Origin of the sequence: Amycolatopsis sp. NPDC051373, assembly GCF_040689465.1 — a bacterium.
Taxonomy (GTDB): domain Bacteria; phylum Actinomycetota; class Actinomycetes; order Mycobacteriales; family Pseudonocardiaceae; genus Amycolatopsis.
The window spans coordinates 230242-286476 of record NZ_JBFBAE010000008.1; the positions used below are offsets into that span (position 1 = coordinate 230242).

Consider the following 56235-nt stretch of genomic DNA (forward strand, 5'->3'; position numbering starts at 1 on the left):
CGAAGAATGCGCCACGGCGGACGACGGCTCCCTGCAGGTCCGCGACGGCGAGCGTCGGACGCTGCCGTATGCGGGGATCGGCAGCGCCGGGATCTTGATGGTGCTGGAGCAGCTGGCGCGGGTTTCACCTTCCGCTTTGGCGTGTTCGAGCCTGCCCGCGCTGCGCGAGGCGTGCCGCGGCGAGTTCGTGATCCAGCCCGGCCTGCTGCAAGGGCGCGCGGGTCTCATGGCGGCGCTGTCGTTCACCGCTTCGCCTTCTGACCGCATTCGCTCGGCCATCGACCTGCACCTGGCACGCCTCGCCTGGCACGCCGTCCCGTTTCGCGGCGGCCTGGCCTTCCCAGGCAACCAGCTGCTGCGGCTGTCGACCGATGTCACCACCGGGAGCGGGGGCGTGCTGCTCGCGCTGTCGGCCCTGCTGGACGGCTCGGAGGTGCTGCCTTTCCTGGGCGCCACGCCGTCCCCCCACACCTCCGGCCACTGATGGCCGGCGGAAGAACACGAGAAGGGATCACCATGGAACTGGTTCTCGACCTGCAGGCCCTGGAAGCCCCCGAAGCCCTCGAAGGCCACGGCGGCGGCCACGGCCATGGCCACGGGGCGCCGAGCAACCTGAGCCTGCTGGCGTCGTGCGCGCACAGCACGCTCAGCCTGCTGACCTGCCACTGAGTTAGCTGACCTACTGACCCTTCGATCCTTTCGACCTTCTGACGGTCTTTCGGCGGTTGGGTGCTCTCGGGTGCTTCGGTGTTCTGGCGTGCTTTGGTGCTCTCGGGTGCATTGGTGATCGCGGGCGTTGGTGCTCCCGGGTGCCTCTCGGTGCTCTCGGGTGCCTCTCGGTGCTCCCGGGTGCCTTGGTGCTCCCGAGTGCCTCGGTGCTCTCGGGTGCCTTGCGTCGGGCGTCACGGAATGGGTGCGGGAGCGGCGCAGGCCAAGTGCGCCGCTCCCGCCTCACCATTCTGCCCCGGTGCCGCGGGTTGGTCACCGGGTTCGCTGGGTTCTGCCGCGCGACGGGCGGCTGGTTGGTCGGACTCGTTGGACTCGTTGGACGAGGAGTGAGATGCCCGGGTACGGAGCACCTTCCGACGGCCCCGTCGACGCGGTGCCCACCACCGGCCCCGTCGGCGCACCCCGCCCCGATTCGGCAAGCGCGGGTCCCGAGTGGCAAGTTGCCACAACACCCGCCGCCTTGCCACAACCCACGGCACATCGCCGCCCGACGCCCACCCCATCACCGGCAAGCGCCCCCTCGAAACGGCAACTTGCCACACCGCACGACGACCTGCCACAACCGACGGCAAGCCGCGGCCGAGCGGCACGGATGCAGCCGGCATCCGCCGGGGCCGAGCGGCAAGTTGCCGAACCATCGGCAAGCGAGGCGCCGGCGGCATCCCCGCAAGCGGCAAGCAGCCGCGCACAACGGCAGGCTTCCAAACCGAACGGCGACTTGCCACAACCGACCGCACGACATAACCGAAAGGCACGAACGCAGCCAGCATCCGCCGGAGCCGTACGACAAGCTGCCAACCCGCCCTCCGACCTGCCACAGCCAGCGGCAAGCAGCGGGCGAAAGGCAAGGAAAACGGCAGCGCCCGGGGATCGGCTCCTGAGGGAAGTCGCAAGGAGAGACCCCTGGCGGGTAGGGGTCCTCGCCGTGGTCGGGCTCGTCGCGGTGGGGGCGAGTTTGTTGTTGCCCGGGGCGTTGGCGGCAGCCACCGATGCCGTGATCAGCGGCAGAGGCGCGGCGAAACAGGTCGCCTGGCTGGTCGTCGTCGGTGGGGCCGAGATCGTGGCCGACGTGGTCGGCGGGGTGGTCGTCGTCAGGGTCACCAGTGGTGCCGGCGCGTGGCTGCGGCGCAGGATGATCGACCGGCTGCTGGCCCAGAAGACGAAAACCCCCTTCGCCGAAGGGGATGCGGTGAGCCGGATGGCCGGGGACGCCGTGGGGGCGGGCAGCATCGTGCCGGTCGTGGTGCAGCTGGTGTCCGCGGCGGTGATCTCCGTCGGGGCCATCGTGCTGCTCGCGGTCCTCGACTGGCGGCTCGCGCTCGTGTTCCTCGGCAGCATCCCCGTTGCGCTCCTCCTCGCCAGGTCGCACCTCCAGAACACCGCCGACGACGTGCTCACCTACCAGCGCGTCTCCGGCGAGCTCGCGGCGCGGCTGCTCGACGCCAACACCGGCCTGGCCACGATCGCCGCGTCCGGCACCGCGGATCGGGAAGCCGAGCGTGTGCTGAAACCGTTGCCGCGCCTGAGTCTTGCCGGGCGCGGGATGTGGCGAACGCAGGCGAAGATGGTGTGGCGCGCCGCGTTGCTGTTGCCGGCCGTGGAGCTGGCGGCGCTCACCGCGGCGGGGTTCGGGGTGCTCGGACACCGGCTGACGGTCGGCGACGTGCTCGCCGCCCTCGGTTACGTCGCGCTCGGCATGGGGCTCGTGACGCAAATCCCGTTGCTCACCACCGTTTCGCGGGCCCGCGGCTGCGCCCAGCGCGTCGCCGAGGTGCTCGACGTCCCCATCCCCGAACGCGGCAAGCTCGGCCTCCTGCCCGGCAACGGGACGCTCACCCTCCACAACGCCACCGTCCAAGGCGCCCTGCACCCCACGACGCTCGCTTTCCCAGGCGGCACATTCACCGCCATAGTGGGGAAATCCGGCTCCGGAAAGTCCACTGTGGTCAGTCTGCTCGGCGGCCTCACCTCCCCCGACGCCGGCCAAGCTCACCTCGACGGCCGCGACCTCACCACCCTGCGCCCCGAGGAACTCCGCGCCGTGGCCGGCTACGGCTTCGCCCGGCCGCACCTGCTCGGCACCACCGTCGCCGACGCCGTGGGCTACGGCAGCTGGGCCGGCGACACCGCCGTCCGCGCGGCCTGCCGCACCGCCCGCATCCACGACGTCATCACCCGCCTCCCCCGCGGCTACCACACGCCGCTCGCCGAAACCCCGCTGTCGGGCGGCGAGGCCGCGCGCGTGGGCCTCGCGCGGGCCATCGTGCACAACCCGCGCGTGCTCCTCCTCGACGACGCCACCGCGAGCCTCGACACCGTCACCGAACAGTCCGTCCTCGCCGACGTCGGCGCGAGAACCCTGGTGGTCGTCACGCACCGCGCCGCCCTCGCCTCCCGCGCCGACGCCGTCGTCTGGCTCGAGGACGGCCACGTCAGAGCCGTCGCCCCGCACGCCGCCCTGTGGCAGGACCCGCGGTACCGCGCCGTGTTCACGGAGGAGGCGGGATGAACAGCAACCTGCACCGCACGACGACCGCTCGCCAACTCCACGCCGTTTCGTCGCTCGAGGCTGAACCCGCGGGGCCGGCGCAGCCTCATGAACCGAGTCAACCGGCAACGCGAAGGTGCATCCGAGCACTGCGCGAAGGCGGCGGGACGAGCGGCAACGATCTCCACCGCACAACACTCCGTCACCAACTCCGCACCACCCCACCACCGGCGGCGGAACCGCCAACCCCAAGCACGCACCCCCACCGCACGAATCCAGCCGACCGCCGACACGACGACGCCTCCGCGTACTTCACGGAGGAGGCGGGATGAGCGTCAGTCACCTCTACCGCGCGACCCTCCTGCGGCAATGGCGCGGCGGGCTGGTCCTCCTGGCGTGCTCCGCGCTGGAAGGGGCACCGGCGTTCTTCTCCGGGCGGTTGGTCGAGCTGGCCGTCGACCGGGGGTTCGCGGTGGGGGCACCGAAGGCCGGGATCGGCTACCTCGCGTTGTTCGGGGTGGCGGCGCTGGCCGGGGCGTTCGGGTCGCGGTTGGTGTGGCGGCAGCTCGGACAGGTGGTGGAGCCGCTGCGGGACGCGCTGGTGACGGCCGTGGTGCGCGGCGTGCTGCACGATCCCAACCCACCGCGGAACGCGGCCGACGCGAGTGGCGTCGCGAGGATCACGCAGCACGTGGAGGTGGTGCGGGACGCCACGGCGGGACTGCTCGTGCAGGCGCGCGCGATGGTCGTGACGACGGCGGCGGCGATCGCGGGGCTGGTGACTGTCGCGGGGCAGCTCGTCCTCCCGGTGGCGGTGCCCGTGGCGATCGCGATCGCGGCGTTCGCGGCGCTGTTGCCGTCGCTCGCACGCAGGCAGCGGGCGCTCGTGCTGGCCGACGAGCGGACCGCCGAGACCACCGGCGCCGTGCTCGGCGGGATGCGGGACGTCGTGGCGTGCGGGGCCGAGCCCGGGGCGGCGTTGGCGGTGTACGACGCCGTCGAGAAGCAGGCCGAAGCCGCTGTGAGAGTCGCACATTCCGGGGCGGCGAGGTCGTTGGTGATCTCGCTCGGAGCCTTTGTTCCGTTGATCGGGAGCTTGGCGGTCGCGCCCGGGTTGGTCACGAAAGGCGAGCTCACGGCGGGTGCGGCACTGGGCGCATTGGTCTATCTGGCGACCACGATGCAGCCGGCGCTGCGAGGGCTGGCCGCCACGGCGGGCACCGTCGTACTCAGGCTGATCGTGGCGCTCAAGCGGCTGGCCGAGACCGCCGAGGTGCCGCCGGCGAAACGGAAAACCGAAGAAGCCCACAGCACCGACCTGAGAGTCCGCGGCCTCACCTTCCGCTGGGGCGCCGCACCCGAACCCGTCGTGCGTGGACTGGACCTCGACCTGCGCGCGGGCGACCACCTCGCCGTCGTCGGCCCGAGCGGGATCGGCAAGTCGACACTCGCGGGCCTGATCACGGGACTGCTCACGCCCCAGGCCGGCCAGGTGCTGCTCGGCGGGGTGCCCGTGGCCGAAGCGGCCAACCGGCACGAGCTGATCGCGCTCATCCCCCAGCAGGCCTACATCTTCGCGGGCACATTGCGTGACAACCTCGGCCTGTTCGCTCCCACCGCGTCGGACGAGCACCTCCGCGCCGCCGCCCAAGCCGTCGGCGCCGAAGAACTGCTCGCCCGCCTCGGCGGCCTCGACGCCGAGCTCGGCCACGAAGCCGAAGGCCTCTCCGGCGGAGAGGCCCAGCTCATCGCCCTCGCCCGCGTCCACGCGAGCGCGGCGCGCATCGTCATCCTCGACGAAGCGACGTCCACTTTGGACCCCGCCGCCGAGGCCCGCGCCGAGCGTGCCTTCACCGACCGCGGCGGCACGCTGGTCGTGATCGCGCACCGCCTGTCGGCCGCCGTGCGAGCGCGCCACGTGCTCGTGCTCGACGGGCGCGAGACTCTGCTCGGCAGCCACGCCGAGCTGCTGGTCCACTCAAGGCGATACGCAGCGCTGATGCAGGCGTGGCTTCCGGCCGAACCAATCCGGACAGGACACTGACCGGCCTGGCCCGCCGAACATTCGGACACAACCCCCTCGCCTGTCGACAAATCAATTCGGCGACTACCCGGCCAGTGGGATTCCCCACCTTCCCCCGGATTTCGCATTCACCCATTCAGCTCAGCACACGTCCAAGAGGCCGCCTGCCGGGGTCATCACCACGAGAAATGCCGGTAATCGGCTCCTCACGCGCCGTGATGGGTCACGTTGGGCCACTCATCGGCAGGTCGAGCGCCCGATCAGTGGCACCACGATGGCCCGGTTCATGGTAAAAAACGGACCCTGATCTGTTCCGTGGTGAAACGAAGGGTGAGTCGAGGACTCGTGACGACGGCCGCCCCGGTCCTACCGTCGGGTCCGCTTCCCCTGCCGGCTTCCGGCTTTTCGCCGACTGTGACTCAGGAGTTCGTGAATCGTCGTGGAGAACAAAGATGAGTCCGACAAGGCGTACGACAAGTCGATCCGGAAAAGGCTGACCAGGACCGTTCTCATCCCGAGCATCACGCTGCTGGTGCTGGTGGCCGCGGTCTCGTCGTACTTTTTCATCAACGGCCTGTACGTGCGCCTCGTTGCCGTCTCGGTGCGTGAGGTGTCGATCCCTGCGATCCAGGCGCTGTCGTCACTGCAGCAGGAGCGCCAGGTCGCGCTGCAGTTCCTCGACACCCCCAACGCGGGGAACGGCGCGCTGCAGCAGCTGCAGAAGAGCAACGACGAGAAGCTCAAGGGCATGCAGGACGCCTTCGCGTCCACCATCTCGAGCGCTCCCGCCGAGATCGCCGACAAGGTCACCGCGCTGAAGACCCAGCTCGACCAGCTGCCGGTGCTGCGTTCGCAGATCAACTTCCGCACCATCGGCCGGGCGCAGGTGAACACCTATTTCAACGGCGTGCTCGACACGGCGTCGACGCTGTTCGACACCCAGGCCCGCATCGTGCCCGACGCGACGGCCGTGCAGGGCGCGATCTCCGCGACCTCGCTGTTCCGCGCGACCGACCTGATGTCGCGCGAGACGTCGCTGGTGACCAGCGCGCTCGCGAGCGGCACCTTCGCACCCGACGACTTCGTGCAGTTCACGCAGCTGACGGGCTTCTACCGCACACAGGTCGGCCAGATCGCGCCGTTCCTCGAACCCGCGGTGCGCAACGACTACCAGGCCCTCGTGACGAGCCCGGGCTGGAAACAGCTCACGGACGCGGAGAGCGCGCTGGTGAAGCACGGCCCGTGGACGCCGGAGGACCGGGGCACGGTGCCCGTCTCGGCGGCGGACTGGCAGACCCTCACCGGCCAGGTCTCGAACAGCCTCACCCAGCTGACGATCGCCCAGGGCGACGAGGTGTCCGCCGCCGCCATCGAGTCCGGCGACTCGCAGCTGCGCAACGCGATCATCGGCAGTATCGCGGCCCTGATCGCCTCGCTGGTCGCGATCATCATCGCCGTGCGCGTGTCCCGCTCGCTGGTCGACCGCACCCTGGTGACGCGCCTCGAGCGCCTGCGCACCGACTCGCTCGACCTCGCCCGCAACCGTCTCCCCGGCATCGTCGACCGGCTCAAGAACGGTGAGGCCGTGGACGTCGGAGCCGAGCTGCCGCAGCTCGACCACGGCCGGGACGAGATCGGCCAGGTGGCCGAGGCCTTCAACGCCGCCCAGCTGACCGCCGTCAACGCGGCCGCGAGCGAGGCGAAAGCCCGAAGCGGTGTGCACAACGTGTTCCTCGGCATCGCGCACCGCAACCAGGTGCTCGTGCACCGGCAGCTGCAGATCCTCGACGAGATGGAAAGCCGCGAAGAGAACTCGACGCAGCTGGCGTCTCTGTTCCAGCTCGACCACCTCGCCGCCCGCGCGCGCCGCACCACCGAGAACCTGATCATCCTCGGCGGCAAGCAGCCGGGCCGGCGCTGGCGCAAGCCGGTGTCGCTCATGGAAGTGCTGCGCGCGGCGGTCTCCGAGACCGAGCAGTACTCGCGGGTGCAGGTGGAGCAGGTGCCCGACGTGTCGATCGTCGGCTCGGCCGTGGCCGACGCCATCCACCTGATCGCCGAGCTCGTGGACAACGCCACGTCGTTCTCCCCGCCCGGCTCGCCGGTCGAGGTGACCAGCCGCATGGTCGCGCGCGGCGTCGTCGTCGACGTGTCCGACCAGGGCCTCGGCATGAAGGAAGCGGTGCGCGACTGGGCCAACGCGATGATGGCCGACGCCCCCGAGTTCGACGCGATGGCGCTGCGGGCCGACTCCAGCCTCGGCTTGTTCGTGGTCGCGCGCCTCGCTTCGCGGCTCGACATCACCGTCACGTTCGACCCGTCCCGGTACGGCGGCACGCGCGCCACCGTGCTGATCCCGTCCCAACACCTGGCCGGCAACGAGTCGGCCGACGCCGTCGGCAACGCCGAGTTCCGGCCCGAAGCCCCGCGCGAGCAAGCCGGGGTGCTGGAGCCGGTGGGCGGTGCCGCACGTCCGGCACTGGAGAGCTCACCGCGTGTCATGGAATCCACCCACTCGTTCACCGGCCAGATCCCGATGAGGCGAGACGCCAAGCCGAGGCCGTACCCGGCTCGCGCGTACACCCCGAGCGAGCAACCGGAGCCCCTGCAGTCACAACCGCCGGCTCCGGTCCACGTACCGGTGGCCGCGGCTGCGGAACCGGCCCGCGAGCCCGATCAGAGCCTGCTGGTCGGCGACGACCGGCCCCGGCTGCCCCGGCGGCAGCCGCAGCAGAACCTCGTCGAACAGCTGCAGCAGGACGACCCGGGTGACCAGGACGTCGACGTCGCGGGCACCGGCGAAGCCACAGCCCGCACGCTGCTGGCGTTCCACAAGGGCACCCGCCGCGCCCGTGGCGGCACCGACGATGCCTAGTCCGCGACAGCACACAGGAAAGTCCACACAGGAAAGTCAAGGTCTCTCCGCATGAACGAGTACGGGAACTCCAAACCCGACCTCAACTGGCTCCTCGACGATGTCGTCCACCGCGTCGTCGGCGCGCAGAACGCCATCGTGCTGTCCGCCGATGGGTTGTTGCTCGGCAAGTCGAGCGGCATGAGCAAGGACGACTCCGACCAGTTGTCGGCGATCGCGTCCAGCCTGCAGAGCCTCGCCAAGGGGGTGAGCCGGCAGTTCAACCGGGGTCCCGTGCTGCAGAACATGATCGAGATGGAGGGCGGGTACCTCTTCGTGTCGGCGGCCGGCCAGGGCGCGTGCCTCGCGGTGCTGGCCGGCGCCGATGTGGACGTGGAGATGATCGCCTACGAGATGAACCGGCTGGTCAAGCGCGTCGGCGACTACCTCGCCTCGGCGCCGCGGGAAGCCGCCACCATGCTCAGGGAGGCCACGTGACCGCCGCCGAGGTACTTCTTCCCGCGGAGGCGGAATGATCGACGACAACTGGTACGACGAGGCCGCCGGCCCGCTGGTGCGGCCCTACACGATCACCAGCGGCCGCACTCCGTCCGAAGGCGCGCAGCTCGACGTGTCCACGCAGGTGATGACCCTGCAGTCGGAACAGGAGCCGGCCGGTCTCGGTCCGGAGCACCTGGCGATCATCCGGCTGTGCCGGCGGCCGCTGTCGGTCGCGGAGATCGCCGTGTACGTGAAGCTGCCCCTCGGTGTCGTCCGGGTGCTGTGCGGCGACCTGATCGAACGCGGCCTCGTCATCACGCGGTCCCCGTCCCACCAGCCGGCCCAGGCGCCGGACCACGAAACTCTCCAGGCGGTTCTCGATGGCCTCATCAAGCTCTGACGGCAAGGGCGTCGACTCTGTCCCGACGCCGGTCAAGATCATCATCGCCGGCGGGTTCGGCGCCGGGAAGACCACCATGGTCGGCTCGGTCAGCGAAATCCCGCCGCTGTCCACCGAGGAGGTGCTGACCGAGGCGAGCCACGGCGTCGACGACCTGTCCGGCGTGGAGCGCAAGAAGACCACCACGGTCGCACTCGACTTCGGCCGGATCACGATCTCGCCGCGCCACGTGCTGTACCTCTTCGGCACGCCCGGCCAGGAACGCTTCTGGTTCATGTGGGACGACCTCGCGCGCGGCGCGATCGGGACCATCGTGCTCGCGGACACGCGCCGCCTGGAGACGAGCTTCGCGGCCGTCGATTTCTTCGAGCGCCGGCGGATCCCGTTCATCGTGGCGGTGAACTGCTTCGACAACGCCCCGCGCTACACCGCCGACGAGATCCGCGAAGCGCTGGTCGTGCCCGATCGCGTGCCGATCGTCATGTGTGACGCGCGGCAGCGGGACTCGAGCAAGATCGCGTTGATCCGCCTCGTGAAGCACGCGATGACGGTGGTTCCGCAACCTGCGTGAAACACCGGCTTCGTGAAACAACGGCTTGTGTGAAACCCAGTGGAGGGTCGCTCCCGACCGGAACCGACCCTCCACTGTGGACGAACTCAGGCGACGGGTGCCATCGTCAGGTTGAAGTGCCGCAGGATCTTCGGCGCCTCGACGATCCGGTAGCCCGGCACGCTTTCCGGGTTCTTCGCGATGTCGCCCAAGATCTCGGCGACGTAGTCGTAGTGGCCCCGGGAATAGGTCCGGCGCGGCAGCGCCAAGCGGACGAGCTCGAACGGCGCCGGCGTCACCAGCTCGTTGTTCTCGTCGAGCTCGCCGATGTAGAGCGAACCCAGTTCCGCACAACGGATCCCGCCCGCCAGGTACAGCTCGCACGCCAGCGAGTGGCCGGGGAACCGGCTCGCCGGCAGGTGCGGCAGCAGGCGGCCGGCGTTGAGGTACAGCGCGTGGATGCCCGGCGGCTGCACGATGTCCACGCCCGACTCGTTCGCGAGCTGCGCCAGCCGCGCGGCCTCGGCCGCCCGGGCCTCCAGGTAGTGCGGGTCGAGCACCTCCCGCAGGCCCTGGGCGAGGCGGTCGAGATCGTGGGCGCCGAGGCCGCCGTAGGTGCGGAACCCTTCGGTCGCGATGAGGAGCGCCTCGCAGCGCTGCGCGAGCTCGGGATCGCGCAGACCGATGAACGCGCCCATCGGCGAGATGCCGTCCTTCTTGAGGCTGGCCACGCAGCCGTCGACGAGGCCGAACGCCTCCTCGGCCACCTCGCGCGGCGTCTTGCCCGCGTAGCCCTCCTCGCGCTGCACCACGAGCCAGGCGTTCTCCGCGAACCGCGCGGCGTCGAGGAAGATCGGCACGCCGTGCGCGCGGGCCAGGCGGCTCGCGGCGGTCAGGTTCGCCATCGACACGGGCTGGCCACCACCGCCGTTGTTGGTGATCGTGACGAGCACCATGCCGACGCGACCGGCGTCGGGGCCGGTCAGCAGCTGTTCCAGGACGTCGAGGTTGATGTTGCCCTTGAACGGTTCCAGGCTGTCGAGGTCGCCGAACTCCGCGCACGGCAGATCACGGGCCTCGGCGCCGAGCAGCTCGACGTTGGCGCGCGTGGTGTCGAAGTGGGTGTTGCTCACCGAGATCTTGCCCGGCCCCAGCACGTTCGTGAACAGCACGCGCTCGGCCGCGCGACCCTGGTGCACCGGCAGGAGGTGGGGGTAGTGCGTGAGCTCGCTCAACGCCTCGCGGAAGCGGAAGAACGACTCGGAGCCTGCGTAGGAGCGATCCGCGGCCGCGGCCGCGGCCTCCTGCCTCGCGGAGACCGCGCCGGTTCCCGAGTCCGTGAGCAGGTCGATCGAGACCATGTTGGCCGGCAGGTTGAACGCGTTGTAGCCGGCCGCGGCGAGCGCGCGCTCACGCTCGGCGCGGGTGGTGACCGGGATTTCCGCGACAACCTGGGCGCGGTAGGGCGGGAAGGTCCGCATCAGGTATTTCCTCCACTGTCTGGTGTCGGTGAAAAACTACCGCAGTCACGAGACCGGTCCGAGGACCGGTCTCTTTCGCGCAGGCAGAACCTGATAAGCCTCAGACGACAGGTACACGGTGATTCCCGAGCCGAATTCCCCCATTCTCAGAGAGACGTGTGCGATCAGCCCGACCCCGTCCCGCAGTGGGCGCTGCGAAACCGCTGCCAGGGCTTTGTCCAGTTTTGTCCCGTCGAAGCCGTACTGCGCGAGAACGGCGTGCGCACGGGCGCGGGCCACTTCATCGTCGGGCACATAGCTGCGAATGGGAAGATAGACGCTGTAGTTGGCCGGCCGGGCCCCCGATCCCTCCACGAAAGAATAGCTGGAGACCAACGGCCGGGCTTCGAACGGACCTTTCCCGCCGCCCAGCACGGCGAGGAACTCGCGGATCAGCAGCGGGTCGGTACCGGCCACCAGTTCCGACGCGAACTCGGCGTCGGCCGAATCCGCGGCCTCGTGCGACACGTACACCTTCACCCGCGCGAGAGGATCGTCGTCGAGGTCGAGCGCGAAGAAGGAGAAGTTGTCCCGCTCGCCGCGGCGCAGCGCGTGCTCGATCATGGGATCGAACGCCTCGTCGATGTTCAGCCGGCGCAACCCCTCGCTGACCAGCGAATCGGCCATCGCCGGACCGCTGATCTGCGGGTTCAGGTAGACCTTGATCTTCGGCGCGCGGCCCGGCCGGAAGATCAGCGAGTACCACAGCGTGAAGGGCCCCTGCCGCTCCTCGTGCGGCAGGAACAGGTCGGCCACGGCGTCGAGCCGGTCGGTGACCAGGCCGTACTCGCCGGCCACCTCGTCGAGGAACTCGCGGGGGCTCCTCGACCCGACGGTCTCGCCGAGCACCCGCACCACGCATTCACCCGTGGTGTCGAAGGCGAGCGAGAATTCGATGGGAGTTGTGTCGTCCGCCACGTTCGAGGGGAATTCAGGTGGGGTCGCCAGGCTTTTTTCTCCCTGCGGGCCCAGCAGTCCACGCAATAAGCCCAGGTGACGGCCGTCCGCGCCGTCGAATCCGACTACTTCGCAAAGCCGCTCGAGTTGTCCGCTGAGGTGGGTGTACATCGACAAATCAGCCATCGACACACTCGCTCCGACCATGACGCCGTATTCACCATTCATTCGTGCGTTCGGCTCAACGCTGCCACCCCCGTTTGGTGGACAGACAAGTGAACCGTCGAACAGATTAGACGGAGGAATACTGCACCCGCTACCTCTGACGGGGCGATCCGGACACGAAAAGCAGTGTCTGAGTGTGCCCGTGGGATCAAGGAGTTCACCTGAACAACGCCTCGACACGAAGCCGTACTGCGGGTACGCGGGCGCGCACACGCGAGTCGGCGCCCGGCGCGCAGCCCGGTTGGCGGCTGGACGCGTTCCGGGGCCGATGCCATCATCATCCGCGCCATCAGGCAGGTCCGAAGGGGTGCAGAAGTGACTTCAGTGACAAACACTGGCGGAGTCGAAGAAACCGTGCGGGGCTATTACAACGCAGCCATCGACGCCTATGCCGTGATGATGCCCCAGGACGCCTGGCATCACGGAGACGAGCGCGCTCACAACGCGGGACTGTCCTCGGAAGAAGCCGCGCTGGACATGCAGCGCCAGCTGGTCGCCGCGACCGGGATCACCGCCGGCGATCTCGTGCTCGACTTCGGCTCCGGGGTCGGCGGCGCCGTGGTCAACATGGCGGAGATGTCGGGCGCTCGGTTCGTCGGCATCTCGAACAACGACGCGCTGACGGCGAAAGCCCAGCGGCTGGCCGCGGCACGCGGCTTGGCGGACCAGGCTTTCTTCCACTCGGTCGGAGACACCGAGTACCAGACGCTCGGGGCGTGGCCGGACGCCGCGTTCGCGGCCATCACCTACCAGGAGTCGGTGGTCCACCTGCCGGACAAACAGGCCTTCTTCAACGCCGCGTTCCGGGTGCTGCGCCCGGGCGGCACCTTGGCCGCCGTGGACTGGATCCAGCGCCCGTGGGGCGAACACCGCAGCCCCGAGCAGATCGAGGCGGTCATGGCCGAGGTCAACCGCGGGTTCTGCATCCCGTACCACGCCACCGTCGAGCAGTACCGCGACATGCTGGTCTCCGCCGGGTTCGACGTGCGCGAAGCGGTCGATCTCTTCCCGTCCGGCCCTTGCTGGGGCTCGACGCCCGAGGAGGAGCGGGACAAGTGGCTCACCTACGAAGGTGACCGCAACGATCTCTTCCACGACTCGAAAATCGCGCTCGACGCGGCCCGGGCCGCCGGTGTGTTCTCCGTGGCCAAGCTGGTCGCGACCAAGCCGGTCTAGCGTCCATCCCTTGCAGGACAGCGTTTTGCCCGGTCCGCCGAGTGACGACGGACCGGGCAAGGCACCACAGCTGAAGACCTATTCGACGGCTTCGATCCGCCGCCCGGTCGAGTCGGGCGCGGCCAGAGCGAGCGCCGCCGCCGCGACCGGGCCGACGATGCCGAACGCCAGCGCGAGCGGCACCGTGCCGGCGATCGACAGCGCGATGAGCGGGAACAGCCCCGCGCCCAGTCCGCGGCCGGCGTAGTAGCTGAGGTTCGAGCCGGTGGAGCGCACGCGCGTGGGGAAGAACTCGGCCATCCACACGCCGAGCACGCCGAAGCCGCTGGCGCCCGCGGCGCACAACATCAGCGCCCAGAACGTCGGCGCGCCCCAGAAGTTCGCCCCGATCTTCGCGTTGTGGCCCACCACGAGGATGAGGAACCAGGCGAAGCCGATGACGCCGAACGCGCCGGCGACGGACATGGCCCACTTGCGCTTGATCTTGTCGGACAGCGCGCCGGCCATCGGATAGGTGACCGCCGTGACGATGAGGTTGAGCAGCACGATCAGGCTGGCCGTGCCGAGCGGCACCTTCTCCACCTTGATCAGGAACGTCGACAGGTACGAGATCATCGAGTTCGTGGTGAGGAACAGAGCCGTCGCGATGCCCATGAACAGGATGGTGCCGCCGGCGTAGCCATTGCGGAACAGGTCCAGGATCGGCACCTTGGTGCGCCGCTTGTCCTCGGGCACGCGGCCCTCGCGCAGCTCCCGCTGGTAGGTCCGCCACTGCTCCGACTCCGGCAGCATGATCGCCGACAGCACACCGATCAGCAGCGTCACGGCACCGATGATGATGTAGCCCGCGCGCCAGCCCGACGCGGTGCCGAACTGGACGATGCAGAAGTAGATGACGCCTTCGGTCACGATCTGCCCGACGATGTACATCGACTGGATCGAGCCGCCCATCAGGCCGCGCTTGCTGGTCTTCCACGCCTCGGCGAACATCGAGTACGACAGGCCGAAGAGCCCGCCCATGCCGATGCCGGCGAGCAGCCGCGTGAGCAGGAACAGCGCGTAGTTGGGCGCGAGCCCGCCGAGCAGCGCGGCGATGCCGAACACGACGACCGAACCGGTGTAGGTCCAGCGGCGGCCGTAGAGGTCGCCGAGCCAGCCGACGAGGATGCCGCCGGCGATCGAGGCGAAGCCCTGCAGCGTCGCCACCTGCACGATTTGGATGGTGCTCACGTGCAGGCTTTCCGACAGGTACGCGAGCGGATAGCCGACGAGGTTCAGCTCCGCGCCGTCGAACAGGGTGCCCAGGAAGGCGAAGATCAGGATGCGTGCGGTGGCCGGGCGTAAGCCGGTGCCACCGCCGGTCGGCGCGTTGATGCGAACGGTCGACATTCGGGGGCCTTTCACGGGGGAGGGGTCAGGCGATCAGTCAGGAAGCTGCTGGCCGCGGGTTTCGGGGCAGAACGGGGCGACGACGAGGCCGAGGATGTAGATGAGCCCGACGACGGTGGCGGCCACGCCGTAACCGCCGAGCTGGGAGATGATCGCTCCCGCGGTGAGCGGGCCGAGGAAGGCGATGAAGCGCGCGGCGTTGAAGACGAACGCGGCGCCGGTCGCGCGCAGGTGCGTCGGGTAGAACTCCGGCAGCCACACCGGCATCCAGGTGTACTGGCCGAGAGTGAAGAAGCCGTTGATCACCAGCACGACCACGATCAGGCCGAGGCTGTGCGTCCACAGGAACAGCACGGGTGTGAGGACCAGTGACGCACCGAAGAACAGCAGTACCGCGGGTTTTCGGCCGAAGCGGTCGGCGATGAAGCCGAACGAGATGTACCCGGCGATGGCGCCCGCGTTGTAGATCATCCCGGCCGCACTGGCCCACGACTGCCCCGAAGCTCCGTTCTGGGCAGCGACTGAAGCGACGTACGCGGGCACCCAGGTGGAGATGCCCCACCAGCCGAGCGTGGTGACCAGTGACATGAGCGACCCGAGGATGGTCAGCTTGCGCAGCTTGGGGTCGATCATGATCTGGCGCAACGTGAGCCGCGTGAACGACTGCTCGTGTTCGGTGAGCTGCTGGCCCTTGCGTTCCTTGAGCTCCTTGCGCCGCTTGTGCGCGCTCTTCCAGTTCTCGGACTCCGGCACGGACTTGCGCAGCCACAGCGCGAACAGGGCCGGCAGAACCCCGATGAGGAACATGTAGCGCCACGAGTCCGCACCCAGCGGCGAGATGAAGAGCCAGCAGGCCGACGCGATGAAGAAGCCCAGCCCGAGACCGCACTGCATGAGCCCGGCGGCCTTGGCCCGGGCGTGGGCCGGCCAGGTCTCCGCGACCAGCGACGTACCCGTGCCCCACTCCGAACCGAGCGCGAAGCCGGTGATGAAGCGCAGGACCAGGAACGACGTCCACGACCACGACACCGCGGTGAGGCCCGTGAACGCGGCGTACAGGACCATCGACGTCAGCAGCGCCCGGCGCCGGCCGAAGTAGTCGGCGAAGACGCCGCCGAGGATGCCGCCGAAGCCCCAGCCCAGGAGCGTCACGGCGATCGTGGCACCGGTCAGGAAGGCGACCTGGCTCGCGGGCGCGCCGGGGTCGAGCCGCTTGAGCACCACCGCCGCGGTGAGGATCAGGGCGTAGGTCTCGAAGCCGTCGAACAGCCAACCGAGGTTGGCTGCGATCAGTGACCGCCACTGGGTGCGGGTCAGAGTCTTGGTCCACGAGGTGGGTTTGACGGCGACGTCGCTCATGGCCATCTCCTTTCCGGGCCGCCATGGGCCGGATCGAGATTCGAAGGGCGGGACAGGTTGTCCTCTATCGAGGACATTGAGTCCCGCATGCGGCACATTAAGCGAGCCAGTCGACGGCGGTCAAGAAACGCGTGACCAGGCAAGATCGGACTGGATCCGCAAATGCGGAACTATTCGGCGATTTTCACCGCACCTCCGGTTCGATCCGTGATCCTGAGCCCGCATTCGCGGATCAGTGCGCCATGTTGATCCACAGTGGACTCGTTCAGCTCCGAGGAGAACGCGAGCGTGCAGACGACCATCGACACGCGCCGCTGAGCGTCGAACACCGGCGCCGCCAACCCTGACTGACCGAGGTCGAACTCCCTGATGCTGACGCTGTAGCCCCGCTCACGCGTGGCCGCCAGCTCCTCACGCAGCGCCGCACGCGTGGTGATGGTTTCGGCCGTGAAGCCCTCCAGCCCGTAACGCTCCGCGAGCCGCTCGACGTTCGCCGGGTCCTCCCACGCGTAGAACGCGCGCATGATCGCGGGCGCAGAGAACGGGAAGGTGTCGCCGATGCCGACAGTGATCCGCACCCCCTTGCCGCGGTCACCCTTCGCCAGCACCGAGTAGTCGGCAGCACCGTGGCGCTGCACCGCGAAGACGATGAACCCCGTGCGCTGGCTCAGCGAATCGAGCTCCTGCTGCACGATGTCGGTCATCCAGTCCTCGGACACGCGAGCCATCGACAGCAGCCGCGGCCCCAGCGACCAGCCACCGCGGTCGCCGCGCGACGTGGTCCAGCCGGCCCGCTGCAGCGTGCCGAGGATGTTGTACGCCGTGCTGCGGTTGAGCCCGAGCTCCTCGATGAGCGCTCCGGAAGACACGGGCTCCGGCCAATCGCGGGCAATCCGCTCCAGGAGCCGCACCGCGTTCAGCACCGCCGGAACGTCGCTCATGATCCGTCACCCCTCGCCATTCTGCCTCAGCGCACGGTAGCCGAGCCCTTTCCGGACTCGCCAGGACCGTGTTAACGTCCTGTGGAGCAGACACTTAGTCCTCTATGGTGGTCATTATGAAGCTTGGATCCTCCTTTGTCGTCCCCGCGGACCACAAACGCGTTTTCGCCCATTTCCTCGACCCGGACACGATGCGGGTCGCCATCCCCGGCGCCGCGGAGCTCGTCCGTTCGGACAGCACGCACTACCGCGGCAAGCTGGTCAACGAGATCGCGCACGTGAAGTTCAGCGCCGGGTTCTCCGCCGAGATCACGGAGCTGACCGAGCCCGAGGAGGTCAAGGCCCTCCTGAAGGGCGAGGACCACAAGCTCGGCAGCTCGATCAAGATCGACGCGCGGCTCGGCGTCCAGCCCGACGGTGAGTCTTCATCCAAAGTGGAATACAGCCTCGACGTCGCGATCTGGGGCAAGATCGGGCGCATGGGCGAGTCGATCGTCCGGCGCCGCTCGCAGGAGGTGGAGCGGGAGTTCGTGTCCGCGTTCGCCGAGATCTGCGCCGCGGGCCCGCCCGGGCCGGACAACCCCGGGCTTGCGACCGTGATCGCCAAACGGGAAAGCCCGAAGAAGCGGGTCTCCGAGACGCCCGCCGGTGACGCCGCGCCCGCCAAGGAATCCTGGTGGCGCCGCCTGCTCGCGAAGCTGTTCGGCGGGAAGAAATGACCGCCTACCACTACCCCACCACGCTCGACGAGACCTGCGCGCTCCTCGACGACGGTGAGGACACGATGGTCTACGGCGGCGGCACAGCCGTGCAGATCCTGCTCAAGCAGGGTGTGCTGTTCGCCACTGACCTGGTCGACATCGGCGGCGTGACGGGCCTGGACGAGATCTCCGAGACGTCGAAGGGGCTGCGGGTCGGCCCGTTGGTCACGTTGCGGCGCATGGAAACCAGCCCGATCGTCCGCCGCGTCGCCCCGCTCGCGGCCGAGGTCTACAGCCGCGTGGCCAACCCGCGCGTGCGCAACACGGCGAGCGTCGGCGGCAACATCGCCCACGGCGATTACCGGCTCGACCCGCCGACGGCGTTGATGGTGCTCGACGCCACAGTGGAGCTCACCTCGCGGCGCGGTTCGCGCAAGGTGCCGGCGCGCGAGTTCTTCGTCGACTTCCAGCAGACCGCGCTGGAGCACGGCGAGCTCGTGTCGGCGATCGAGATCCCCAGCCAGCCCGAGTCCGCGGGCGCGCACTTCGCGAAGCTCTCCAGCCTCGCGGCCAACGACTGGCCCGCGGCTTCGGCCGCCGCGCTCGTCGTGGAGCGCTCGCGCGGCAAGCGCGACGTCCGGCTCGGCCTCGGCGCATTGAGCCACGTGCCGGTGTTCCTGCAGTTCGAAGCGTCGGCCGACACGTTCGTGGACGACGTCGTCGGCGCCGCGAAGGAAGCCGCGACACCCCTGCTCGACCCGATTCCCGACGTGCGCGGTAGTTCCGACTACAAGCGGCGCCTCGGCCTCGTGGCCGTCGAAGAAGCTATCCGCAACTCCTGGAAGGAGGGCAACGATGACCACCGTCGAGTCTCGATCTTCGGTCGCCGCCGTCGGTGAGCGCTGGGCGCGCGTCGACGGTCGGGCCAAGGTCCGCGGCGAGCTGCAATACGCGGCTGACCAGCCGGTGCGGCCGTGCCTCGATGTCGCCGTGCACCGCAGCACCCGCCCGCACGCGAAGATCACCGCCATCGACACGAGCCGCGCGCTCGCGGCCGAAGGCGTAGTCGCCGTGGTGACCGGCGCCGACCTGTATGCGGAGTTCGGCGACCGGCTCATGACCGGCCCGGCGTTCTCCGACCAGCCGTGCCTCGCCTACGGCAAGGTGCGCTACGTCGGCGAGCCGATCGCCGCGGTGATCGCCCACGGCGTCAAGCAGGCGCGCGAGGCGGCCGAGCTGATCGAGGTCTCCTACGACGAGCTCGAGCCGGTGCACGACGTCGACAAGGCCGTGCTGGGCGCGCCGTTCGTGCACGACGAGCTGCGGCCTTCGATCGTCTTCGGCGACCTGAAGCACCTGCGCGGCAAGCGCGACACGAACGTGAACTACGAGTACAACCTGCGCAAGGGCGACCCGTCGAGCGTCAGCGGCACCACGGTGTCCTACGACTTCTGGTGCCCGCCGACGCACCACGTGCCGATCGAGCTGCCGTATGCGGCCGCCTGGTGTGAGGGCGAGCGGCTGGAGCTGCTGGCCACCACTCAGACGCCGTCGTACGTGCGACAGTCGCTGGCCGACCTGCTGGACCTGCCGCTGAACCGCGTCCGCGTGCGCACCGCGCCGCTGGGCGGGAGCTTCGGCGCGAAGATGTACGACCGGCTGGAACCGCTGGTAGCGGCGCTGGCGTGGACGCAGAAGATGGCCGTGAAGATCACGGCCACCCGCGAAGAGGCGTTCCTGCTCACCACGCGCCACGGCTGCGCGGTGGCGGGCAGCATGACCGCGGACGAGAACGGCATGATCGTGGCGTCCACTTCGGACGTCCGCTACGACACCGGCGCCTACGCCGACGTCGGCCCGCGCATCACGGCCAAGTCGGGTCTGGTGGCGCCGGGGCCGTACAAGATCGAAAACGTGCGCGTGCAGTCGCGGTGCGTGTACACGAACAAGCCGTCGGCCGGCCCGTTCCGCGGGTTCGGCGTGCCGCAGGTCACGTGGGCGCACGAGTCGCTGGCCGACGAGCTCGCGCGGCAGCTCGGCGAGGACCCGGTGGAGTTCCGCCGCCGCAACATGCTGCGCGAAGGCGACATCGCGCCGGTCGGCACGCCGATGCACAGCGCCGACTTCCTCGGCAGCCTCGACGCCGTGACCGAGGCGATCGAATGGGGCACGCCGTTCGTGAAGCAGGAGGGCACGCTGGTGCGCGGCCGCGGCGTCGCGGTCGGTGTGAAGGCCGTGCTCACGCCGACGATCTCCAACGCCGTGGTGCAGCTCAACCAGGACGGTTCGGCGTCGCTGCTGATCAGCACCATCGACATGGGTCAGGGCAGCGACACGATCATGGCGCAGATCGCCGCCGAGGTGCTGTGCCTCGGCGAGGGCGACGTACGCGTGATCCAGGCCGACACCGACGTGACGCCCTACGACACGATCACCGCCGGCAGCCGCTCGACCTACCACACCGGCAACGCCGTGCGCCTGGCCGCGGAGAACATGCGCGACAAGCTCGTGGAGCTGGCGGCGGAGCGCTTCGGCGTGGCGGCGACGGACATCAAGCTCACGTCCGACGGTCTCGTCAGCGCGCAGACCCAGGAGACCGTGTCCGTGTCGGAGCTGCTGCACGGGCACTTCGGGGCGCGCGGCACGACGCTGACGGCGGAGGCCAGCTTCACCACGTCGTGGCAGCCGTACGACCACGAGAACGGCCTGTCGCCGCAGGTCACCGAGCACTGGTTCGCCGGTGCGGCCGCGGTACAGCTCACCGTGGACACGGCGACCGGGCGGATCCACATCGAGCACCTGGCCGTGGCCGGTGACGTGGGCCGTGCGATCAACCCCACGATGGTGGAGCAGCAGCTTTCCGGCGCGGCGATCATGGGCATCGGGCACGCGCTGTTCGACCAGATGGTGTTCGACGAGGGCCAGATCGTGAACGGCACGCTGCTGGACTACCAGCTGCCGTCGATCAAGGACATGCCGGACAAGCTCACGCCGATCATCATCGAGAGTCCACACCGGACGGGTCCGTTCGGCGCCAAGGGCGTCGGCGAGACCACCATCATCCCGCTCGCGCCGGCCATCGCCAACGCCGTGCGCGACGCCACCGGCGTGCGCATCACCACACTTCCCCTGACGCCCGAACGCGTCCTGACCGCGCTGGAGGAGCAGGCATGAGGGAGATCGAACTGAAGGTCAACGGCTTGCGCCGCAAGCTGGGCGTGGCCGACGACGAGCTGCTGCTCGACGTGCTGCGCCGCGAGTTCGGCACCACGAGCGTGCGCGAAGGCTGCGGTGTCGGTGCGTGTGGTGCGTGCACGGCGCTGGTCGGCGGCAAGAGCGTCTCGACGTGCCTCTCGCGGGCCGCGCGCTTCGACGGCGCCGAGATCACCACCGCCGACGGCCTGCCGGCCGACGACGAGGTGGTGGACGAGTTCGTCGCCAACCGCGCGATGCAGTGCGGCTACTGCATTCCCGGGTTCGTGATGATGGCCCACGAGCTGCTGGGCGAGAACCCGCAGCCAACCGACGAAGAGGTCGTGGAGCACCTGGAGGGCAACATCTGCCGCTGCGGCACGTACTCCGAGATCCACGCCGCGATCAAGGCCGCGGCCACGCGCCGGGCCGCCAGGAACGAAAGGGCCACCGCGTGAACGTCGAAACCCCGCAGGGCACGCTGCACGTCCACCGGACGGGAAAGTCCGGCCGGCCGCTGCTGCTCCTGCACCCGCTCGCGCTGTCCGGAGCGGTCTGGGACCCGGTGGCGCGGTTCTTATCGGCTGAGGCGCAGGTGCTGGCCCTGGACGCGCGCGGCCACGGCGAATCCACTTGGGACGGTGCCGACTTCACGGTCGACGACATGGCGGCGGACGCGGCGGCAGTGATCGCCGCCGCGGACGCCGGTCCCGCCGACGTCGTCGGCCTGTCCATGGGCGCCAGCACCGCGCTGGCCCTCGCGGCGACGCGGCCCGAGCTCGTGCACCGGCTGGTCCTGGCCGACGGCACGGCGTACTACGGCGACGACGCCGTGCCGGTCTGGGCGGAGCGAGCCGAGCGGGCGACGACGGTGCCCCGGGACAAGCAGCTCGACTTCCAGCGCGACCGGTGGTTCGCCGAGCCGTTCCTCACCGGCCACCCGGACGAGGTCGAGCGCGTCTGCGAGATCTTCCTCAAGACCGACTCCGCAGCTCACGGCGCTGCCTGTCGCGCACTCGGCGGCCTGGACGCGCGGGCCCGCCTCGGCGACGTGAAGGCCCCGACGCTCGTGGTCGTCGGCGAGGAGGACTACGCGACGCCGCCCGCGATGTCCGAGGCAGTGGCCGCGGGCATCGCTAACGCCGAGCTGCGCATCCTGGAGAAGACCCGCCACCTCAGCCTCCTGGAGCGACCGGACCTGTGGCCCTCGCTGGCCTCGTTCTTCGGCGGCACGCAGTGACGGACGAACCCCTGCTCAGCCTCCGCACGCACCTCGACGCGATCGCGGGCTACGGCGAACTGCGCGACGTGAAGGGCGCCAACTGGGACCTCGAACTGGGCGGCATCGCCGAGCTGAGCTACCGGATGGACCCACCGCCCGCGTTGCTGTTCGACGACATCAAGGGCTACGCGAGCGGCCTGCGCGTCTTGACGGGCAGCACGGGGTCACCACGCCGCCTGGGCCGCACGCTGCGCCTCGGCGAGGACCTCGACTCCGTCGGCGTGGTGGACGCCCTGCGCGGCAAGCCTTCCCAGTGGTCGGCCGCCGCGCGGGACTTCCCCGTGCTGCCGGTGTCGGACGCGCCCCTGCTGGCCAACTCCGTGGCCGGCTCCGAGGTCAACCTCCTCGACTTCCCGGTGCCGCGCTGGCACGCCGACGACGGTGGGCGGTTCATCGGCACCGGCTGCTTTGTGGTCACGTCCAACCCGGAAACCGGCGTCCACAACGGCGGCTGCTACCGCATGGAGGTCCAGGACGACGGCCGCGGCGTCACCGTCGCGATGGTGCCGGGCAAGCACGGCGACCAGAACGTGCGGGCCTGGTTCGAGAAGGAGGGCCGGGCGCCGGTCACGGTGTCGTTCGGCCACGACCCGCTGCTGCTCGTGCTCGGCGGCACCGAGGTGCCGGGCGGGGTCTCGGAGCTGGAGTACGCGGGAGCGGTGCTGGGTTCGCGGGTGCCGGTCGTGCTGGGCCCCGACACCGGCCTCCCCATCCCCGCCGGCAGCGAGATCGCCATCGAGGGCTGGCTGCGGCCGGACCACCAGCGGGACGAGGGCCCGTTCGGCGAGTGGACCGGGTACTACTCCGGCAAGCGCCGGCCGAACCTGGCCATCGACATCACGCGCATGTACTACCGCGACAACCCGATCCTGCTCGGCGCACCGCCCGGGAAACCGCCGCACGATTACTCGTACATGCGGACCGTGATGAAGTCGGCGATGATCCACGACGAGCTCGCCGCCACCGGCGTGCCGGGTGTGGTGAAGGCGTGGGCGCACGAATCGGGTGGCGGGCGGCTGTTCATCGCCGTTTCGCTGCAGCAGCGCTACCCCGGCCACGCGCGGCAGGTCGCGTACCTCGCCGCCCAGTGCCCCGCCGCGGCGTACATGAACCGCTACGTGGTCGTCGTGGACGACGACGTCGACCCCGCCGACCCCGACGAGGTCATCTGGGCCATGTCCACCCGCAGCGACCCGTCCCGCGACATCGAGGTCATGAAGCAGACGTGGGGCAGCAAGCTGGACCCGCTGTACGTGGACGGTTCTCCCGCCTACAACAGCCGCGCCATCATCGACGCCTGCCGGCCCTTCGAACGCCTGGCCACCTTCCCCAAGGTGGCCTCCAGCGACCCGGCGTTCCTGACCTCGCTGGCCGACAAGTGGCATGACGTGCTCAGTCAGAAGCCAGGAAACAACTGACGGAGGTCATCGAGAGTCGTGTCGCCGGCGGTCTGGAGGTCGTCCTCCGGGCGGTTGCGTCCGTAGAAAAGCCGGAGGACGGCTTCTCGGCCGCCGGTGAGCTGCGCTTCACCGCGGTTTTCGGCCTTGGTTCCGGTGAAGTGCAGTTCGCTCTCGGTGATCTCCAGGCGGCCGTCCGCCACGGTGACCGTGCGCGGTGCGAGCCGCTTTCGGGCGTCGGCGTCGTGGAACCGGCTGACGATGAGGTCGATCCGCTGCCACAGCAGCTCGCTCTCGCGCACCGTCGCCTCTCGGTCGAGGACCACCTCGATGTCCCAGCCGTGAAGCGCCTGCTCCGACAACCGGTATCCCGCGTACTCGCTCAGGCTCAGCGGACCGGCGAAGTACGGGATGGTGATGCTCTCGCCGACCGTGGCCAGCAGGTCGCGGTGGGTCCGGTCGGCTTCGAACCACGATTCCCGCTGCTCAGGACCCGCCATCGCGTCCCACTTCGCCCACACCGGCTTCGCGTCGTCCCCGGTCGGCGGCGTCAGATCCCCCTCCGCACCGCGGCGAACGAGCGTCGTGCAGATCTCCGCTGCGCTCCCCAGGTGCGACAGCACCTGCCCGACGCTCCACCCGCCAGGCCTGCCGAACGCGGGCAGCGCGAGCTTCTCCTCAGGCAGTTCCTGAACGATCTTCCCCAACCCCACGGACGTCGAATCGAGGGCGGCAAGCCAGTTGTTGGTCATACCCGTAGCCAACCGCCGCGGGGCCGCCGATGGTCCGACCGCACCCCACGCGTCGCTGATACCGGATATAAGCCGGGCTTGGGCCCTTCACCGCGGTCAGGCCAGGTAGCGCTTGGCCCAGGTGGCGAGGATGTCCGCGGCGAAGGCGGCATCCGCGCGGCCGGTGAGCAGGTGGTCGGCACCGTCGAGCGCGACGAACGACTTCGGGTGCCGCGCGGTGTCGAAGATGACGCGGGCGTTCTCCACGCCCACCTCGGCATCCACCGGCGAATGCAGCACCAGCAACGCCGCCTTCAACCCCCGGATCCGCTCCGCTTGCGGCTGCGCGGCGATGTCGTCCAGGAACTGCTTGCGGATGCGGAACGGCCGCCCCGCCAGCACCACTTCGGCCTCGCCCTGCCGCTCGATCTGCTCGCGACAGTCACCCAGCAGCGTCGCCACGTGCTGCGGGTCGGCGGGCGCGGCGATCGTCGCCACGGCCCGCACCTCCGGCACGGCGTGCCGCGCGGCCAGCACGGCAGCGCCACCGAGCGAGTGCCCGATCAGCAGCTTCGGCGCGGCGTACTCCTCTCGCAGGTGGTTCGCGGCCGCGACGAGGTCGGCGACGTTCGAGCTGAAGTCCGTGTTGGCGAATTCGCCCTCCGACCCGCCGAGCCCGGTGAAGTCGAACCGCAGCACGGCCACGCCGAACGCCGTGAGCCCCCGCGCGACCCGCGTCGCCGCGACCACGTCCTTGTTGCACGTGAAGCAGTGAGCGAAGAGCGCGTACGCCTTGGGCTCGCCCTCCGGCAGCTCCAGCCGCGCTGCCAGCGGCGTGCCCTGAGACCCGGGAAACTCAAACCTCGTCACGCGCACTCCTTCGGCAAGACTCCTGAAGCCGATCAGACCACGCACGGCGCCACCGGGTCGACGGCGGCCGGCCGGGAGTGTCCCCTCGTACCGGGAGAATTGACCGTCAGCCGCACTTCACGGAGGCGTCCAGCAACGCGACGTACGTGACCTTCGGGCCTTCGGCCGTGAAGTCGTACGTCCACGTCGGGTGTCCCGGCACGGCCACCGCGAAGTGCCCGGCCGGCGTCGGCTTGAGGCCCTTGGCGTCGTAGAGCCGGTGCAGATCGGCCAGCGGCGTGCCCGCGCCGGCCCCCTCCGGCGTCTTGACCTGCGGCGGAGCGACGACCGAGCGCAGCTTCTCACCGGAGAAGACGGCGCCGCCGCTCGCCGCGAGCTCGGCCGCGCGCTCCTCACGCAGCTCGGTGACGGCGACGGTGGCCGCCGCGGCTTGCGCGCTCAGCTTGGCCGCCGCGGCCGACTGAGCGGCTGACTTCGCGTAGTCAGCCGCCGAACCGCGCAACCCCGGATCCAGCACGTGCGCGTCGGCGTCCTGGGCCTTGTGGTTCAGGTCGTCGGCCTTGGCGACGGCCCGCTGCTCGGCCTCGAGCGCACCCGGCTCGGGCGCCGGCCCGCCCGCGAACGAGTACGACTCGCAGCCGTCGAAGCCCGACATCGGCTGGGCCGCGAGCATGGTGCCCGTGGCCGCCTTGGTGACGCCCGGCGCGAGGCCGCGCAAGCCGTCGGGTCCCAGCGCCTCAGGCCCGGGCGCGCTCGCCTGCGGCCCGGAGCTGCAGGCCGCCAGCGCCACGAGCAACGCAGCACCGATCACGACAATCTGCATGAATATTTCCCCCTCTTTCCGGATCGGAAAACTACCCGAACCGGATCAAGGAGGCACGCGTGTTTCAGGCGAACACGTGCTCCGCCACCGCGTCGAGCTGGCGCGCCGCCGAGCCGAGCAGCTGGCGGCGAGCGCGGGCGTGCTTGAGGTGGACGTGCGCCGGGTGTTCCCAGGTGAAGCCGATGCCACCGTGGGCCTGCAGCGCATCACGGGTCGCGGCGTCGGCGGCGTCGCTCGCGGCGACCACGGCGGTGCGCGCCGCCGGCAGGGCCTCGACACCGGCGTCCACGGTGGAAGCGGCCCACTCGACCAGCAACCGCGCCGCGTCGAGCTGCACGAACCGGTCGGCGAGCAGGTGCTTGAGCGCCTGGAACGACCCGATCGCCCGCCCGAACTGCCGCCGTTGCTTCGCGTACTCCACCGCTCCGTCGAGCGCCCGCTGCCCCGTTCCGACCAGCTCCGCCGCGAGCACCGTCAGTACCCGAGCCGACACCTCAGCCGAAGGCAGCTCGACAACCGGTACCGAAGAAAACGAAACCACCGCGGCCGGCTCGATCACGTCGAACGCTCCCACCGACTCCCGCCGCACCCCGGCCGCCGTCAGGTCGATCCGCACGAACCGACCCTCGACCGCCGCCACGAGCACGTCCGCGTCGAGCCCGAACGGCACCACGCGCAGCACGCCGTCCACAGTGGACCCGATCAGCCGCAACGGCGAACGATGCCCGGGAAACACCGGGAACGTCTCCCAGGCCGCCACCGCCACGGCCGAACCATCCACAAGGTTGTCCACATTGTGCACAGAGCTCAGCACGGCCACCGCGGAAACCGCCGCGGCGAACGGGATCCGCGGCAACGCGGCCCCGACTTCTTCGGCCACCACACACAGTTCCCGCAAACCACCACCGGACCCGCCGCGTTCCTCGGGCACGCCCAACCCGAGCAGTCCGGCGTCGGCGAAGGTCTTCCACAGGGCTCCGTCGAGGCCCGCGCCCGCGGCTTCCCACGCGGGCGGCAGCGGCGCCGTGCGCGCGGCGTCGGCCAGCATCCGCCGCACCGACCCGGCGAGCTCGCGCTGTTCGTCCGTCGTCGCGTAACCCATCACGCCTCCTCGAAGATCCAGGCCCGCACCGAAGCATTGACTATCGGGTCTATCTACGCAACTGTTGAGGTCAGGACAGAGTTGTCACCCAGACAGGAGGGCGCGTGGGAAGTTTCCGCGAGCAGGTCCGCGAGTTCGTCGCCGCCCTCGTGCCGCCCGGCTGGCGCGGCATCGGCGGCCTCGAAGGCGACGCCTACGCCGAGTTCCGCACCCGGGCCCGCGCGGCGCTGGCGGAGCGGGGCTGGGTCGCGCCCGCGTGGCCCGTCGAGTACGGCGGCGCCGGCCTCAGCCCGGCCGAACTCGTGGTGCTGGTGGAAGAACTGTCCACAGCCGGGATCCCGTTCGGCTCCGACAACGACGCGTTCGGCATCGGCATGCTCGGCAACACCATGCTCCGCTGGGCCAAACCGGAGCTGTGCATGAGATTCCTGCCGCGCATCGTCTCCGGTCAGTACGTGTTCGCCCAGGGCTTCTCCGAGCCAGGCGCCGGGTCCGACCTCGCGTCGCTCGCCCTGCGCGCCGATCCCGACGGCGACCGGTGGCGGCTCAACGGCCAGAAACTCTGGTCCTCGGGCGCGCACCTGGCCAACTGGATGTTCGTGCTCGCCCGCACCAACCGCGAAGCCGCGCCGCACAAGGGGATCAGCATGCTGCTGGTCCCGCTTGATCAGCCCGGCGTGGAAATCCGGCCGATCCGCAACATCACCGGCGGCACCGACTTCAACGAGGTCTTTTTCACCGACGCCACCACCGACCGCGAACTCGTGGTGGGTGACGTCGACCGCGGCTGGGCCGTCGCGATGACCTTGCTCGGCTTCGAGCGCGGCGAAACCGCGCTGCACGCCCCGATCCGCTTCCGCGCCGAGCTCGACCGGCTGATCGGCCTGGTCCGCGAGCGTGGCCTGGACACCGATCCGGACATCCGCCGCCGCGTCGCGTGGTGCCACGTGCAGGTGGAACAGCTGCGCTGCCACGGCCTCCGTACAGCCGCGCAACTGATCGACGGCGAGGAGCCCGGGCCGCGCGCAGCGGCCTTCAAGCTGCTGTGGAGCGCGTACCATCGGGTGGTCACGGAGCTCGCGCTCGACGTGCTGGGTCTCGACGCGCTCACGCCATCGGGGCGGCCGTCGCCGAACTGGTACCACACCGACGATCCCGGCGCGCCGAACTCGACCGCGTCGTGGACCAGCGTCTACCTCAACTCCCGCGCCGGCACGATCTACGCCGGCTCGTCGCAGATCCAGCGGGGCATCGTCGGCGACCTGCTGCTCGGGCTGCCCAAGGAACCCAAGCCCGCGCGCTGAACCCGCGGTCTGCCCAGGAGGAGCGATGGCCATTCGCAGCACCTACCCCGACGTCGTCATCCCCGACGGATCTCTGACCGGCCTGCTGCTGGGCTCGCTCACTCCCGAGGAGGCCGCGCACCCGGCGGTCATCGACGCCGGCTCGGGCAGGCGCCTGACCTACGGCGAGCTCGCCACGGCCGTCGAGCGCCTGGCCGCCGCGCTGGCCGTACGCGGCATCGGCCGGGGCGACGTCGCTGTGCTCGCCGCGCCGAACTGCGCCGAGTACCCAGTCGTGTTCCACGGCGTGCTGCGCTCGGGCGCTGCGGTGTCGCCCGCCAACCCGCTCAACACTCCCGCCGAGCTGGCGCACCAGCTGCGTGACGCGGGCGCGCGGATCCTGTTCACCACCTCCGCAGGGCTCGGCACCGCGCGCGCCGCCGTGAAAGAGGAAGGCGTACGCGTCGAAGAGATCGTGGTGCTCGACGCGGCCGACGGCGTGACGTCGCTCGACGACCTGCTCGCCGGCACCGCCGCCGCGCCGCCGGAACCCAAGGCCGAGGACCTCGCCGTGCTGCCGTACTCCTCGGGCACCACCGGCTTGCCGAAGGGCGTGCTGCTGACGCACCGGAACGTCGTCGCGAACCTCAGCCAGATGCAACCGCTGACGGAGCTGCGCCGGGGCAAGCGTTCGATCGCCGTGCTGCCGCTGTTCCACATCTACGGCATGAACGGGATCATGAACATCAGCCTGCTCAACCGGGCGACCGTGGTGACCATGCCGAGGTTCGACCTCAAGGGCTTCCTCGCCGCCGTGGCCGAGCACCGCGTGGACCACCTGTTCATCGCGCCGCCGATCGCGCTGGCGCTGGCGAAGGTCCCGTTCGTCACCGACTACGACCTCGGCTGCGTCGACGTGGTGATGAGCGCCGCCGCGCCGCTCGACGCCGGCATCGCCCAGGAGCTGGCCGCGCGGCTGAACGTCACGGTCCTGCAGGGCTACGGCCTCACCGAGACCAGCCCGTGCACGCACGGCATCCCGGCCGACCGGCCCGACGTCGATCGCGGGTCGATCGGGGTGCTGATGCCGAGCGTCGAGGCTCGCGTGGTCGACCCCGTGACCGGCCAAGACGCCGAGCGCGGCGAGCTGTGGGTGCGCGGCCCGAACGTGATGCGCGGCTACCTCAACAACGCCGCCGCCACCGCCGCGACCATCGACAGCGACGGCTACCTGCACACCGGCGACATCGTGACCGTCGACGACCGCGGCGTGTTCCACGTGGTCGACCGGCTCAAGGAACTGATCAAGTACAAGGGTTTCCAGGTCCCGCCGGCCGAGCTGGAGGCGCTGCTGCTGACGCACCCGGGCATCGCCGACGCGGCCGTGATCGGCGTGCCCGACGACGAGGCGGGCGAGGTGCCCAAGGCGTTCGTCGTGCGCCGGTCACCCGAGCTGGACGAGGCCGCGGTGCAGGCGTTCGTGGCCGAGCGGGTGGCGCCGTACAAAAAGGTGCGGCAGGTGGAGTTCGTGGACGCGATCCCGAAGTCCGCCGCGGGCAAGATCCTTCGGAAGGTGCTGCGGCAGCGGGAGCTCGCTTACAGCTGAGCCCGCAGTCGGTCGCCGAACTCCATGATCTCGACGGCGGAGTCGTGGAACAGCCGCGCCTGCGCGTGCCACGCGTCGGTGGACTCGGCCCAGGCCCGGCGCGTGTCGTGGAGCTGTTCCATGAACCCCTGGTCGAGGCGCGTGAATCCCCTGCGGTTGCGCGTAAGGCCCGCATGGCCTCGGGTTCCTAGCCGTACACGTCGGTGTACAGATCGTCGATGCCCTGCATGGTGCCCTTGATCCGCACGAGGTCATCGAACGCGAAATCGGGCACGGGCACGCCCCACAGCTCGTTGGCCCCGCGAAGCAGCGGTGGCCAGCGGCGCGCGCGCTGCGAGACCGCGCCGATGCCGACGGTGCAGAGGACGAGCACGACGATCGGCACCCACAGCGGGAACGGTGTCTTCGGGCTGCCGATGCCGAAGACCAGCGTGATCATCGCGACGGTGGCGATGGGCCACAGTGGACGATCTCGGTGGCGGATCCGGCGGTAGCGGAGGTCTTGTTCGATCGCGAGGCGCTGCCTCGCGTCATCGTCGGGGAAGTCGAGCTCGATCGCGGTCTTCGGCGAACGGGAAGAACCGTCCTTCGCGGGGCGCGCCGTCGCTCACGGTTCGCAGCCTAGGTCGATCCTGCCGGGACCGGCCCCCTAGCGATGTGGAGGATCCTCCGCTATCGTAGTAAGTATTCAGTTACTTACTTGAGGCTGGCCATGTCACGCACACTGCTCATCACTGGAACCTCCCGTGGCCTCGGTCGCGCGCTCGCGGTCGCGGCGCTCGAGGCCGGCCACGGGTCGTGGCCACGGCACGCCGCTGCGACGCGGTCGCGGACCTCGTGTCGGCGTACCCCGAATCGGCGCGGGCCATGGCCCTGGACGTGCGGGATCCGGAGGCCGCCGCGGACGCCGTGCAGGCCGCGGTGGACGAGTTCGGCCGGCTCGACGGCGTGATCAACAACGCCGGCTACGCCAACGTCTCCAGCCTCGAGGACACCCCGCTCGCCGACTTCCGCGACCAGGTCGAGACGAACCTCTGGGGCGCGGTCCACGTCAGCCGCGCGGCGCTGCCGGTGTTCCGGAAACAGGGCGCGGGGCACGTCGTGCAGATCTCGTCGGTGAGCGGGCGGCTGGCACCGGCGGCGGGGCTCGGGCCCTACGTCACGGCGAAGTTCGCTCTGGAGGGGTTCTCCGAGGCGCTGGCCCTGGAGACGGCCGGGTTCGGCGTGCGCGTGACGGTGGTCGAGGCGGGGTCGATGGCGACGTCGCTGTACTCGTCGATGGACGCGCCCGAGCCGAGCCCCGCGTACGCGTCCGTGCTGGCGCCGATGCGCACGGCCCACGCCACCGGGCAGGCCCCGGGCGTCGACCCGGTGCGGGCGGCGGCGATGATCCTGAGCGTGTTCGAGCTGACCGACCCGCCGTTGTGGCTGCCGCTTTCAGGCGAGGCCGTGGACTTCATCCGGCCCGCGGAGCAGCGCAAACTCGCGGAGCTGGACCGTTGGGAGGAGCCGAGCCGCTCGGTGGACGCCCATGACTGAGGTTCCGGCCCGAGACGCCGCCGCCACTCGCCGCCGCATCCTCGACGCGGCCATCGAGGAGTTCTCCGACGCCGGGCTCGCGGGCGGGCGCGTCGGCCGCATCGCCGAACGGGCGCGCGCGAACCAGCGCATGATCTACGCGTACTTCGGCAGCAAGGACGGGCTGTTCGAGGCCGTGCTGACGGAGAAGGTGCTGCAGGCGCAGGCCGCGGTGACGTTCGACGCCGAGGACCTGCCGGGGTACGCGTGCCAGGTGTTCGACTTCTACCGCGCCCACCCGCGGATGGTGCGGCTGAACCTGTGGCAGGCGCTCGAACGGCCGGACCTGCTGCCGTCGCTGGCCCCCGTCTCGCGCGCGATGGCCGACAAGGTGGCGGGCATCGCGGCGGCGCAGGCCTCGGGGGCGGTGTCGTCGGCGTTGCCGGCCGCTGCGCTGCTCGATCTGATCCTCGCGTTGACATACGGCAACATCGCGCAGGCCGGGAACGCCGCGTTGTGGACGGATTCGCAGCGGACGGCCTTGGCCACGGCGGTTTCGCGGCTGGTTGCGCGGTGAGCCGGAATTGTCGGTGCCGGGTGAGACCGTGGGCGGATGGAGATTCCTCAGCACTTCTCGCCCGTGGCCGAAAGCACGCGAGAGGCCATCCCCAGGCTCGCCAGTGAGCGCGACACGCTGGTCGCGTTCCTCGACTGGCACCGCGAGACGTTCGCGGTGAAGTGCGCGGGCCTCGGGCAGGACGCCCTATCGACCAAGGCCGTGTCCCCGTCGGGCCTTTCCCTGCACGGCATCCTGCGCCACCTCGCGGGTGTCGAACGCTGGTGGTTCCAACAACAATTCGCCGGCGCCGACGTGCCCCTCCTCCACTACTCCGACGACGACCCCAACCAAGACTTCGACTCTCTCGACGGCGACGTCACCGAGGCAATGGCCTTGTGGCGCACGGAGTGCGCGCGCTCGCGGGAGATCGTCGCGGCGGCTTCCTCGCTGGAGGACCGGGGAACGTCGCTGGTGACCGGTGAGCCGTTCACGTTGCGGTGGTTGCTGGTGCACCAGATCGCGGAGTACGCGCGGCACAACGGCCACGCCGATCTGCTGCGCGAATCCCTCGACGGCACGGTGGGCCACTGACCCGATGCGAGGCTCCGCACAGAAGCGCGGTGGCGGCGAGTCCTGCGTGCGATGCTGGGCGGCATGAGCGTCGATCCTGATTCCGGGTTGTTGTCGCCTGTGCGGGCGGGGACGCCGGTCGAGGCGGTGACCGGGGACAACGCGGTGGTGGGGGCGATGCTGGCGGCCGAGGCGGCGCTGGCGAGGGCGCAGGCGCGGCTGGGGACCGTGCCGGCCGGGGCCGCGGAGGCGATCACCGCGAAGGCCGCCGAGGTGGCGCGGGAGATCGACGTGGTGGCGCTGGCGAAGACGGCGCGTGCGACGGCGAACCCCGTTGTCGGGCTGGTCAAGGAGCTGACGACAGCGGTGGGCGCCGAGCACGCCGACTACGTGCACCGCGGGTCGACGAGTCAGGACATCGTCGACACGGCGTTGATGATCGTCGCGAGGAACACGCTGGAGCTGCTGCGAGACGACCTGGCGACAACCGCGTCGGCGCTTGCGGACCTGGCTCGCGCGCACCGCGACACCGTGATGCCCGGCCGGACGCTGACGGCCCACGCCGTACCGACGACGTTCGGGCTCAAGGCCGCGGGCTGGCGGCAGTACGTGCTCGACGCGGCCGAGCGGGTGCGCCGCCTCGAGCTGCCCGTGTCGCTGGGCGGCGCGGCCGGGACGCTGGCGGCGTACGTCGAGTACGGCGACGGCACCGAGGACTACGCGGAGCGGCTCGTCGAGGCGTTCGCCGAGGAAACCGGCCTGGCCACCACGCCGTTGCCCTGGCACGCGAACCGCACGCCCGTCGCGGATCTCGTGGCCGCGCTGGCCCAAACGGCCACGGCGCTGGGCAAGTTCGCGGTCGACGTCCAGGTGCTCACGCGCACCGAGATCGGCGAGGTCGCGGAGCCCACGGGCGGTGGCTCGTCGGCGATGCCGCACAAGCGCAACCCCGTGCTGTCGGCCCTGATCCGCTCGGCGGCGCTGCAGGTGCCAGTGCTGGCAGCGGGCGTGACGCAGTCCGGGCTAGCCGAGGACGAGCGGTCCGCCGGCGGGTGGCAGGCCGAGTGGCAGCTGCTGCGCGAGTGCCTGCGTCTCACGGGCGGGGCGGCGCACACGGCCGTCGAGCTGGCGCGCGGCCTGGCCGTGGACGCGGAGCGGATGCGGGAGAACGTCGGTCTCACGCACGGGCTGATCGTGTCGGAACGGCTGTCGGCCGCGCTGGCGCCGTTGCTCGGCAAGGCGCGGGCGAAGGACGTGCTCGGCGAAGCGTCGAAGCGGGCGGTAAGCGAGAATCGGCCGCTGCGGGACGTCCTCGCCGAGATCTCCCAGGTCACCGACGTCCTGGACCCGGCGAAGCTCGACGACCTCCTCGACCCCGCCCAGTACACCGGCGCGGCCGGGAAGCTGGTCGACCGCGCCCTCGACGGTGACGGTGACGGTGACGGAAAGTAGTCGCGACTTCTGCTGAACCGCTCCGCCCGCCCGCCCGTGTAGGAGGGTGGGAAGCGTTCCTCACGGAACGCGGGGGGTACCGGCAGCTGCGCCTGGCGCGGCGACCACGTACCCAAGGAGAAGTTTCATGCTTCGCAGGTTCCGCACGGGCGTCATCGTCGTCTCGGCGGCCGCAGGGCTCACGCTGCTGAGCGCCTGCTCGGGCACGACCGCTCTACCCACGCCGGTGCCTGGCGGCGGGACCGGGGGCGGTCAGGTCGGCAACGCCGCGGCCGCGACCGAGACGGCCGTCAAACTCGCGGCCACCGACGTCGGTGAGCTGGGCAAAGTCCTCACCGACGGCGACGGCCAGACCCTCTACCGCTTTGACAAGGACACCGCCAAACCGCCGAAGTCCGCGTGCGTCGACGACTGCGCCAAGGCGTGGCCGCCGCTGCTGTCGAAGGGCGACGTGCAGGTCGACGGCGTGGACAAGAGCCTCGTCGGCAGCGTGACCCGCGACGACGGCACCGAGCAGGTGACCGTGAACGGCTGGCCGCTCTACACCTACGCCAAGGACACCACGCCCGGCGACGCCACCGGCCAGGGCGTGAACGGCACCTGGTTCGCGGCCACCCCGCAGGGCGGCAAGGCCGGAAAGTCCACTTCGGACGGTGTGAATCTCAGCGCCGGTGAGGTCAAGGGCGTCGGCGCGGCCGTGGTCGACCAGGACGGCTTCACGCTCTACCTGTTCACCAAGGACAGCAAGAAACCCTCGAAGTCCACTTGCGACGGTGACTGCGCCAAGCTGTGGCCGCCCATGCTGACCAGCGGCGACGTCGCACTCGACGGCATCGACGCCAAGCTGCTCGGCAGCGTCAAGCGCGCCGACGGCACCACACAGGCCACGCTCGGCGGCTGGCCGCTGTACCGGTATTCGAAGGACACCGCGCCCGGCCAGGCCAACGGCATGGGTGTGAAGGGCACGTGGTTCGTGATCGAGCCCAACGGCTGCAAGTCCGGCACCACCACGAGCACCGGCACCGCCCCGGCCAAGCCGACCACGAGCGCCCCGGCCGCCGGCGCTTCGAGCGACCCGTACAGCTACTGACCCCAGACCCGGCGCCGCGCCCCGACAGCGCGTCGTCAGGACAACCGGCCGCGGGCGACGGAAGGAGCGGCAGTTCCCGAACACACCGAAGGCCCGGCAACTGCGGGAGTTGCCGGGCCTTCGGGTGTTCTAGTGCGCCAGGCCGGGACCGCGCTTGTCGCGGGGCTGGATCTCCCGGGTGGACCCGGCGTGGTCGTCGTCCTCGACCCGCTCGATCACGCTCGTCTGGGCCCCATCCGCTGTGATCGGCTCCACGTCCTCGTCCGGCAGCCGCACCTTGCGGCGCGCCGGCGCCATCGCGATCACCAGACCCAGCACGGCGATGCCGAGGTGCAGCCAGTTGTCCGGCGTCGTGAGGTCCAGCGGGTTGCCGGCGACGGCGAACGGGTTGGCCGCGACCATGCCGGTGATCATCAGACCCCACACGAACAGCACGCCGTAGCCGAAGAAGAGCAGCCAGCCGAAGGTCCGCGCGCGGCCGGAGCCGAACGCGAGCAGCAGGCCGAGCACACCGGTCACCACGTGCACCAGGTTGTTCATCGGGTTGCCGGAGAACCGCCAAAAGCCGGCTTCGTGGTGCCCGGTGAAGCCCCCGACGCCGGTCCTCGCGAAGCCGATGACGCCGTAGACCAGGAACGCGACGCCCACCAGGGCGGCCAGGACCTGCGCGGGCTGCAGGCCCTCCACCCGGATCCGGGCTCCGTGCGCATGAACCATGACTCCAGTCCTTCCCGTGGTGAGCTGACTCACGCGAAGGAGGTACCCCGTCTTCGCCCGGAGTGAAACGCCGGTGCTTGCCCGCAGGCCCTCGGAGCGTCACCGGGTTCGGGCTTGTTCGAGATCAATGCCACAAAAGGCCCCCGATTCGGCAACACCGAACGGGTGATCGGACAAGTCCGGTCATGCGCAAAGTGAACGTCCTCTTCCTCGTGGGGCTGTGCCTGGGGGCACTCGTCGCGCTGGTGCTCGTGGCGGCGGAGCCGGCGCGGCACGTCGTCACCGCGCTCGGTCCGACGCCGATCGCCGCGGCCGGCTCGGAGAGCTCGACCGTTTCCGCGCCTCCGGACACCCCGTCGCCCACGTCGTCCGCCAAAATCCCGCCGGCGCGCAACTCGTCGACGCCCGGTGGCGCCAAGGCCGGCAAGCCGAGCACCCAGGCGCTGTCGGCGCTCGTCCCGCGCGGGCACGTGAGCGCCGTGGTCTACGACCGCACGACGGGGACCACCGCGCTGTCGGTGAACGCGGACCGCACTTACACGTCGGCGTCGCTGGTGAAGCTCATGATCGCCCTGTCCGCCCTGGAGAACGGCACGCCCGCCGGCACCGTGAAGGAAATGCTGTCCCGCAGCGACGACACGACCGCCAGCACGCTCTGGGTCGCCAACGGGGAGACGAAGATCGTCGAAAACGCTATCCGGCGAATGGGCCTCACGAAAACCCACCCGCCCACCAGCCCCGGCCGTTGGGGCGACACGGAGATCACGGCCGGCGACATCACGAAGATCTACCATTACCTGCTCACCAAAGCTCCCGCCCTCGAACGCACGGTGATCCTCGCCGCCCTGCACGGCGCCACCGAGTTCGGCGCCGACGGTTTCCGCCAGTACTTCGGCATCCCCGACGCCCTGGGCCCCGGCAACTTCGCCGTGAAGCAAGGCTGGTCCTGCTGCCGCCCGACCCGCATGCTCCACACCTCCGGCCTCGTCGGCGACGGCGACCGCTTCATCGTCACCGTCCTCACGGAACAGCCACAGTCCGTCAGCTACGCCACCGCGTCGGCGCAGATCACGTCCGTCGTGAAGAACCTCTTGCCACTGCTGAAATCGTGACCCTCACTCGCCCGTCGCCGACAACGCGCCGCGCGCCCCCGACTTCGGCAGCGGCCACGGCCGCACGCCTCCGCTGACGTCGACCTGTCGGCCGGCGGCGCACGGCCCCGGCAGCTTCCGGCGCCCAACGCACCCGGACCAGAACTTCCACTGTGGCGCGGAGTCGATCCGCAGGCGGCCCCTCGACGCCCACCCATCCTTCGCCGACAACATGCCCCGAGCGCGGCACTTCCGGCGATCGCTACCTCGCCACCGTCCACACCGGACCGCTGCTGCGCGCGCCCTCACTCGTCCGTCGCCGACAACGCACCGCGCGCCCCCGACTTCGGCAGCGGCCACGGCCGCACGCCTCCGCTGAGGTCGACCTGCCGGCCGGCCGCACAAGGCGCGGGGATGCGCGCGCCGATCCACGCCAGGACGTCGGGCAGTTGCGACTTGAACGTGTTCATGTTGTGTCCCGCGTCCGGGATCCGCCACGAGGAGAAGCGGACCGGGGTTTGGGCGGCGGCGCGGATCTGGTCGATGGCGAAGCTTTCGTAGCTCTCCTTGTCCCCGGAGATCGCCAGGATGTCCACAGGGGACGGATGCAGGCGCACGTTCACGCGGACGTTGTTGGCGTCGTCGATGTCGTGGCGGCCGTGGAAGAGGTCTTCGGTTTCGGAGTCCACCTGGGCGCGGTCGTAGCCGCTGACGCTGACGGCTTGGGCGAACCATTGCGGGTGGCGCGTCACGAGGTTCATGGCGCAGTAGCCGCCCGAGGACCAGCCCGCGATGGTCCACGCGCCGCGCGCCGGGTTGAGGCCGAGGCGCTGGATGGCCCATTCGCGGACGTCGGCGGAGAGGTAGGTGTCGTTGGGGGTGCCGCCGACCTCGTCGACGCACTCGGTGTCGTGGCCGACCTTCGGCACGCCCGTCGGGTCGGGGATCACGACGACGGTGGGCGGCAGCACGTGCTTGGCGATCGCCGCGTCGAGCTGTTCGGGCAGGTGGTAGCCGCTGGTGGCCACTTCGGGGCCCGACGGGTAGTTCGGGATCCACTCGATCGCCGGGAACTTCAGAGAGCGGTAGGCCAGCTGGAAGTACTGCGGCGGCAGGTACACGGCGACGTCGCGCACAAGTCCGGTGCGCCGGCCGATGACCTTCATGTGCAGCACGGTCCCTTTGCCCTCGCGCGCGTGCACCACGCCGAGGTCGCGCAGCTTGTCGAGGTCCGCGCCGTTGTCGCCGGCCTCGGCGTCGGCGCTTTCGGCCGCGTATACGCCGGTGCCGAGCAGCGAGCCGAGCGTCGGGAAGAAGCCGCCGATGAGGTTGCCGACCAGGGAAACGCTCACCACGATCAGCACCACGGCCGTGAGCACGGTGGCGCTGCGCCCGAGCTGCTTGCGCTTGCGCCACCGGTCCCAGAACCACGGGACGGCCACGACCGCGAGCACGGCCAGCACACCGATCACGATCACTTCGACCGGTGAGTCCAGCCGGATGCTGCTCAGGTGCACGGGAACCCCCTCCTCCGGCGCGCGTCCGGAAGATCGAACCCGCTGTACAAACCCCTGTACAAGAAACGTTCGGCAGGCCACCCCCGTTGTGATCAGGTGAGCGCCGTCACAAGATCAAGAGGGTAGCCCGCCAGGCGTCTCAGCTGCGGTTTCAGGCCTCGAACGCGCCACGGAGAACGCTGATCGCCTGCTTGATCGCGGCGTCGGCGGCCCCGGTCTCGCGCAGCGCGTTGACCATCACGAAGTCGTGGATGGCGCCGGCGTAGCGCGCGGCCGTCACGGCGACGCCCGCGCGGCGCAGCTTCGCCGCGTACGCTTCACCCTCGTCGCGAAGCACGTCGGCCTCGCCGGTGATCACGAGCGCCGGCGGCAGGCCCGCCAGGTCTTCGAGCGACGCACGCAGCGGCGACGCGGTGATCTCGGCCCGCTGGGCCTCGTCGGTCGTGTACTGGTCCCAGAACCACTTCATGGCGTCGCGCTGCAGGAAGTAGCCCGTGGCGAACAGGTGGTAGGACTCAGTGTCGAAGTTCGCGTCGGTGACCGGGTAGAAGAGCACCTGCTGCAGGAAGCGCACGTCGCCGCGCTGCTTGGCCATGATCGTGAGGGCGGCGGTCATGTTCCCGCCGACGGAGTCACCGGCGATGGCGACGCGCGAGGTGTCGAGCCCCTTCTCGGCGCCGTGCTCGACGGCCCACTTCGCGACCGCGTAGTTCTCCTCGATCGCGACGGGGTAGCGCGCCTCGGGCGAAAGGCTGTACTCGGGGAAGACCACGGCCGCGCCGGTGCCGGCGGCGAGCTCGCGGACCAGGCGCTCGTGGGTGTGGAAGCCGCCGAAGACCCAGCCGGCGCCGTGGACGTACACGAGGATCGGCAGCGGACCGGTCGCCCCCTGGGGCTTGACGATGCGGACCTCGACGTCGCCGTTCGGGCCACCCGGAACCTGGACGACCTCGATGTCGGCGGGCGGCATCTCGACGGGGCCGTCCTGCACGCCGTCCACGGCCTTGCGACCTTCGGCCGGCGGAAGCTCGAACAGGAACGGGTGCGCGGCCGTGGCCTCGGAAAACGCTTGCGCAGCGGGTTCGAGGGCGAGGTTCTGCGGATTCGGGGTGGTCATCTCGGGTCTCCTCCAGGCGGTGTCCGTTGCCGACCCTTATGAAGTTAGTACACAACTAAGTTGCGCACAACTAAACTGAGTCCAATGAGATATAAGGCACTTGAGTTGCTCGTTCGGGCACAACTCGGGGATCATTGAGAGTTACACCTTGCCGAGGAGGTACCCATGACCAGCCAGGATCCCGGTGAGACGGGCTCGCTCCTGCTAGACGACCAGCTCTGCTTCGGGCTGTACTCGGCGTCGCGCGCCGTCACGTCGCTCTACCGGACGCTGCTCGAGCCGCTCGACCTCACGTACCCGCAGTACCTCGTGATGCTGGCGCTGTGGGAGCACGACGCCCAGCAGGTCAAGGAGCTCGGCGCCGCGCTGAACCTCGATTCGGGCACGTTGTCGCCGCTGTTGAAGCGCCTGGAAAAGGCCGGCCTCGTCACGCGCGAGCGCCAGGCCGACGACGAGCGTTCCGTGCGGATCACGCTCACCGACAAGGGCGAGGCGCTGCGCGCGCAGGCCGAGCGGATCCCGCCGCACATCGGCCGCGCGCTGGGCTTCGACCTCGAGACGATCGTTCAGCTGCGCGTCTCGATGGACCAGTTGACGGAATCCGTGAACGCCTATCGGGAGGCCATCACCACGGCTTGATCCGCTTGTCGCGCACCGTGGTTAGCATGGGCGCGACCCGAGCGGTGAGGACGGCGATGATCGAACGAGACGAAGCGCTGCGCGCAGTCGAAGGCAGTCTGGACCGGCCGTCCGCGGCCCGGATCTACGACTACTTCATCGGTGGCAACACGAACTACGCGATCGACCGCGAGTTCGCCGAGAAGGTGCGGGCCCGGCTGCCACTCATGGGTGACTACTGCCTGACCAGCCGGCAGTTCCTCGGCCGCGCGGTGCGCCAGAGCGTGCGCGCCGGGATTCGGCAGTTCGTGGACATCGGCTCGGGCCTGCCGACGGCGGGCAACGTGCACGAGGTCGCCGACGCCGAGCGCCCGGAGCACGACGTGCACGTGCTCTACATCGACAACGAGCCCGTCGCCCTCGCGCACTCGCAGATCCTGCTCGCCGACACCGCCGACGAGGAACGCCACCAGGCCATCGCCGCGGACCTGCTGCAGCCGGAAGAGCTGTGGGAGCGCGTGATGGACTCGGACGTGATCGACGTGCGCGAGCCCGTCGCGCTGATCGTGAACGCGGTGCTGCACTTCATCAAGGACGACCAGGACCCGGACGGCATCCTGTCCTTCTACCGCGACCGCGTGGCTCCCGGCTCACTGCTGGTGCTCTCGCAGATGACCAACGAAAACCCCGTGGACGACGACGAACGCCAGGCACTGGCCGATCTGCTGGAGTACTACGAGTCCACGACGAACCCCGGCGTTCTGCGCAACCTGGCGGAATTCTCGCGCTTCTTCGGCGGGTGGCCGCTGCTGGAGCCGGGCCTGGTCTACGCGCCGGCGTGGCACCCCGACCGCGACACCGTGTTCGCGAAGGCGCCTTCGGAGTCGCGCGTGATCGGTGGGGTGGCGCGGAAACCATCGCTATGACCGGTTTGCGGGCTGGCCGTGGTGGAGTGAAACCGACCTGGGATCAACCCTGGGTTTGACGCTTCCCGGCTCGCTGCCCGCCAAGCTGGTGCTCACCTTGAGTTCTGCCTGGAGGGGACCACCGTGAGCAACACCGTCAACATCCTCATCGGACTCGTCGTGCTGGCGTGGCTGTGTTGGCGACAGACGCAGAAACGCCTCGTGCGCGAAGACCGCAAACCGACCGTCCTGCTGATCCTCGCCGTGCTCGGCGTGGTGTCCCTCGCGTCGTTCTTCAAGGGCGGCACCCCGGGTACGCCCGCCGTGTTGCTGCTCATCGGCAGCCTGGTCATCGCGGCCCTCTTCGGCCTCGTCCGCGCGTACACCGTCCGCCTCTGGCGCGCCGACGGCCAGCTCTGGCGCCAGGGCACGTGGCTCACCGTCGCCCTGTGGGTGGTCGCCATCGCCATCCACATCGGACTGGACTTCGTGATCGACGCGAACAGCCCGGCGAAGGGCCTCGGGAGCGCTTCGATCCTGCTGTACCTCGCGGTGTCGCTGGGCGCGCAGAGGCTGGTGGTCCAGTCGAGGGCCAACCACGTCGTGGCGGCCTGACGCGGTGGCGCGCAAGAGCCCGCAGGAGAAGAAGGCCCTGAGCTACGAGAAGGACCGGCGCAACCACGGAAGGGGATGACCACACCCGAAGCCGCCGCAGAGCGCACCGAGCGGGTGCGGCGGAAGTCGCGTGAGGGCTGACCGTCAGGAAGCCTCCCGCAGCACTTCCAACGCGCTGTACACCGCTTCCCGGCCCAGCTCCACCGCCCGCCGCAACACCGCGGGGTCGCGTTCCAGCGCCCCCACGGCCGGAGAGCCGGCGGGCGGCCGGATGCTCGCCAGGCGCGAATCCTCGCGCAGCAGGCGTTCGTCGTCGAGATCGTGGGTGTACTGCTCCCGCCACGCGTTGACCGTGCCCGGGGCGTGGCGGCGCAAAAACCGCGGCACGACGACGTCCTGCACCCGCGGCGGCGGGGCCGGCAGCTCGTCCGACCGGCGGGTGCGCAAGACCAGCACGTCTGTCGCGCCCTGAGCCAAAGCGGTCCGAAAGGGCAGCGGCTCCGCCACACCCGCGTCGACAAAACGACGGCCGCCCATCGCGATCGGCGGGCCGGCGAGCACGGGCATGCACGACGAGGCCGCCAAGGCGGTCTTGATGTCGGCGACCTCGGAAATGAACGGGTGCAGGTCGGTGGACTCGCCGGTGTCCGCGTCGGTCGCCAAGGGGTGGAACGTGACGGGGTTGGCCAGGATCGCCGGGAAGTCCATGGGCTCCAGCACCGAATACACCTGGTGCACGAGGTAGTCCAGGTCGATCACGGACTTGCCGCGCAGGGCTTGGAGCGGGTTGATGATCCGGCGCATCACCGTGGGGTTCCACCAGGTGCGCACGCCCGTCTGGGAGCGTCCGCAGAGCAGCCACGCGGCATTCAAGGCTCCGGCCGACGAGCCGTAGACCGCGTCGAACGCGGGTGTCGCGCCAATCTCGTCCAGGGCCAGGACCATGCCGCTCGAGTACGTGCCGCGGCTGCTGCCCCCTTCGATCGCGAGCACCAGGCGGCGGTCGTCACTCCGCTCCCCCGGCACGCTGCCCGACGCCAGCCGTTCGTTGATCAGTTCCAGAACCGGGTGCACGATGTCCATCCTGGCCGGTTCACGCCATTCGTCGACCCGATTTGCCCCACCCTGCCGGGTGACCTGCGTTGCAACAGGTTGCACTGCACCTAGTTGCATAGCAACCTGAAGGCCATGGCACTGGAGCACGCGATCCTCGTCTCGCTGTCCGAACGCTCGGGTTCGGGCTACGAGCTCGCGCGCCGCTTCGAGAAGTCGATCGGCCTGTTCTGGAGCGCCACCCACCAGCAGATCTACCGCGTGCTCAAGCGGATGGAAGAGGCCGGCTGGGTGGCGGTCGAGACCGTCGCGCAGGACGGGCGGCCGGACAAAAAGGTGCACACCGTCAGCGCGGCCGGGCAGGCCGAGCTGCGTCGGTGGCTCGCGGAGCCCAACGCATCAGCCGGACCGCAGGAGCTGGCGGTGAAGCTCCGTGGGGCTTCCTTCGGAGACGAAAACGCCGTCGCCGAAGAACTGGCGCGGCACCGCGCGGCCCACGCCGAGCGGCTCGACGCGTACCGCCGGATCGAGAAACGCGACTTCCCCGCACCCACCAGCGGCCGCGCCCTGAACCAATACCTCGTGCTGCGCGGCGGAATCCGGGTCGAAGAAGGCCAGGTCGAGTGGCTCGACGAAGTCCTGAACGCGCTCCAATCCGACGAGAAGGACGCCCGATGACGCCCTACCCCCACCTCCTGAAACCGCTCGACCTCGGCTTCACGGCCCTGCGCAACCGCGTGCTCATGGGCTCGATGCACACCGGCCTCGAAGACCGCGCTGCCCACTTCCCGCAGCTCGCCGAGTACTACGCCGAGCGGGCCCGCGGTGCCGCCGGCCTGATCGTCACGGGCGGGTTCGCGCCGAACCGCACGGGCTGGCTGCTGCCGTTCGCCTCGAAGCTTTCGACGACGGCGGAAGCGAAAGAGCACCGGCAGCTCACCGCGCCCGTGCACGAGGTCGGCGGCAAGATCGCGCTGCAGATCCTGCACGCGGGCCGCTACTCGTACAACCCGTTGAGCGTCTCCGCGTCGAGCCTCAAGGCGCCGATCAACCCGTTCCGCCCGCGCGCGCTGACCGGCTACGGCGTGCAGCGGACGATCCGCGCGTTCGCCGACTGCGCCGCGCTCGCCCGCGAGGCGGGGTACGACGGCGTCGAGATCATGGGCTCCGAGGGCTACCTGATCAATCAGTTCCTGGCCGAGCGCACCAACAAGCGCACCGACGGCTGGGGCGGCTCCGCCCGGAAGCGCCGCCGGTTCGCGGTGGAGATCGTGCGGCGCACGCGCGAAAAGGTGGGCCCGGACTTCATCATCATCTACCGGCTCTCGATGCTCGACCTCGTCGAAGGCGGGCAGAGCTGGGACGACGTCGTGGCGCTGGCGAAGGAAGTGGAAGCCGCCGGCGCCACCATCATCAACACCGGCATCGGCTGGCACGAGGCGCGCGTGCCGACGATCGTGACGTCGGTGCCGCGCGCCGCGTTCACGTGGGTGACCGGGAAGCTCAAGCCGCACGTGTCGATCCCGGTCGTGACGTCGAACCGCATCAACATGCCGCAGGTTGCCGAAGAGGTGCTGGCGAGCGGCGACGCGGACCTCGTGTCGCTGGCGCGGCCGTTCCTCGCCGACCCGTCGTGGGTCCGCAAGGCGGAGGAAGGCCGCGAGGACGAGATCAACACGTGCATCGCGTGCAACCAGGCCTGCCTCGACCACGCGTTCAGCCGCAAACCCGTGTCGTGCCTGGTCAACCCGCGCGCCGGCCACGAGACGACGCTGGTGCTGTCGCCGACGCGGCGCGCGAAGCACGTGGCCGTGGTCGGCGCCGGGCCGGCCGGGCTCGCGGCGGCGACGGCGCTGGGCGAGCGCGGCCACCGCGTCGAGCTGTTCGAGGCGGCCGACGAGATCGGCGGCCAGTTCGGCATCGCGCGCCGGATCCCGGGCAAGGAGGAGTTCGCCGAGACCATCCGCTACTACGCGCGGCGGCTGGAGGTCACGGGTGTGAAGGTGCACCTCGGACGGCGTGCGTCGGCCGAGGATCTCACCGGGTTCGACGAGGTCGTGCTGGCCACTGGCGTCGTGCCGCGGGTGCCGGCGCTCGAGGGGATCGACCATCCCCGGGTGGTGTCCTACGTGGACGTCGTGCGAGGTGGCGCCTCGGTCGGGTCGCGGGTCGCCGTGATCGGGGCCGGCGGGATCGGGGTGGACGTGAGCGAGTTCCTCACGTCGGCGACCTTGACCCGCGACGAGTGGCTGACGGAGTGGGGGGTCACGGATCCCGCGCTCGCTGCCGGCGGCCTCGGAGTGGCGCGGCCTTCACCGTCGCCGCGGACCGTCTACCTGCTGCAACGCAAGAAGACGCCGATCGGGGCGTCGCTGGGCAAGACGTCGGGCTGGGTGCACCGGGCGGCGCTGAAGGCGAAGGGCGTGGAGCGGATCTCCGGCGTCACCTACGAGCGGGTGGACGACGCCGGGCTGCACGTGACCGTCGACGGGAAGCCGCGGCTGCTGGAGGTGGACACGGTGGTGGTCTGCGCCGGTCAGGAGCCCGTGCGCGATCTGGCGGACGCGCTGGGTTCGGCGCCGGTGCACCTCATCGGCGGCGCCGAGGTGGCGGCTGAGCTGGACGCGAAACGCGCCATCGACCAGGGCACGCGCCTGGCGGCCACGCTGTAGCCGGGTTGCGGCCACTGGCAGGATGAGCCCCGTGCGAGATGTGTGCGTGATCGGACTCGGGCTCATCGGCGGGTCGCTGCTGCGCGCGAGCGTGGCCGGCGGCAGGACCACGTGGGGCGCCGCGGTGTCCGAAGTGGACGCCGACGCCGCCAGCCGCGCCGGCTACGACGTGACCACCGACGTGGAAGCCGCGCTGCACCGGGCGGAGTCGGCCGAGGCGCTGATCGTGCTCGCCGTGCCGCTGCCGGCCGTCGAGAACCTGTTGCGGCTGGTCGCGCAGCACGCGCCGCACTGCGTGCTCACCGACGTGGTGAGCGTCAAGGGGCCGATGCTCGACGCCGTGAGGCGGCGCGCGCCGTACACGCGCTACGTGGGCGGGCACCCGATGGCGGGCACGGCCGAGTCGGGCTGGCTCGCGGGCAACGCTTCGCTGTTCGAGGGCGCGGCGTGGGTCGTCGGCGTCGAGGAGGACACCGATCTCGAAGCGTGGGCCGAGGTGACCCGGCTGGTGCTCGACGTCGGCGCGTTCGCGGTGCCGCTGCCCGCCGACTCGCACGACGAGACCGTCGCGCGGATCTCGCACCTCCCCCACCTGTTCGCCGCGATCCTGGCCACCATCGGCGCCCAGGGCGGGCCACTCGCGATGTCCCTGGCCGCCGGCTCGTACCGCGACGGCACCCGCGTGGCCGGCTCCAGCCCCGAACTGGTCCGCGCCATGACCGAAGGCAACCGCGACGCGCTGCTGCCCATCGTCGACGAGGCCCTCGGCCGCCTCGGCGCCGCCCGCGGCTCGCTGGCCTCCACCGGCGGCCTGGCCGCCACCATCAAGGCCGGCCACGACGGCGCCCTGGCCTACTCCACCGCCCACGATGCCGCCCGCTCGGGTGTCCGCGTCACGTTGTCAGCCCCGGACGCGCGCGAGGCGCTGATCGGCCTGGGCGAGCGGGGTGGCCGGATCACCGCGTTGGAAGACGGCGTGGCGAGCGGCGAAGTCAACTAACCCAGGGAATTCGCCGGAGTTGCCGGGGGCGTCCGTTGTGTGACGATGGGGGCGTCAACTCCGGGATTGGGGAGCGAACGAACATGGGCATCAATTTCGACGAGCTCAAGAACAAAGCCACCGAGGCCCTGCGGGACAACAGCGACAAGATCGAGCAGGGCCTCGACAAGGCGGCCGGGTTCGCCAAGTCCAAGACGAGCGGCCACGACTCGCAGATCGACGGCGGCGTCGAGAAGGCCAAGGACTTCCTCGGCAAGCTCGCCGGCACCGACAAGCCCGACGAGGGTCAGCAGCCCCCGCAGCCGCCGCAGCAGTAAGCGGTGGTCAGGTGCGCCGGTGATAGGGCAGGAACCGGCGCACCAGCCGCAGCGGGGCGGTTTCCACGAGGTCCGGACCGCGCACCGCGTCGAACGTCGAGCCGAGCTGGTCGACGACGCCGGAGAGTTGCGCGCTGTCGGGCAGGGGCACCGAGCCCGGCTCACGTTGCTCGCGCACGGCCGCCGCGAGCTCGGCCAAGGCGTCGGTGACCAGTGCGATCTCTGCGGGTGACGGGGCCGGCACGCCGCGGCCGAGCGTCACGGAGACCTCAGTGACGGCGTCCGCCACACGCTCGAGCCCCGCGATCACCGGCCACCACGCCACGGCGTGCCGGCCCGCGGGTGAGGGCTCCACGATGACCTGCTGGAACGCCGTGCGCAGGTCCGCGAGCGCACGGTAGGCCGCGCGGCGGGAGCGTGAACGGGCCAGCCGGGCCTCGGGGGTCGAGTTGAGGACGAGGGCGGCTTGGACGTAAGCCGCGACTGTGTCGAAGCTGTCCGCCAGCCGGCCGCCGACCCGCGGGCGGCGGGAGCCGGGCCAGAGCAGGTAGCCGATCAGCAGCACGATCACGCAGCCGGTGACGGTGTCCAGCAACCGCGCGAGGACGACCGACCAGCTGCCCGTCTGGGCGAGGTCCATCTGCAGGATGATCAGTGGCGTCACGAAGGTGCCGAGCATGCCGTAGTTGCGCACCTTCCCGATCGCGGCACCGCCCGCGAACAGGGCGATCAGCACCACCAGGACCCAGCCGCGCGCGCCGATGGCGAGCACGATCGCGCCGATGCCGACACCCGCGATCGTGCCCATACCGCGCAGCAGCGCGCGGCCGAAGACCGAGCCGAAGTCGGGTTTCAGCACCACGCCGACCGTCAGCGTGATCCAGTACGAGCGCTCGAACGGCACCATCAGCGCCACGACCTCGGCCACCGCCACGCACACCGTGAGCCGCAGGGCCACCAGCCACGTCAGCGGGCCGGACGCGAGCGAGCCGAACCACTCGCGAAGACGCTGATACGGCGAGGCGGGCGCACGTCGTTGCCGGTTGTCGCCCTTCTCGATGCGGGCGAGGCCGGCGTAGAGCGCGGACTCGACCGGGTCGAGGTCGTCCTCGGGCATCGGCGGCGGCGCGGGCAGCGGCTGGGTCGCGAGCACGGACGCGGCCGCGCCGGTGAGGTAGTCGATGACCTCGGGCGGCGGCCGGTGCCCGGCGTTGACCATCGCGACGGACGCCTCGACGGCCGGCGTGGTCGCGGACAGCAGGTTCAGCAACTGGCGGTACGCGGCGTCGCGGCCCGAGAGCCACGAGCGCGCGGTGAGCAGCCGGTCGTACGCGGTGCTCATGGCCGTGGTGAGCTGGTTGCGGGCGACGCGCGACGTCGGCTCGTCGGTGGCCGACAGCATCGCGGCGAGCTCGATGTAGACCTGCGCGACGGCGGTGCGTTCAGGGCTTGTGCCGCGGACCGTCCACGTCACCAGCGCCACGAACAGGCTCCAGGCCGCGCCGAGGCAGAAGTAGCCGAACAGCTCTTCGATCTTCAGGCCCGTCGCGTGCTGCGCGGTGCCGAGCACGCAGAAGACGAACATCTGCAGCGCCGCCACCGACGCGTTGCTGCCGGCCGCGCTGATCAGCGCCGACACCGCCGCGATCACCACGATCGCCGGGATCGACCACGCCGGAACCGCGCCCGTAAGCAGGCCGACGAGGTAGCCGCCGGCCGCCGCGAGCGTCGCGCCGCCCAGCCGGCGGGCGCGGTAGCGGTACGGCCCGGCGGCCTCGGACAACACGGCGGGCAGCGCGCCGGTGGAGACCAGGGCGCCCACGCCGATGTCGCCGGCCGCGTACGCGACGGCCAGTGGCGTGGCGAGCGCGACGACCGCGCGGGCGACCATGTTCCACGGGACCGGGACCGGTTTCGAGCGGAGGAGCTGGACCAGCCAGTGCGGCGCGGCGAAGTCGGGGCGGCTCACGCACCCATCTTGACCTACGCTGAGCGTCTCGGGTTAATTATCAACCCGTCAACAAGACGGAAGGGGCCGACGATGCCGGGCCGTACGTACTCGTTCGAGGTCAACCGCGTCAGTACGGCGCCGCCGGAAGTCCTGTTCCGCCTGGAAACCGAGGGTCCGCTGTGGTCGAAGTGGGGCCGTCCGCTGATCGTGCAGGCGCGCTGGGCGCGGCGGGGTGACGACGATCCCAACGGCGTCGGCGCCGTCCGCGAAGTGGGACTGTGGCCGGTGCTGCTGCGGGAGAAGACGGTGGAGTACGAGCCCGACCGGCGCCACGTCTACACCTTCGACGGCTCCGGGCCCGTGCGCGACTACCGCGCGGAAGTGTTCTTCACCCCGAACACCGCGGGCGGCACGGACCTGCGCTGGACGGGCTCGTTCACCGAGTCCGTGGCCGGAACCGGAGCTTTCGCCGCCGCCGCACTGCGCGGTGCAATCCGGATCCTTTCGGCGCAACTGGTCAAAGCGGCCGACTCCGGGCGCTGACCGGGTGCGCTGGGCCACAGCGGTTCAACTCCAGCCGCCGTCGCGACGTCTCCCCTCGTGTGAAACGCGTGACGAAGCTGGGTTCTGTGGTGGCCGGGTTGTTCGTGGTGGCGGCTTGCTCCGCGCCGGCGCCGGTTGTCGCGCCGCCCCCTAGCCAGCCGAACCCCGCGCCCGGCGCTGTGCACCCGGCTCCGTCGGGGCCGTACCCGTTCGGCACGGTGCAACAGAAGGCACCCGCCATCGCCGACGGCAAGGTCGGCGTGGTCCGCCGCATCACCACCACCAAGCCGTACGTGTTCATCACCATGGACGACGGCGCCGTCAAGGATCCCTCGGCTCCGGGCCTGATCCAGCAGTCGGGCGGGCACCCGGTGCTGTTCCTGAACCAGCGGTACGTGAAGGGCCACGAGGCCTACTTTAAGTCCATTTTGGACTCGACGGGCGCGACGCTGGGCGACCACACCGTCGACCACCCGGACCTCAAGGGCAAACCGCTGGCCTACCAGCAAAAGCAGATCTGCGACGACGCCGACGACTTCCAGCACGAGCTCGGCGTGCGCCCGGTGTTGTTCCGCCCGCCGTTCGGCAACTACGACCGGAACACCCTGCACGCCGCACAGCTCTGCGGCATGCGCGTCGCCGTGCTGTGGTCCGCCGCGGTGAACGACGGACACGTCCAGTTCCAGGTCGGCGACAAGCTCCGCCCGGGCGACATCGTGCTGATGCACTTCCGCAAGACATTCAAGGAAGACTACGAAGCTTTTCTCGCGCAGGCCAAGAAGGACGGACTGACGCCGGTACCGCTGGTGGACTTCCTGGCCTAGTTCCTCAGCCCGCGCCCAGGCACACGAACGGCCGTCGCAGCGGGTCCACGGCGATCGCCTCCGCCAGAGCCAGCGCGGGCGGCGCGCCGTCGGCCAGCCGCCGGTGCAGGTCGGCCATCGTGTCCGCCGCCGCGCGGTCGCCAACGCGGGCGACGGCGCCGATGACGGTGCGGGAGCCGCTGGCCAGGAGCGTGCCGGCGAAGCCGAGGGCTTCTTCGCCCGGGCGGATGTGGCTCATGGCCAGTTCGCAGGCCGCGAGGACGACGCGTTCGGGCGGGTTCGCGAGGCGCGAGGTCTCGTGGGCGAACAGCGGGCCGTCGACGAGCTCGAGGCGGGAGAACAACGCGTTGGCCGGCTCGTGGGCACCGTGGGCGACGAGGTGGGCCAGGCGGGTGCCGTCGAGGGCGGCGAGGACGGCGGAGCTGGTGGCGCCGGAGCCGTCGACGAGGCGGGCGTCCGGGTAGACCGAGCGGAGTTTGCTCACCTCACCGACCGCGCCGGGCACGCCGGGGCCGCCCGCGAGCAGCACGGCGTCGGCGTCGGTGGCGCGTTTGGCGGTGATCCACGCGGTGGCCGACGGCGCGATCGACACCGCGTGGCCACGCAGCGATGGCAACGCACCCCACGGCATCGCGTACAGCTGCCCGATGGGGACGATCACCAGCTCGCGGTCGTCGAGCGTCTTGACCAGCGACGCGGAGATCAACGCGTCGAGCTTGTCCGCGCGCCGGACGGCGGACGCCGCCACTGTCTCGGCCAGCATCGGGGGCAGGTGGTCGGGCGCCAAAGCGTCGAGGTCGGCGTGCAGCTGCTTCGCCGTCTCCACGATGTCCTGGTACGGCCCGAGCTTCAGCAGCCGGAACCACCCGCGGTCGACGACCACCGAGTACAGCTGCCCGTTGTAGGGCACCAGGCTCACGAGCACGCGGTCGCCGAGCTGCTCCACGACCTCGTCCGGCGTGGCGACCGGCCGCGGCCGGCCCCACGGGCTCGTGTACCAGCCGAGCCGGCTCGCTTCGTGCTGCAGCGCGGAATAGCGCTGCTCCAGCGCCTTCACGGGCTCGCCCTCGGCCCGGGCGCGCTGGATCGTGCGCTGCAGGTGCCGCATCGCCGTGATGTGCTTCGACAGCACCGGATCCTCGATCACGGGCAGCGGCTCGTAGCGGTAGACCTGCGCGCGCGTGCGTTCCAGCCACGCGAACATGCGGCGCGCACCTGCGGCGTTGTTGCGAGCGCGGCGCAGCACGAGCTGCATCGCGAGCCGGCCCAGCTCTTCACCGTGCACGGCCGTGCCGCACACCAGATCGAGCCCGCCCATGCGGTCGCGGATCATGCCCAGCTCGCGAAGGCCGGCGCGCGCCTGCGCGAGCGCCGACCGCGGCCGGCCCGTGGCCACGGCCAGCTCCGCGCGGCACAGCCGGAACAGCATCCGGTGGTCGATCGGCGCCGTCTCGCGCGGCTTCGGCACGCCGGCCAGCACTTTCGCGGCCTCGTCGAACTCCTCGCGCCGCAACAGGAGCCGCACGGCGAGCAACCGCGCCACGGCCGCCTCGTCCCGCACCCCCAGCGCGGACAGGCGTTCGGCCAGCGCCACGAGCTCGGCGGGCAGCCGCGGGGTCGACCGGGCGTCGCGGGTGCTGAGGATCTTGTGGGCGTCGGCGCGGAACCGGGCGAGGCCGGCGATCTCGGCCCACGTCGTGTTGCCGCGGCGCAGGAACCGGCGCCTCGCATCGGACGCGAACTTGCGCGCCAGCGCGAAGTCGCCTTCCAGCAGCGCGGCGGCGGCGCGAGCGACTTCGGCCTCGGCGATGTGCTGGCCCGACCCGTTCGCGCGCAGTTGCGGCAGCGCCTCGTCGAGGTGGCGCGCCGCTTCCTCGCCGAGACCCGCGGTGAGCAGCGCCCGAGCCTGGTCGAGCCGCACCACCGCCAGCGAACCGGGTGACTCTTCCTCGAAGAAGTCGACGAAGATCCGAGCTGCCTCTTCGTAGTGGAACAGCGCTTGCGGGACGTCCCCGAGCAACTGCGCGTGATCACCGAGGTTCTGCCGGATCTTGCCCTCGAGCCGCGGCTGGCCGAGCGCGAGCGACAGCTCGAGCGCGCGCACCAGGTCCGCCTGCGCCGCGGCCGGCTGGTTCAGCGCCATGTGCACCAGCGCGCGGTTGTTGAGCGTGCGCAGGAACAGCAGCTGATCACCGACTTCGAGCTGCGGCATCACGGTGTCGTAGAGCACGAGCGCTTCCGCGAACCGGCCCGCGCGCATCACCACGACAGCCCGCTGGAGGTTGACGATCAAGCCGAGCTCGGCGCGCGTCTCGCCCGCGGGCAGGCGTTGCCGCGCCGTCTCCGCCGCCGCCAGGCGTGCGAGACCGGCCTCGGTCGAGGTCACCTCGGCGTCCGCCGCGCCCAGGCTGATGAGAACCCGGACCTGGATCTCCAGCGAAGCCGGAGCTTCACCACGCGAGACGCGGTTCAGTGCTCGCCGGAACAAACGCACGGCGACCGCGGGCCGCTGGTCGAACGAGGCCGCTCGGCCCCGCGCGTACAAGTCGGACGCCTCCGCGATCACTCGATCGGAAAGAGACGACGGCGCGGACACGCGCTCTATCTGAGCACACTCACGTGACACGCCGTAACGCCCGTCCGGGTTCTAGAGCACGACCGTGGGAGTCACGACAGTTCGGCGGCGCGGTCCCTCACCGAGGTGCACCAGGATCTGCGTGGTCCCGCACGGCACGTTCTCGAGCACGAACCGGCCGCCCTCGTCGGCGACGGTGGAGAACGTGCCCTCGTCGGCCACGCGCATCTCCACCTCGTACTCGCCGGCGGGCGCGAGCCAGCCGTCGATCCGGTGCAGCTTCCCGATGCGAGTGAGGTTGATCATCACCGTCAGGTCGCTGACCGTGAACGTGATCGTGCCCGTGGCCGTGCTGCGGACGCCGGCGAGCTCGCCGGCACGCTCCCAGCGCGCGATCTCGACGTCGAGGTTCTCCAGTTCGAGCGCGAACTGGACCCGCTGCACCAGATCTTCCGGTGGCGGGTCCAGTTCGTCGAGGAAACGGCCTAGGTCGGCCAGCAGCGTCTCGTCGTCAGGCAGAGCGCTGCCACTTCCCGGCACGCCGATGTCGTTCATCGGCCACCCCCTTCTCCTGCGAGGAGATCGCGCATCGTGTCGAGGCAACGACCCCTGGTGGGTCCGATGCTGCCGCGCGGCATCCGCATCGCTTCGGCCACCGCCTGGTATTCGGCGCGGCCGGCGAGAACAGTGAGGCGAAGCAGTTCCTGGCAGCGATTGGGCAGCCGGAGGAAGGCGCGCCAGACCCGTCGGTCGTTGTCGGCGCGCACGGCTTCGTCCTCGGGCGCGGGATGGGTGCTTTCGAGGTTCTCGGCGACCTCGTCGCTCAACGGCACCGGCTGGACGCGGCGCCCGTACGGGTGGGCTGCTTCGCGTCTCGCCGTGGTGATCAGCCACGCGGCCAGCGCGCGCGGATCGCGCAGCTTCTCCAGCTGGCTGAACAGAGCGAGCCACACCGTCTGCACGACGTCCTCGGCGACCTGGCGGTTCAGCCCGTTCGCGCGCGCGACGTGCCAGACGAGCGGCGTCAGCTCGTCGACGAGTTTCGCCATCGCCCGCCGGTCACCGCCCCGCGCCGCCTCCATGCAGGCAGCGTGCAGGTCGACGCCGGTCAGGCCTTCCCATGGCGGGTCTACCTCGGTGGTTTGCACGTCGGTCACCGTATCTGCCTCGCTCGTGAGGCGCGTTGGGTTCGGCGGCGGTGTCGTGGGTCTGTCTCGCGGGCCTTCTCGGGGAAGGAGCAGACAGGAAGGGCTGGGATACATCGGGTCACTTACTCGGGTGGTGGGCCGGCGTGGTGGGTCGTTGTGGATCGGTGTGTCGCGGTGCTGCGGGTCGGTGCTGTCGGTGCGGTGGATCAGTGGGTCACCGTCGGGTTCTCGGTGGCCCGCTCGTGTGCGGGCCGGCCTGGTGGGCCGGTCCTCGGTCGTCCGGTCTCGGTGAGCCGGCGTGGTGCACCGGTCCCCGGTCTGGGTGAGCCGGCGTGGGTACCGGCCCTCGTACGTCGTGGTCCGGATATCCGTGACCCGGCCTGGTGGGCCGGTCCACAGTCACCCGGTCTCGGTGAGCCGGTCTGGTGCACCGGTCCCCGTCCTCGTGGTCCGCGGTGGCGGACCGGCTCGTCGTGGACCGGTCTGGTTCTCCGGCCCGGTCAGTCGTCGAGCCCGGCCGATCGTCCAGTCCGGTGTGTACACCGGGCCGACAACCGCACCGGCCAGTCCGTCACCCGACCCAGTGGACCGGCCCTGGTCGTCATGGTCGGCGTTCGTGGTGGGTCGGCTCCCCCGTGGCCCAGCCAAAGCGACTTCGTGCACCGACCGGCGCGGGCGTGCACCCGCACCGGCCGGCGCGCCCCTCCCTCTTCTACGGGTCCGCTCCCCATCGGACCCGGCCGGACGGCTCCTCCCCTGAACCCGCCCGGCAGACGGCGTCCGGCAGCCCCCTCGGCCCCCGGGCGCCGCCCGTCCCGCTACTTCGCGGTGGTCGGCTCGTCGTAGGGCTCGTGGGCACCGTCGGGCTGCGTGGTGCCGCCGCCGTGGGGCGGCTCGCCGATCGTGACCGGCGGGGCGGTGGTCGGCGTGTTCTCTTCGGTGGATTCGGCAGGCATCTGGATCTCCCTTTTTCCCTCGGCTGCCCCATAGGACGCAACAAGGGTGCACCCAGATACACGGAGAGCAAAGATTTCTGGGAACGTTTCGTCTCCGCTGGTCAGATGGGCTGGCGCGGCTCCCTCGGATGCGGAACCACCGTGACCCCCGGTAGGGCGGCGGCCACCGCCTCGGCCACCTCGGGCGCCAGCACCGCGGCCCAGTCGCGGTACCCGACCGGCCCCGGGTGGAAGCGGTCCTCGGCGAACGTGCCCTCGTGCAGGAGGTCGGGAGTCATCGCCGAGTACGTGACGCCCGGCAGCCGTGCGAGCTCGGCCGCCGCCGTGTCCAACGCTGTCGAGCGCGCGGACAGCGCGTCCCGCAGCGGCCGTGGCAACGACGGGAAGCTCGCCATCGGCGGCACCCCGGCCAGGACCACCGGCACCGGCCCCAGCCGTTGCCGCACGTCGACGATCACCCCGAGCAGGTCGCGCCGGAACCGCGCGGCCGAGTGCAGCTCGAGGGTGTCGTTGACCCCGAGCGCGATCACCACGACGTCAGCCGGCGCCAGCCGCGCGACCAGCGAGCCCCGGACCACGGCGGCGGTCGCCCCCGTCAGGCCGACCGCCTGCCAGCGCACCCGCAGACCTCGGCACGCGAGCTCGTTCGCGAGCTGCCCGGTGAGGCCCTCGGCGTGCGCGGCCACTCCGACACCGTCCACGGTGGACTCCCCGAGCACGGCGAGCCGCACCACCGGACCGTCGCCGGTGACGCCCTCGGCTGGGCCGCCGGCGCCGGGCAGGCGTGGGGTGCCGCGGCGGACGCGCAGCGCTTGCACCGCGAGGACCGGGGCCAGCGCGGTGAACAGGAAGAACCGGAGGAGAGCCATGCCACCGACCTTAAACACGATCACCGACGGTTCCGGCACACGAAGCCGAGTTGTCCACAGCCAGAGCGAGTTGTGGACAACTGCCCCTCAACCGCGCGCGATCCCGACGGTTTCCCCGATCAACGCCGTATCCTCCGCCGCGTCGAGCAGGAAAGTCGCGACGTCGGCGCGCGAAATGACGAAGCCGCCACGCAACGCGCCGTGCGTGCTGAAGCGCACGCGGCCCGCGGCCGGACCGTCGGTGAGCCGAGGCGGACGCACGATCGTCCACCGCAGGTCGCTGGCCCGGATCGCCGACTCCATCACGCGCAGATCGTCGAAGCTGTTGCGCAGCAACGCACCCAGAATGGGCTTGACCACGAACCGCGTGAACGGGTCGTCGCCCTCGGTCGTCAGGCCGATCGCGCTCACGGCGACGAACCGGGTGGCCCCCGCCGCCGCGATCACGGCTCGCGCGCCGTCGGCGTTCACCGTGGTCGGACGGCGGTCGCGCGCCCCGAGCGCCAGCACGATCGCGTC

53 protein-coding genes and 1 pseudogene (2 of these 54 cut by a window edge) are annotated in these 56235 nt (G+C 70.4%); 32 read left to right on the forward strand and 22 right to left on the reverse strand.

What is annotated here, in order from left to right; all coding sequences use genetic code 11:
* From lanKC to AB0383_RS17275, 8 genes are all read left to right on the forward strand, one after another.
* Nucleotides 1–484, forward strand: partial view of a class III lanthionine synthetase LanKC gene (gene lanKC / locus AB0383_RS17240; protein WP_366187831.1) — the 3' portion only. The gene continues 2060 nt to the left of window position 1, outside the view; 484 of the gene's 2544 nt are visible here — the last part of the coding sequence; its start codon lies beyond the left edge, outside the window; it ends in the stop codon at nucleotides 482–484.
* Between the two features lie 32 nt (nucleotides 485–516).
* Nucleotides 517–669, forward strand: a complete 153-nt coding sequence (locus AB0383_RS17245) for a SapB/AmfS family lanthipeptide (protein ID WP_220245799.1) — start codon at nucleotides 517–519, stop codon at nucleotides 667–669.
* Between the two features lie 937 nt (nucleotides 670–1606).
* Complete coding sequence (locus AB0383_RS17250; RefSeq protein ID WP_364172014.1) at nucleotides 1607–3238, forward strand: ABC transporter ATP-binding protein; 1632 nt, start codon at nucleotides 1607–1609, stop codon at nucleotides 3236–3238.
* A gap of 307 nt (nucleotides 3239–3545) precedes the next feature.
* Nucleotides 3546–5261 carry an ABC transporter ATP-binding protein gene (locus tag AB0383_RS17255; RefSeq protein WP_366187832.1) on the forward strand — a complete coding sequence of 572 codons (1716 nt, stop codon included), beginning with the start codon at nucleotides 3546–3548 and terminating at the stop codon, nucleotides 5259–5261.
* Between the two features lie 418 nt (nucleotides 5262–5679).
* Nucleotides 5680–8115, forward strand: coding sequence for a nitrate- and nitrite sensing domain-containing protein (locus AB0383_RS17260; RefSeq protein ID WP_366187833.1), 2436 nt, complete (start codon nucleotides 5680–5682; stop codon nucleotides 8113–8115).
* A gap of 51 nt (nucleotides 8116–8166) precedes the next feature.
* Nucleotides 8167–8592 (forward strand): roadblock/LC7 domain-containing protein, encoded by a 426-nt coding sequence (locus AB0383_RS17265; protein ID WP_285970952.1) that lies wholly within the window; start codon nucleotides 8167–8169, stop codon nucleotides 8590–8592.
* 34 nt (nucleotides 8593–8626) lie between these two features.
* Nucleotides 8627–8995: a DUF742 domain-containing protein gene (locus AB0383_RS17270; protein WP_364171828.1), complete on the forward strand. Its 369-nt coding sequence runs from the start codon at nucleotides 8627–8629 to the stop codon at nucleotides 8993–8995.
* Entirely contained in the window at nucleotides 8976–9566 is a 591-nt protein-coding gene (locus tag AB0383_RS17275) for an ATP/GTP-binding protein (RefSeq protein ID WP_364171830.1), read from the forward strand. The genes AB0383_RS17270 and AB0383_RS17275 overlap by 20 nt, the downstream gene beginning before the upstream one ends.
* 86 nt (nucleotides 9567–9652) lie before the next feature.
* On the opposite strand, the gene AB0383_RS17280 is transcribed toward AB0383_RS17275, so the two are convergent.
* Nucleotides 9653–11026 (reverse strand): tryptophanase, encoded by a 1374-nt coding sequence (locus tag AB0383_RS17280; RefSeq protein ID WP_366187834.1) that lies wholly within the window; start codon nucleotides 11024–11026, stop codon nucleotides 9653–9655.
* A gap of 45 nt (nucleotides 11027–11071) precedes the next feature.
* Nucleotides 11072–12148 (reverse strand): tryptophan dimethylallyltransferase family protein, encoded by a 1077-nt coding sequence (locus tag AB0383_RS17285; RefSeq protein WP_364171834.1) that lies wholly within the window; start codon nucleotides 12146–12148, stop codon nucleotides 11072–11074.
* 354 nt (nucleotides 12149–12502) lie between these two features.
* On the opposite strand from AB0383_RS17285, the gene AB0383_RS17290 reads away from it, so the two are divergent.
* Complete coding sequence (locus tag AB0383_RS17290; protein ID WP_364171836.1) at nucleotides 12503–13363, forward strand: methyltransferase domain-containing protein; 861 nt, start codon at nucleotides 12503–12505, stop codon at nucleotides 13361–13363.
* Between the two features lie 78 nt (nucleotides 13364–13441).
* Here the strand turns inward: AB0383_RS17290 and AB0383_RS17295 are convergent, their stop codons facing one another.
* From AB0383_RS17295 to AB0383_RS17305, 3 genes are all read right to left on the reverse strand, one after another.
* Nucleotides 13442–14752, reverse strand: a complete 1311-nt coding sequence (locus AB0383_RS17295) for an MFS transporter (protein ID WP_364171838.1) — start codon at nucleotides 14750–14752, stop codon at nucleotides 13442–13444.
* A 33-nt stretch (nucleotides 14753–14785) separates the two neighbouring features.
* Nucleotides 14786–16111: an MFS transporter gene (locus AB0383_RS17300; RefSeq protein ID WP_364171840.1), complete on the reverse strand. Its 1326-nt coding sequence runs from the start codon at nucleotides 16109–16111 to the stop codon at nucleotides 14786–14788.
* A 170-nt stretch (nucleotides 16112–16281) separates the two neighbouring features.
* Nucleotides 16282–17052, reverse strand: a complete 771-nt coding sequence (locus AB0383_RS17305; RefSeq protein ID WP_364171842.1) for an IclR family transcriptional regulator — start codon at nucleotides 17050–17052, stop codon at nucleotides 16282–16284.
* A gap of 116 nt (nucleotides 17053–17168) precedes the next feature.
* On the opposite strand from AB0383_RS17305, the gene AB0383_RS17310 reads away from it, so the two are divergent.
* From AB0383_RS17310 to AB0383_RS17335, 6 genes are read left to right on the forward strand one after another with little or no spacing between them, the layout of a single operon-like run.
* Nucleotides 17169–17771: an SRPBCC domain-containing protein gene (locus AB0383_RS17310; RefSeq protein ID WP_366187835.1), complete on the forward strand. Its 603-nt coding sequence runs from the start codon at nucleotides 17169–17171 to the stop codon at nucleotides 17769–17771.
* On the forward strand, nucleotides 17768–18652 hold the full coding sequence (locus AB0383_RS17315; RefSeq protein WP_366187836.1) for an FAD binding domain-containing protein: 885 nt from the start codon (nucleotides 17768–17770) through the stop codon (nucleotides 18650–18652). The genes AB0383_RS17310 and AB0383_RS17315 overlap by 4 nt, the downstream gene beginning before the upstream one ends.
* Nucleotides 18609–20927: a xanthine dehydrogenase family protein molybdopterin-binding subunit gene (locus AB0383_RS17320; RefSeq protein ID WP_366187837.1), complete on the forward strand. Its 2319-nt coding sequence runs from the start codon at nucleotides 18609–18611 to the stop codon at nucleotides 20925–20927. Before AB0383_RS17315 ends, AB0383_RS17320 begins: the two co-directional genes overlap by 44 nt.
* Entirely contained in the window at nucleotides 20924–21403 is a 480-nt protein-coding gene (locus tag AB0383_RS17325) for a (2Fe-2S)-binding protein (protein ID WP_364044427.1), read from the forward strand. Before AB0383_RS17320 ends, AB0383_RS17325 begins: the two co-directional genes overlap by 4 nt.
* The gene (locus AB0383_RS17330) at nucleotides 21400–22185 is read left to right on the forward strand and encodes an alpha/beta fold hydrolase (RefSeq protein ID WP_366187838.1); all 786 of its coding nucleotides are present in this window, start codon (nucleotides 21400–21402) and stop codon (nucleotides 22183–22185) included. Before AB0383_RS17325 ends, AB0383_RS17330 begins: the two co-directional genes overlap by 4 nt.
* Nucleotides 22182–23645: a UbiD family decarboxylase gene (locus tag AB0383_RS17335; RefSeq protein ID WP_366187839.1), complete on the forward strand. Its 1464-nt coding sequence runs from the start codon at nucleotides 22182–22184 to the stop codon at nucleotides 23643–23645. The genes AB0383_RS17330 and AB0383_RS17335 overlap by 4 nt, the downstream gene beginning before the upstream one ends.
* Here the strand turns inward: AB0383_RS17335 and AB0383_RS17340 are convergent.
* The 4 genes from AB0383_RS17340 to AB0383_RS17355 form a co-directional block, all read right to left on the reverse strand.
* On the reverse strand, nucleotides 23624–24376 hold the full coding sequence (locus tag AB0383_RS17340) for a maleylpyruvate isomerase N-terminal domain-containing protein (protein WP_366187840.1): 753 nt from the start codon (nucleotides 24374–24376) through the stop codon (nucleotides 23624–23626). The two genes, AB0383_RS17335 and AB0383_RS17340, sit on opposite strands and share 22 nt — an antisense overlap.
* A 96-nt stretch (nucleotides 24377–24472) precedes the next feature.
* The gene (locus tag AB0383_RS17345) at nucleotides 24473–25225 is read right to left on the reverse strand and encodes an alpha/beta fold hydrolase (RefSeq protein WP_366187841.1); all 753 of its coding nucleotides are present in this window, start codon (nucleotides 25223–25225) and stop codon (nucleotides 24473–24475) included.
* Nucleotides 25226–25331: 106 nt separating this feature from the next.
* Complete coding sequence (locus AB0383_RS17350; protein WP_366187842.1) at nucleotides 25332–26048, reverse strand: hypothetical protein; 717 nt, start codon at nucleotides 26046–26048, stop codon at nucleotides 25332–25334.
* 64 nt (nucleotides 26049–26112) lie between these two features.
* A complete protein-coding gene (locus AB0383_RS17355; protein ID WP_366187843.1) occupies nucleotides 26113–27150 on the reverse strand; it encodes an acyl-CoA dehydrogenase family protein in 1038 nt (345 codons plus the stop codon).
* A 104-nt stretch (nucleotides 27151–27254) separates the two neighbouring features.
* Here AB0383_RS17355 and AB0383_RS17360 point away from each other — a divergent pair, with 104 nt between their 5' ends.
* Together AB0383_RS17360 and AB0383_RS17365 are read left to right on the forward strand one after the other, a co-directional pair.
* Nucleotides 27255–28454: an acyl-CoA dehydrogenase family protein gene (locus tag AB0383_RS17360; protein ID WP_366187844.1), complete on the forward strand. Its 1200-nt coding sequence runs from the start codon at nucleotides 27255–27257 to the stop codon at nucleotides 28452–28454.
* Nucleotides 28455–28479: 25 nt separating this feature from the next.
* Nucleotides 28480–30039, forward strand: a complete 1560-nt coding sequence (locus AB0383_RS17365) for an AMP-binding protein (protein ID WP_366187845.1) — start codon at nucleotides 28480–28482, stop codon at nucleotides 30037–30039.
* On the opposite strand, the gene AB0383_RS17370 is transcribed toward AB0383_RS17365, so the two are convergent.
* Both AB0383_RS17370 and AB0383_RS17375 read right to left on the reverse strand, forming a co-directional pair.
* Nucleotides 30030–30161, reverse strand: a complete 132-nt coding sequence (locus tag AB0383_RS17370) for a hypothetical protein (protein ID WP_366187846.1) — start codon at nucleotides 30159–30161, stop codon at nucleotides 30030–30032. The genes AB0383_RS17365 and AB0383_RS17370 overlap by 10 nt on opposite strands.
* 65 nt (nucleotides 30162–30226) lie before the next feature.
* Complete coding sequence (locus AB0383_RS17375) at nucleotides 30227–30478, reverse strand: hypothetical protein (RefSeq protein WP_366187847.1); 252 nt, start codon at nucleotides 30476–30478, stop codon at nucleotides 30227–30229.
* 356 nt (nucleotides 30479–30834) lie between these two features.
* Here AB0383_RS17375 and AB0383_RS17380 point away from each other — a divergent pair.
* From AB0383_RS17380 to AB0383_RS17400, 5 genes and pseudogenes are all read left to right on the forward strand, one after another.
* Nucleotides 30835–31578 (forward strand): annotated as a pseudogene (locus tag AB0383_RS17380) (SDR family NAD(P)-dependent oxidoreductase); the annotation flags it as partial.
* On the forward strand, nucleotides 31571–32134 hold the full coding sequence (locus AB0383_RS17385) for a TetR family transcriptional regulator (protein ID WP_364171865.1): 564 nt from the start codon (nucleotides 31571–31573) through the stop codon (nucleotides 32132–32134). The pseudogene AB0383_RS17380 and the gene AB0383_RS17385, both read left to right, overlap by 8 nt.
* Nucleotides 32135–32170: 36 nt before the next feature.
* Nucleotides 32171–32707, forward strand: a complete 537-nt coding sequence (locus AB0383_RS17390; protein ID WP_364171867.1) for a DinB family protein — start codon at nucleotides 32171–32173, stop codon at nucleotides 32705–32707.
* 63 nt (nucleotides 32708–32770) lie between these two features.
* On the forward strand, nucleotides 32771–34138 hold the full coding sequence (gene pcaB / locus AB0383_RS17395; RefSeq protein WP_366187848.1) for a 3-carboxy-cis,cis-muconate cycloisomerase: 1368 nt from the start codon (nucleotides 32771–32773) through the stop codon (nucleotides 34136–34138).
* A gap of 127 nt (nucleotides 34139–34265) precedes the next feature.
* Nucleotides 34266–35228, forward strand: a complete 963-nt coding sequence (locus AB0383_RS17400) for an SCO0930 family lipoprotein (protein ID WP_366187849.1) — start codon at nucleotides 34266–34268, stop codon at nucleotides 35226–35228.
* 129 nt (nucleotides 35229–35357) lie between these two features.
* Here AB0383_RS17400 and AB0383_RS17405 read toward each other — a convergent pair whose 3' ends face one another.
* Entirely contained in the window at nucleotides 35358–35945 is a 588-nt protein-coding gene (locus AB0383_RS17405) for a DUF4383 domain-containing protein (protein WP_366187850.1), read from the reverse strand.
* A gap of 185 nt (nucleotides 35946–36130) precedes the next feature.
* On the opposite strand from AB0383_RS17405, the gene AB0383_RS17410 reads away from it, so the two are divergent.
* On the forward strand, nucleotides 36131–37057 hold the full coding sequence (locus tag AB0383_RS17410; RefSeq protein ID WP_366187851.1) for a hypothetical protein: 927 nt from the start codon (nucleotides 36131–36133) through the stop codon (nucleotides 37055–37057).
* Nucleotides 37058–37341: 284 nt separating this feature from the next.
* Here the strand turns inward: AB0383_RS17410 and AB0383_RS17415 are convergent, their stop codons facing one another.
* Nucleotides 37342–38553 carry an alpha/beta hydrolase-fold protein gene (locus AB0383_RS17415; protein WP_366187852.1) on the reverse strand — a complete coding sequence of 404 codons (1212 nt, stop codon included), beginning with the start codon at nucleotides 38551–38553 and terminating at the stop codon, nucleotides 37342–37344.
* Between the two features lie 151 nt (nucleotides 38554–38704).
* On the reverse strand, nucleotides 38705–39670 hold the full coding sequence (locus AB0383_RS17420) for an alpha/beta hydrolase (RefSeq protein ID WP_366187853.1): 966 nt from the start codon (nucleotides 39668–39670) through the stop codon (nucleotides 38705–38707).
* Nucleotides 39671–39835: 165 nt separating this feature from the next.
* On the opposite strand from AB0383_RS17420, the gene AB0383_RS17425 reads away from it, so the two are divergent.
* From AB0383_RS17425 to AB0383_RS17435, 3 genes are all read left to right on the forward strand, one after another.
* Nucleotides 39836–40309 carry a MarR family transcriptional regulator gene (locus AB0383_RS17425; protein ID WP_364171880.1) on the forward strand — a complete coding sequence of 158 codons (474 nt, stop codon included), beginning with the start codon at nucleotides 39836–39838 and terminating at the stop codon, nucleotides 40307–40309.
* A 56-nt stretch (nucleotides 40310–40365) separates the two neighbouring features.
* The gene (locus AB0383_RS17430; RefSeq protein ID WP_364171882.1) at nucleotides 40366–41214 is read left to right on the forward strand and encodes an SAM-dependent methyltransferase; all 849 of its coding nucleotides are present in this window, start codon (nucleotides 40366–40368) and stop codon (nucleotides 41212–41214) included.
* A gap of 123 nt (nucleotides 41215–41337) precedes the next feature.
* A complete protein-coding gene (locus AB0383_RS17435; RefSeq protein WP_364171884.1) occupies nucleotides 41338–41808 on the forward strand; it encodes a hypothetical protein in 471 nt (156 codons plus the stop codon).
* 144 nt (nucleotides 41809–41952) lie between these two features.
* Here AB0383_RS17435 and AB0383_RS17440 read toward each other — a convergent pair whose 3' ends face one another.
* Nucleotides 41953–42891 (reverse strand): patatin family protein, encoded by a 939-nt coding sequence (locus AB0383_RS17440; protein WP_364171885.1) that lies wholly within the window; start codon nucleotides 42889–42891, stop codon nucleotides 41953–41955.
* A 105-nt stretch (nucleotides 42892–42996) separates the two neighbouring features.
* Between AB0383_RS17440 and AB0383_RS17445 the strand changes: the two genes are divergently transcribed.
* The 4 genes from AB0383_RS17445 to AB0383_RS17460 all read left to right on the forward strand — a co-directional run bounded on the left by AB0383_RS17445 (nucleotide 42997) and on the right by AB0383_RS17460 (nucleotide 46850).
* Nucleotides 42997–43539: a PadR family transcriptional regulator gene (locus AB0383_RS17445; RefSeq protein ID WP_366187854.1), complete on the forward strand. Its 543-nt coding sequence runs from the start codon at nucleotides 42997–42999 to the stop codon at nucleotides 43537–43539.
* Nucleotides 43536–45533: an NADPH-dependent 2,4-dienoyl-CoA reductase gene (locus AB0383_RS17450; protein WP_366187855.1), complete on the forward strand. Its 1998-nt coding sequence runs from the start codon at nucleotides 43536–43538 to the stop codon at nucleotides 45531–45533. The genes AB0383_RS17445 and AB0383_RS17450 overlap by 4 nt, the downstream gene beginning before the upstream one ends.
* 46 nt (nucleotides 45534–45579) lie before the next feature.
* Nucleotides 45580–46533, forward strand: coding sequence for a prephenate dehydrogenase (locus AB0383_RS17455; RefSeq protein ID WP_366187856.1), 954 nt, complete (start codon nucleotides 45580–45582; stop codon nucleotides 46531–46533).
* Nucleotides 46534–46616: 83 nt separating this feature from the next.
* Complete coding sequence (locus tag AB0383_RS17460) at nucleotides 46617–46850, forward strand: antitoxin (RefSeq protein ID WP_366187857.1); 234 nt, start codon at nucleotides 46617–46619, stop codon at nucleotides 46848–46850.
* 7 nt (nucleotides 46851–46857) lie between these two features.
* On the opposite strand, the gene AB0383_RS17465 is transcribed toward AB0383_RS17460, so the two are convergent.
* The gene (locus tag AB0383_RS17465; RefSeq protein ID WP_366187858.1) at nucleotides 46858–48819 is read right to left on the reverse strand and encodes an FUSC family protein; all 1962 of its coding nucleotides are present in this window, start codon (nucleotides 48817–48819) and stop codon (nucleotides 46858–46860) included.
* Nucleotides 48820–48891: 72 nt separating this feature from the next.
* Here AB0383_RS17465 and AB0383_RS17470 point away from each other — a divergent pair, with 72 nt between their 5' ends.
* Both AB0383_RS17470 and AB0383_RS17475 read left to right on the forward strand, forming a co-directional pair.
* Entirely contained in the window at nucleotides 48892–49344 is a 453-nt protein-coding gene (locus tag AB0383_RS17470; RefSeq protein ID WP_366187859.1) for an SRPBCC family protein, read from the forward strand.
* Between the two features lie 98 nt (nucleotides 49345–49442).
* Nucleotides 49443–50168: a polysaccharide deacetylase family protein gene (locus AB0383_RS17475; RefSeq protein ID WP_366187900.1), complete on the forward strand. Its 726-nt coding sequence runs from the start codon at nucleotides 49443–49445 to the stop codon at nucleotides 50166–50168.
* 4 nt (nucleotides 50169–50172) lie between these two features.
* On the opposite strand, the gene AB0383_RS17480 is transcribed toward AB0383_RS17475, so the two are convergent.
* From AB0383_RS17480 to AB0383_RS17505, 6 genes are all read right to left on the reverse strand, one after another.
* Complete coding sequence (locus AB0383_RS17480; protein WP_366187860.1) at nucleotides 50173–52764, reverse strand: CHAT domain-containing protein; 2592 nt, start codon at nucleotides 52762–52764, stop codon at nucleotides 50173–50175.
* 51 nt (nucleotides 52765–52815) lie between these two features.
* Nucleotides 52816–53298 carry a carboxypeptidase regulatory-like domain-containing protein gene (locus tag AB0383_RS17485; RefSeq protein WP_364171899.1) on the reverse strand — a complete coding sequence of 161 codons (483 nt, stop codon included), beginning with the start codon at nucleotides 53296–53298 and terminating at the stop codon, nucleotides 52816–52818.
* Complete coding sequence (locus AB0383_RS17490; RefSeq protein ID WP_364171901.1) at nucleotides 53295–53900, reverse strand: sigma-70 family RNA polymerase sigma factor; 606 nt, start codon at nucleotides 53898–53900, stop codon at nucleotides 53295–53297. The genes AB0383_RS17485 and AB0383_RS17490 overlap by 4 nt, the downstream gene beginning before the upstream one ends.
* 809 nt (nucleotides 53901–54709) lie before the next feature.
* Nucleotides 54710–54847, reverse strand: coding sequence for a hypothetical protein (locus AB0383_RS17495; protein WP_366187861.1), 138 nt, complete (start codon nucleotides 54845–54847; stop codon nucleotides 54710–54712).
* A 101-nt stretch (nucleotides 54848–54948) separates the two neighbouring features.
* The gene (locus tag AB0383_RS17500; protein ID WP_366187862.1) at nucleotides 54949–55716 is read right to left on the reverse strand and encodes an SGNH/GDSL hydrolase family protein; all 768 of its coding nucleotides are present in this window, start codon (nucleotides 55714–55716) and stop codon (nucleotides 54949–54951) included.
* 87 nt (nucleotides 55717–55803) lie between these two features.
* On the reverse strand, nucleotides 55804–56235 hold the 3' portion of the coding sequence (locus AB0383_RS17505; RefSeq protein WP_366187863.1) for an NAD(P)H-binding protein. It continues 192 nt past the right edge of the window; the window shows 432 of its 624 coding nt (coding positions 193–624); its start codon lies beyond the right edge, outside the window; the stop codon is at nucleotides 55804–55806.

Excerpts from the sequence above, each read along its gene's own strand:
- AB0383_RS17365 (WP_366187845.1), top strand. The coding sequence starts at position 28,480 with ATGGCCATTCGCAGCACCTACCCCGACGTCGTCATCCCCGACGGATCT.
- AB0383_RS17340 (WP_366187840.1), bottom strand. The coding sequence starts at position 24,376 with ATGACCAACAACTGGCTTGCCGCCCTCGATTCGACGTCCGTGGGGTTG.
- AB0383_RS17445 (WP_366187854.1), top strand. The coding sequence starts at position 42,997 with ATGGCACTGGAGCACGCGATCCTCGTCTCGCTGTCCGAACGCTCGGGT.
- AB0383_RS17460 (WP_366187857.1), top strand. The coding sequence starts at position 46,617 with ATGGGCATCAATTTCGACGAGCTCAAGAACAAAGCCACCGAGGCCCTG.
- AB0383_RS17315 (WP_366187836.1), top strand. The coding sequence starts at position 17,768 with ATGACCGCCTACCACTACCCCACCACGCTCGACGAGACCTGCGCGCTC.
- AB0383_RS17295 (WP_364171838.1), bottom strand. The coding sequence starts at position 14,752 with ATGTCGACCGTTCGCATCAACGCGCCGACCGGCGGTGGCACCGGCTTA.
- AB0383_RS17430 (WP_364171882.1), top strand. The coding sequence starts at position 40,366 with ATGATCGAACGAGACGAAGCGCTGCGCGCAGTCGAAGGCAGTCTGGAC.
- AB0383_RS17425 (WP_364171880.1), top strand. The coding sequence starts at position 39,836 with ATGACCAGCCAGGATCCCGGTGAGACGGGCTCGCTCCTGCTAGACGAC.
- AB0383_RS17310 (WP_366187835.1), top strand. The coding sequence starts at position 17,169 with ATGAAGCTTGGATCCTCCTTTGTCGTCCCCGCGGACCACAAACGCGTT.
- AB0383_RS17280 (WP_366187834.1), bottom strand. The coding sequence starts at position 11,026 with ATGCGGACCTTCCCGCCCTACCGCGCCCAGGTTGTCGCGGAAATCCCG.
- AB0383_RS17440 (WP_364171885.1), bottom strand. The coding sequence starts at position 42,891 with ATGGACATCGTGCACCCGGTTCTGGAACTGATCAACGAACGGCTGGCG.
- AB0383_RS17500 (WP_366187862.1), bottom strand. The coding sequence starts at position 55,716 with ATGGCTCTCCTCCGGTTCTTCCTGTTCACCGCGCTGGCCCCGGTCCTC.
- AB0383_RS17405 (WP_366187850.1), bottom strand. The coding sequence starts at position 35,945 with ATGGTTCATGCGCACGGAGCCCGGATCCGGGTGGAGGGCCTGCAGCCC.
- AB0383_RS17470 (WP_366187859.1), top strand. The coding sequence starts at position 48,892 with ATGCCGGGCCGTACGTACTCGTTCGAGGTCAACCGCGTCAGTACGGCG.
- AB0383_RS17385 (WP_364171865.1), top strand. The coding sequence starts at position 31,571 with ATGACTGAGGTTCCGGCCCGAGACGCCGCCGCCACTCGCCGCCGCATC.
- AB0383_RS17375 (WP_366187847.1), bottom strand. The coding sequence starts at position 30,478 with ATGATCACGCTGGTCTTCGGCATCGGCAGCCCGAAGACACCGTTCCCG.
- AB0383_RS17495 (WP_366187861.1), bottom strand. The coding sequence starts at position 54,847 with ATGCCTGCCGAATCCACCGAAGAGAACACGCCGACCACCGCCCCGCCG.
- AB0383_RS17265 (WP_285970952.1), top strand. The coding sequence starts at position 8,167 with ATGAACGAGTACGGGAACTCCAAACCCGACCTCAACTGGCTCCTCGAC.
- AB0383_RS17370 (WP_366187846.1), bottom strand. The coding sequence starts at position 30,161 with ATGGAACAGCTCCACGACACGCGCCGGGCCTGGGCCGAGTCCACCGAC.
- AB0383_RS17275 (WP_364171830.1), top strand. The coding sequence starts at position 8,976 with ATGGCCTCATCAAGCTCTGACGGCAAGGGCGTCGACTCTGTCCCGACG.
- AB0383_RS17410 (WP_366187851.1), top strand. The coding sequence starts at position 36,131 with ATGCGCAAAGTGAACGTCCTCTTCCTCGTGGGGCTGTGCCTGGGGGCA.
- AB0383_RS17390 (WP_364171867.1), top strand. The coding sequence starts at position 32,171 with ATGGAGATTCCTCAGCACTTCTCGCCCGTGGCCGAAAGCACGCGAGAG.
- pcaB (WP_366187848.1), top strand. The coding sequence starts at position 32,771 with ATGAGCGTCGATCCTGATTCCGGGTTGTTGTCGCCTGTGCGGGCGGGG.
- AB0383_RS17305 (WP_364171842.1), bottom strand. The coding sequence starts at position 17,052 with ATGAGCGACGTTCCGGCGGTGCTGAACGCGGTGCGGCTCCTGGAGCGG.
- AB0383_RS17300 (WP_364171840.1), bottom strand. The coding sequence starts at position 16,111 with ATGAGCGACGTCGCCGTCAAACCCACCTCGTGGACCAAGACTCTGACC.
- AB0383_RS17320 (WP_366187837.1), top strand. The coding sequence starts at position 18,609 with ATGACCACCGTCGAGTCTCGATCTTCGGTCGCCGCCGTCGGTGAGCGC.
- AB0383_RS17400 (WP_366187849.1), top strand. The coding sequence starts at position 34,266 with ATGCTTCGCAGGTTCCGCACGGGCGTCATCGTCGTCTCGGCGGCCGCA.
- AB0383_RS17350 (WP_366187842.1), bottom strand. The coding sequence starts at position 26,048 with ATGCAGATTGTCGTGATCGGTGCTGCGTTGCTCGTGGCGCTGGCGGCC.
- AB0383_RS17450 (WP_366187855.1), top strand. The coding sequence starts at position 43,536 with ATGACGCCCTACCCCCACCTCCTGAAACCGCTCGACCTCGGCTTCACG.
- AB0383_RS17420 (WP_366187853.1), bottom strand. The coding sequence starts at position 39,670 with ATGACCACCCCGAATCCGCAGAACCTCGCCCTCGAACCCGCTGCGCAA.
- AB0383_RS17245 (WP_220245799.1), top strand. The coding sequence starts at position 517 with ATGGAACTGGTTCTCGACCTGCAGGCCCTGGAAGCCCCCGAAGCCCTC.
- AB0383_RS17255 (WP_366187832.1), top strand. The coding sequence starts at position 3,546 with ATGAGCGTCAGTCACCTCTACCGCGCGACCCTCCTGCGGCAATGGCGC.
- AB0383_RS17270 (WP_364171828.1), top strand. The coding sequence starts at position 8,627 with ATGATCGACGACAACTGGTACGACGAGGCCGCCGGCCCGCTGGTGCGG.
- AB0383_RS17285 (WP_364171834.1), bottom strand. The coding sequence starts at position 12,148 with ATGGCTGATTTGTCGATGTACACCCACCTCAGCGGACAACTCGAGCGG.
- AB0383_RS17355 (WP_366187843.1), bottom strand. The coding sequence starts at position 27,150 with ATGGGTTACGCGACGACGGACGAACAGCGCGAGCTCGCCGGGTCGGTG.
- AB0383_RS17485 (WP_364171899.1), bottom strand. The coding sequence starts at position 53,298 with ATGAACGACATCGGCGTGCCGGGAAGTGGCAGCGCTCTGCCTGACGAC.
- AB0383_RS17325 (WP_364044427.1), top strand. The coding sequence starts at position 20,924 with ATGAGGGAGATCGAACTGAAGGTCAACGGCTTGCGCCGCAAGCTGGGC.